The 57,671-nt window shown below is 43.8% G+C and carries 48 protein-coding genes (2 of these 48 running past the window's edge); 31 read left to right on the forward strand and 17 right to left on the reverse strand.

Annotated elements, in window-relative coordinates; translation table 11 throughout:
- Window positions 1-469, reverse strand: partial view of a S9 family peptidase gene (locus tag CLV59_RS23800; protein ID WP_111594604.1) — the beginning only. Its footprint begins 1,661 nt before the window's first position; 469 of the gene's 2,130 nt are visible here — the first part of the coding sequence; the start codon lies at window positions 467-469; the stop codon falls past the left edge of the window.
- Between the two features lie 328 nt (window positions 470-797).
- Here CLV59_RS23800 and lysS point away from each other — a divergent pair, with 328 nt between their 5' ends.
- From lysS to CLV59_RS23820, 3 genes are all read left to right on the forward strand, one after another.
- Window positions 798-2,312, forward strand: a complete 1,515-nt coding sequence (lysS, locus tag CLV59_RS23810) for a lysine--tRNA ligase (protein ID WP_111594606.1) — start codon at window positions 798-800, stop codon at window positions 2,310-2,312.
- 120 nt (window positions 2,313-2,432) lie between these two features.
- Window positions 2,433-3,266: a universal stress protein gene (locus CLV59_RS23815; RefSeq protein WP_111594607.1), complete on the forward strand. Its 834-nt coding sequence runs from the start codon at window positions 2,433-2,435 to the stop codon at window positions 3,264-3,266.
- Window positions 3,267-3,309: 43 nt separating this feature from the next.
- Complete coding sequence (locus CLV59_RS23820) at window positions 3,310-4,050, forward strand: DUF4197 domain-containing protein (protein ID WP_111594608.1); 741 nt, start codon at window positions 3,310-3,312, stop codon at window positions 4,048-4,050.
- A gap of 81 nt (window positions 4,051-4,131) precedes the next feature.
- On the opposite strand, the gene CLV59_RS23825 is transcribed toward CLV59_RS23820, so the two are convergent.
- Both CLV59_RS23825 and CLV59_RS23830 read right to left on the reverse strand, forming a co-directional pair.
- Entirely contained in the window at window positions 4,132-5,016 is an 885-nt protein-coding gene (locus tag CLV59_RS23825; protein ID WP_111594609.1) for a flavin reductase family protein, read from the reverse strand.
- A 5-nt stretch (window positions 5,017-5,021) separates the two neighbouring features.
- Window positions 5,022-6,035, reverse strand: a complete 1,014-nt coding sequence (locus CLV59_RS23830) for a fumarylacetoacetate hydrolase family protein (protein WP_111594610.1) — start codon at window positions 6,033-6,035, stop codon at window positions 5,022-5,024.
- A 147-nt stretch (window positions 6,036-6,182) separates the two neighbouring features.
- Between CLV59_RS23830 and CLV59_RS23835 the strand changes: the two genes are divergently transcribed.
- Window positions 6,183-7,427 (forward strand): serine hydrolase, encoded by a 1,245-nt coding sequence (locus tag CLV59_RS23835; RefSeq protein ID WP_111594611.1) that lies wholly within the window; start codon window positions 6,183-6,185, stop codon window positions 7,425-7,427.
- 125 nt (window positions 7,428-7,552) lie between these two features.
- Window positions 7,553-8,215, forward strand: coding sequence for a sterol desaturase family protein (locus tag CLV59_RS23840; protein ID WP_111594612.1), 663 nt, complete (start codon window positions 7,553-7,555; stop codon window positions 8,213-8,215).
- A gap of 50 nt (window positions 8,216-8,265) precedes the next feature.
- Here the strand turns inward: CLV59_RS23840 and CLV59_RS23845 are convergent, their stop codons facing one another.
- The 6 genes from CLV59_RS23845 to CLV59_RS23870 all read right to left on the reverse strand — a co-directional run bounded on the left by CLV59_RS23845 (window position 8,266) and on the right by CLV59_RS23870 (window position 13,208).
- On the reverse strand, window positions 8,266-8,607 hold the full coding sequence (locus CLV59_RS23845) for a hypothetical protein (RefSeq protein WP_111594613.1): 342 nt from the start codon (window positions 8,605-8,607) through the stop codon (window positions 8,266-8,268).
- A gap of 3 nt (window positions 8,608-8,610) precedes the next feature.
- Window positions 8,611-9,552, reverse strand: a complete 942-nt coding sequence (locus CLV59_RS23850; RefSeq protein ID WP_146616291.1) for a DUF6263 family protein — start codon at window positions 9,550-9,552, stop codon at window positions 8,611-8,613.
- 16 nt (window positions 9,553-9,568) lie between these two features.
- On the reverse strand, window positions 9,569-10,342 hold the full coding sequence (locus CLV59_RS23855) for a TIGR02757 family protein (protein ID WP_111594615.1): 774 nt from the start codon (window positions 10,340-10,342) through the stop codon (window positions 9,569-9,571).
- 139 nt (window positions 10,343-10,481) lie between these two features.
- Window positions 10,482-11,621, reverse strand: coding sequence for a cystathionine gamma-synthase (locus CLV59_RS23860; RefSeq protein ID WP_111594616.1), 1,140 nt, complete (start codon window positions 11,619-11,621; stop codon window positions 10,482-10,484).
- Window positions 11,622-11,918: 297 nt separating this feature from the next.
- Window positions 11,919-12,515, reverse strand: a complete 597-nt coding sequence (locus tag CLV59_RS23865) for a DUF2911 domain-containing protein (RefSeq protein WP_170137905.1) — start codon at window positions 12,513-12,515, stop codon at window positions 11,919-11,921.
- A 96-nt stretch (window positions 12,516-12,611) separates the two neighbouring features.
- On the reverse strand, window positions 12,612-13,208 hold the full coding sequence (locus CLV59_RS23870) for an acyl carrier protein phosphodiesterase (RefSeq protein ID WP_111594617.1): 597 nt from the start codon (window positions 13,206-13,208) through the stop codon (window positions 12,612-12,614).
- 325 nt (window positions 13,209-13,533) lie between these two features.
- Between CLV59_RS23870 and CLV59_RS23875 the strand changes: the two genes are divergently transcribed.
- Entirely contained in the window at window positions 13,534-13,986 is a 453-nt protein-coding gene (locus CLV59_RS23875; RefSeq protein WP_146616292.1) for a hypothetical protein, read from the forward strand.
- Window positions 13,987-14,104: 118 nt separating this feature from the next.
- Window positions 14,105-15,079 carry a deoxyhypusine synthase family protein gene (locus tag CLV59_RS23880; RefSeq protein ID WP_111594619.1) on the forward strand — a complete coding sequence of 325 codons (975 nt, stop codon included), beginning with the start codon at window positions 14,105-14,107 and terminating at the stop codon, window positions 15,077-15,079.
- Between the two features lie 217 nt (window positions 15,080-15,296).
- On the opposite strand, the gene hemW is transcribed toward CLV59_RS23880, so the two are convergent.
- Window positions 15,297-16,421: a radical SAM family heme chaperone HemW gene (hemW, locus tag CLV59_RS23885; protein ID WP_111594620.1), complete on the reverse strand. Its 1,125-nt coding sequence runs from the start codon at window positions 16,419-16,421 to the stop codon at window positions 15,297-15,299.
- Window positions 16,422-16,616: 195 nt separating this feature from the next.
- Between hemW and CLV59_RS23890 the strand changes: the two genes are divergently transcribed.
- From CLV59_RS23890 to CLV59_RS23925, 8 genes are all read left to right on the forward strand, one after another.
- Window positions 16,617-17,666: a DUF4271 domain-containing protein gene (locus CLV59_RS23890; RefSeq protein ID WP_146616293.1), complete on the forward strand. Its 1,050-nt coding sequence runs from the start codon at window positions 16,617-16,619 to the stop codon at window positions 17,664-17,666.
- Between the two features lie 36 nt (window positions 17,667-17,702).
- Window positions 17,703-18,494, forward strand: coding sequence for a uroporphyrinogen-III synthase (locus CLV59_RS23895; protein ID WP_111594622.1), 792 nt, complete (start codon window positions 17,703-17,705; stop codon window positions 18,492-18,494).
- A 166-nt stretch (window positions 18,495-18,660) separates the two neighbouring features.
- On the forward strand, window positions 18,661-20,706 hold the full coding sequence (locus tag CLV59_RS23900) for a thioredoxin domain-containing protein (RefSeq protein ID WP_111594623.1): 2,046 nt from the start codon (window positions 18,661-18,663) through the stop codon (window positions 20,704-20,706).
- Window positions 20,707-20,974: 268 nt separating this feature from the next.
- The gene (porK, locus tag CLV59_RS23905) at window positions 20,975-22,261 is read left to right on the forward strand and encodes a T9SS ring complex lipoprotein PorK/GldK (RefSeq protein WP_245950944.1); all 1,287 of its coding nucleotides are present in this window, start codon (window positions 20,975-20,977) and stop codon (window positions 22,259-22,261) included.
- A gap of 139 nt (window positions 22,262-22,400) precedes the next feature.
- The gene (gene porL / locus CLV59_RS23910) at window positions 22,401-23,141 is read left to right on the forward strand and encodes a type IX secretion system motor protein PorL/GldL (RefSeq protein ID WP_233180387.1); all 741 of its coding nucleotides are present in this window, start codon (window positions 22,401-22,403) and stop codon (window positions 23,139-23,141) included.
- A gap of 52 nt (window positions 23,142-23,193) precedes the next feature.
- Window positions 23,194-24,735, forward strand: a complete 1,542-nt coding sequence (gene porM, locus CLV59_RS23915; protein ID WP_111594625.1) for a type IX secretion system motor protein PorM/GldM — start codon at window positions 23,194-23,196, stop codon at window positions 24,733-24,735.
- A 33-nt stretch (window positions 24,736-24,768) separates the two neighbouring features.
- Window positions 24,769-25,770 carry a type IX secretion system ring subunit PorN/GldN gene (gene porN, locus CLV59_RS23920; protein ID WP_170137906.1) on the forward strand — a complete coding sequence of 334 codons (1,002 nt, stop codon included), beginning with the start codon at window positions 24,769-24,771 and terminating at the stop codon, window positions 25,768-25,770.
- A gap of 91 nt (window positions 25,771-25,861) precedes the next feature.
- Window positions 25,862-26,455 carry a DinB family protein gene (locus CLV59_RS23925; RefSeq protein ID WP_111594627.1) on the forward strand — a complete coding sequence of 198 codons (594 nt, stop codon included), beginning with the start codon at window positions 25,862-25,864 and terminating at the stop codon, window positions 26,453-26,455.
- On the opposite strand, the gene uvrC is transcribed toward CLV59_RS23925, so the two are convergent.
- The 3 genes from uvrC to gpmI all read right to left on the reverse strand — a co-directional run bounded on the left by uvrC (window position 26,452) and on the right by gpmI (window position 30,676).
- Window positions 26,452-28,272: an excinuclease ABC subunit UvrC gene (gene uvrC, locus CLV59_RS23930; protein ID WP_111594628.1), complete on the reverse strand. Its 1,821-nt coding sequence runs from the start codon at window positions 28,270-28,272 to the stop codon at window positions 26,452-26,454. The two genes, CLV59_RS23925 and uvrC, sit on opposite strands and share 4 nt — an antisense overlap.
- Before the next feature lie 2 nt (window positions 28,273-28,274).
- Complete coding sequence (locus CLV59_RS23935) at window positions 28,275-28,859, reverse strand: hypothetical protein (protein ID WP_111594629.1); 585 nt, start codon at window positions 28,857-28,859, stop codon at window positions 28,275-28,277.
- Window positions 28,860-29,152: 293 nt separating this feature from the next.
- Window positions 29,153-30,676, reverse strand: a complete 1,524-nt coding sequence (gpmI, locus tag CLV59_RS23940; protein WP_111594630.1) for a 2,3-bisphosphoglycerate-independent phosphoglycerate mutase — start codon at window positions 30,674-30,676, stop codon at window positions 29,153-29,155.
- 321 nt (window positions 30,677-30,997) lie between these two features.
- Between gpmI and CLV59_RS23945 the strand changes: the two genes are divergently transcribed.
- The 4 genes from CLV59_RS23945 to CLV59_RS23960 all read left to right on the forward strand — a co-directional run bounded on the left by CLV59_RS23945 (window position 30,998) and on the right by CLV59_RS23960 (window position 33,607).
- Window positions 30,998-31,408 (forward strand): DUF4783 domain-containing protein, encoded by a 411-nt coding sequence (locus CLV59_RS23945; protein WP_111594631.1) that lies wholly within the window; start codon window positions 30,998-31,000, stop codon window positions 31,406-31,408.
- 105 nt (window positions 31,409-31,513) lie between these two features.
- Window positions 31,514-32,365, forward strand: a complete 852-nt coding sequence (gene nadC / locus CLV59_RS23950; RefSeq protein ID WP_111594632.1) for a carboxylating nicotinate-nucleotide diphosphorylase — start codon at window positions 31,514-31,516, stop codon at window positions 32,363-32,365.
- A 9-nt stretch (window positions 32,366-32,374) separates the two neighbouring features.
- Window positions 32,375-33,253, forward strand: a complete 879-nt coding sequence (locus tag CLV59_RS23955; protein WP_111594633.1) for a diacylglycerol/lipid kinase family protein — start codon at window positions 32,375-32,377, stop codon at window positions 33,251-33,253.
- Between the two features lie 18 nt (window positions 33,254-33,271).
- Window positions 33,272-33,607, forward strand: coding sequence for a translation initiation factor (locus CLV59_RS23960; protein WP_111594634.1), 336 nt, complete (start codon window positions 33,272-33,274; stop codon window positions 33,605-33,607).
- A 55-nt stretch (window positions 33,608-33,662) separates the two neighbouring features.
- Here CLV59_RS23960 and CLV59_RS23965 read toward each other — a convergent pair whose 3' ends face one another.
- From CLV59_RS23965 to CLV59_RS23975, 3 genes are all read right to left on the reverse strand, one after another.
- Complete coding sequence (locus CLV59_RS23965) at window positions 33,663-34,649, reverse strand: aldo/keto reductase (RefSeq protein ID WP_111594635.1); 987 nt, start codon at window positions 34,647-34,649, stop codon at window positions 33,663-33,665.
- 89 nt (window positions 34,650-34,738) lie between these two features.
- Entirely contained in the window at window positions 34,739-35,674 is a 936-nt protein-coding gene (locus CLV59_RS23970; RefSeq protein WP_111594636.1) for a helix-turn-helix domain-containing protein, read from the reverse strand.
- Window positions 35,675-35,978: 304 nt separating this feature from the next.
- Window positions 35,979-36,719 carry a biotin--[acetyl-CoA-carboxylase] ligase gene (locus CLV59_RS23975; protein ID WP_111594637.1) on the reverse strand — a complete coding sequence of 247 codons (741 nt, stop codon included), beginning with the start codon at window positions 36,717-36,719 and terminating at the stop codon, window positions 35,979-35,981.
- A gap of 158 nt (window positions 36,720-36,877) precedes the next feature.
- Between CLV59_RS23975 and rsfS the strand changes: the two genes are divergently transcribed.
- The 4 genes from rsfS (at window position 36,878) to CLV59_RS23995 (ending at window position 40,856) form a co-directional block, all read left to right on the forward strand.
- Window positions 36,878-37,282 carry a ribosome silencing factor gene (rsfS, locus tag CLV59_RS23980; RefSeq protein ID WP_111594638.1) on the forward strand — a complete coding sequence of 135 codons (405 nt, stop codon included), beginning with the start codon at window positions 36,878-36,880 and terminating at the stop codon, window positions 37,280-37,282.
- 73 nt (window positions 37,283-37,355) lie between these two features.
- On the forward strand, window positions 37,356-39,383 hold the full coding sequence (gene ftsH, locus CLV59_RS23985; RefSeq protein WP_111594639.1) for an ATP-dependent zinc metalloprotease FtsH: 2,028 nt from the start codon (window positions 37,356-37,358) through the stop codon (window positions 39,381-39,383).
- An 8-nt stretch (window positions 39,384-39,391) separates the two neighbouring features.
- Window positions 39,392-40,027 (forward strand): LutC/YkgG family protein, encoded by a 636-nt coding sequence (locus CLV59_RS23990; RefSeq protein ID WP_111594640.1) that lies wholly within the window; start codon window positions 39,392-39,394, stop codon window positions 40,025-40,027.
- 1 nt (window position 40,028) lies between these two features.
- Window positions 40,029-40,856, forward strand: coding sequence for a UDP-2,3-diacylglucosamine diphosphatase (locus CLV59_RS23995; protein ID WP_111594641.1), 828 nt, complete (start codon window positions 40,029-40,031; stop codon window positions 40,854-40,856).
- Here the strand turns inward: CLV59_RS23995 and recO are convergent.
- Window positions 40,821-41,558, reverse strand: a complete 738-nt coding sequence (gene recO / locus CLV59_RS24000; protein ID WP_111594642.1) for a DNA repair protein RecO — start codon at window positions 41,556-41,558, stop codon at window positions 40,821-40,823. The two genes, CLV59_RS23995 and recO, sit on opposite strands and share 36 nt — an antisense overlap.
- Window positions 41,559-41,651: 93 nt before the next feature.
- On the opposite strand from recO, the gene CLV59_RS24005 reads away from it, so the two are divergent.
- The 8 genes from CLV59_RS24005 to CLV59_RS24040 form a co-directional block, all read left to right on the forward strand.
- Entirely contained in the window at window positions 41,652-44,060 is a 2,409-nt protein-coding gene (locus CLV59_RS24005; protein WP_111594643.1) for an efflux RND transporter permease subunit, read from the forward strand.
- Window positions 44,061-44,304: 244 nt separating this feature from the next.
- Window positions 44,305-45,006 carry a hypothetical protein gene (locus CLV59_RS24010; RefSeq protein ID WP_111594644.1) on the forward strand — a complete coding sequence of 234 codons (702 nt, stop codon included), beginning with the start codon at window positions 44,305-44,307 and terminating at the stop codon, window positions 45,004-45,006.
- 570 nt (window positions 45,007-45,576) lie between these two features.
- Complete coding sequence (locus CLV59_RS24015; protein WP_170137907.1) at window positions 45,577-48,603, forward strand: SusC/RagA family TonB-linked outer membrane protein; 3,027 nt, start codon at window positions 45,577-45,579, stop codon at window positions 48,601-48,603.
- 19 nt (window positions 48,604-48,622) lie between these two features.
- A complete protein-coding gene (locus CLV59_RS24020) occupies window positions 48,623-50,008 on the forward strand; it encodes a RagB/SusD family nutrient uptake outer membrane protein (protein WP_146616294.1) in 1,386 nt (461 codons plus the stop codon).
- 373 nt (window positions 50,009-50,381) lie between these two features.
- Window positions 50,382-53,546: a SusC/RagA family TonB-linked outer membrane protein gene (locus tag CLV59_RS24025; RefSeq protein ID WP_111594647.1), complete on the forward strand. Its 3,165-nt coding sequence runs from the start codon at window positions 50,382-50,384 to the stop codon at window positions 53,544-53,546.
- A gap of 22 nt (window positions 53,547-53,568) precedes the next feature.
- Complete coding sequence (locus tag CLV59_RS24030) at window positions 53,569-55,293, forward strand: SusD/RagB family nutrient-binding outer membrane lipoprotein (RefSeq protein ID WP_111594648.1); 1,725 nt, start codon at window positions 53,569-53,571, stop codon at window positions 55,291-55,293.
- A 22-nt stretch (window positions 55,294-55,315) separates the two neighbouring features.
- Complete coding sequence (locus CLV59_RS24035) at window positions 55,316-56,221, forward strand: hypothetical protein (RefSeq protein ID WP_111594649.1); 906 nt, start codon at window positions 55,316-55,318, stop codon at window positions 56,219-56,221.
- A gap of 721 nt (window positions 56,222-56,942) precedes the next feature.
- Window positions 56,943-57,671, forward strand: partial view of a SusC/RagA family TonB-linked outer membrane protein gene (locus CLV59_RS24040; protein ID WP_111594650.1) — the 5' end (the start) only. It continues 2,382 nt past the right edge of the window; only the first 729 of its 3,111 coding nucleotides appear in the window; it begins with the start codon at window positions 56,943-56,945; its stop codon lies off the right edge, out of view.

Below are 57,671 nucleotides of genomic sequence, written 5' to 3' on the forward strand. Positions count from 1 at the left end.
CTGTACCATCGTGGGTATAGCGGATTTCTTTTTTGGTGGCTATCTCTATACTATATAAATCATTGTTACGGGTAAATGCCACAAATTTCCCATCGGGAGATAGGGTGGGATTTTTTTCTTCTTCAGGTGAGCTGGTCAGCTGAATTTCTTTGCCATCATTGCCGGTGTAAAAGATGTCTTTATGGTGGATATCCACATGGGGACCGCCAACAGGCGCCGTGTAAACGGTGGCATTGCCAGTACGTACATCAATGCTATAGGCTTGCTTGTCGCGGATTTCTATGTAATGATCGGCATCTGCCCAGCCTCTTACGGCGGGTAGTGGAATAGTGATACCGGTAGTCTTTCCGTTGAAAGCCTGGTCAAAAGAGATGTCTTGCTTTTCCTGGGCTTTTAACTGTGGAACGGCGAGCCATAAAAGGGCTGCACCTGTAATACAGGTTGGTTTTAATCGAAATACAATTCTCATAATTAGTTAATATAACTTTTGCCGGTTAGATGCGTGTTGGCGCGGACGAAAATAAGCATTCAACCACATAAGCTGGATATAAAATTCCATGAGCGGAGGCCTGAAGCTGCCGCCAAAAGGAGAATTCCCGCCATTCATAGGCTTAAACCCTTCATGTGGAAAGTACTGCCAGAATTCGCAGTAGGCTGACTTACTTTTATCCCGGTTTTCATAGGATATGGTCAAAAAGTAAGGGGCTGTAGTCTTACAGCCCTTTCCTATTGCCCTAATCTTTGATTCCTTGTTCCTTCTGTATTATTGAATTAAATTTGCACTCCAATTGAATCACATGACACAATTATCAGAGCAAGAGATTATCCGCCGGGAAAAATTACAGGAGCTGCAGAAACTGGGCATAGATCCATATCCAGCCGCCGAATATCCGGTAAATAGTACTTCCGTAAATATCAAAACAAACTATTCGGAAGAAACAAAGGAGCAATTCCAGGACGTTTGCCTGGCAGGTAGAATCATGAGTGTACGTGACATGGGTAAGGCGGCATTTGTAGAATTGCAGGATGCAGCAGGACGAATCCAGTTATACGTACGCCGGGATGATATTTGCCCTGGAGAAGACAAGACCCTCTATGATGTTGTGTTCAAGAAGCTGGTAGACATTGGCGATTTCATTGGTGTGAAAGGATATGCCTTCGTTACCAAAACCGGTGCAACTTCTGTTCACGTGAGTGAACTGTCTATTTTGGCAAAAGCACTGCGTCCATTACCGATCGTAAAGGAAAAAGAAGGCGAAACCTTCGATGCCGTTACCGATCCGGAATTCAAATACCGTCAACGTTACGCGGACCTGATCATCAATCCTGATGTGAAGAGCGTTTTCATGAAACGTACCAAGATCATGCAAACCATCCGCGATTTCTATAACAACCTCGGATACCTGGAAGTAGAAACGCCTATTCTCCAGCCTATTCCTGGCGGTGCTACTGCACGTCCGTTCATTACACATCATAATGCACTGGATATCCCGTTATACCTGCGTATCGCAAATGAACTGTACCTGAAACGCCTCATTGTAGGTGGTTTTGAAGGGGTATACGAATTTGCAAAAGACTTCCGTAACGAAGGGATGGACCGTACCCATAACCCTGAATTCACCGTTATGGAAATGTACGCCGCTTACAAAGACTACGAGTGGATGATGACCACCACTGAAACCCTCCTGGAAAAAGTAGCGATCGCATTACACGGTACTACACAAGTGCAGGTAGGCGAGAAAGTGATCGATTTCAAAGCGCCTTTCCGTCGTGTAACCATGTTTGAAGCTATCAAAGAACATACAGGTTTTGATATCTCAGAAATGGATGAAGCACAACTGAGAGAAGTATGCAAAAAACTGGAAATCCACGTAGATCCTAAATTCGGAAAAGGTAAACTCATCGATGAGATCTTTGGTGAAAAATGCGAAGGACATTACATCCAACCTACCTTCATCACTGACTATCCGGTAGAAATGAGTCCACTAACCAAAAAGCATCGTAGCAAAGCCGGACTGGTTGAGCGTTTCGAGCTGATGGTGAATGGAAAGGAAATTGCCAATGCATATAGCGAGCTGAATGATCCTATTGATCAACGTGAGCGCTTCGAAGATCAGGTGAAACTGATGGAACGTGGTGATGATGAAGCGATGTATATCGATTACGATTTCCTACGTGCTCTGGAATACGGTATGCCGCCAACCTCCGGTATCGGTATCGGTATCGACAGGCTGACCATGCTGATGACTAATCAGCCGTCTATCCAGGATGTACTGTTCTTCCCGCAGATGAAACCTGAGAAAATGGATTAACATTAAATAACATAAGTAAGAAAGCTGACTGGTAGTAACTGGTCAGCTTTTTGCTTTATAGGGCTGGAACATTTTAGCGAATACTTCGTTAACTTAAGAAGTAACCTAAACACTGCCTATATGAAAACAATGCTCGTTCCGACGGATTTTTCAGACATCGCTTTCAACGCAGCTACCTATGCCGTTGATATGGCGCGTGCTATGGGAGTTGAGAGAGTCGTGCTGTACCATGCTTACGAACTGATAGTACCCATCCCGGATGTACCCACTGCAGTGCCTATGGTAAACGCAGACGACCTGCGGGTATCCAGTATGGAGGGCCTGAACAAAATGACGAAGGAATTGCAGCCATTGGCCGGAGATAAAGTCACCTTGCTGGCAAGGGCAGATAACACCCTGTTGGCCGCTACCATTAATGATGTTTGCAAAGAAGAAGAGGCGGACCTGATCATTATGGGCATTACCGGAGGCAGTAAACTGGAAGAAATTCTGGTAGGTTCCAATACCATCGATGTGGTGAAACATACTACCACACCGGTATTAGTTGTTCCGGCTGTCGCCAGATTCAAACCAATCGAAAAGATCGTGTTTGCCTGTGATATGCGACATGTGGTGGATTCCACACCGGTAGAACTGTTGAAGAAATTATTAAACACCTTTAAAGCAGAACTACATGTAATTAACATCGACCATGAAAGCAAGCATTTTACGCCAGATACGCCATTCGAAACGTTAATGCTGGATACATTACTGGAAGGATATAATCCGGTGTATCATTTTCTGGATAATACAAATATCGTATCGGGCATTGTTGATTTTGCAGAGGCCAATCATGCAGATCTGATTTTGACTATACCTAAGAAGCATGGCCTTTTTGAGAGTATTTTTAAAAGAAGTAGCACCAGTAAGCTGGCATTTAAAACACATGTTCCGTTGCTGACAATACACGAATAATTTTTATACATTTGATTCATTATTAGTAATCATCATAACTACTATGCTTAAACGATCACTGTTAGTATTGCTGGGTGTATTTTGCCTGCATACCAGTCAAGCTCAGATTTTGAATAAACTGAAAAAACTGAGCCAGTCAAAAACCACGACTACATCTACTAGTTCCCTATCCAGTATTACTGAAACCGATGCTGCTTCTGCGATTAAAGAGGCCCTGGCAAACGGTGTAAGCGCTGGTATCCAGAAGCTGAATAAAACAGATGGATTCTTCGGAAGCGACCTTTACAAAATGCTGCTGCCGGATGATGCGGTGAAAATTGGTAATACGCTGCGTCAGCTGGGTATGGGTAAACTGGTAGATAACGCTATTCTCCAGATCAACCGTTCCGCTGAGAAAGCAATGGGCTTTGCTGCGCCAATCTTTGTTGACGCTATCAAGCAAATGACATTGACAGATGCACTGAACCTGGTAAAAGGTGGAAATACTTCTGCTACAGAATACTTCAAAAGCAAAACTACAGATAAACTGAAAGCGGCTTTTGCTCCTGTAATCAAAGGTTCCCTGGATAGCACCATGGCTACTAAATACTACGGCGACCTCATTACCTCCTATAACAAACTGCCGACTACCTTCAACAAGGTAAATCCGGATCTGCAGGACTTTGTGACTACTAAAGCAGTGAATGCACTGTTTGACCAGATTGGTAAGGAAGAAGTGAATATCCGCGCTAATCCTGTTGCACGTACTACAGATATCCTGAAGAAAGTATTCGGTGCGAAATAATTAATTCCACGAAACGTGGATGAAAGCACAAACAAAAAATGACATCTCTCGATGTCATTTTTTGTTTGTAGAATAAGTTACTTACATATTCCCGGAAAGCAATACCTGCCAGGCCTCCTGCACTTTCTCCGCAGCCAGTAGCTGCTTGGCATAGCGATGCAGTTCATTTTCCATCTCATCCGGCGTAATACTATAGTACTGAACGATTTGCTTCAGATGATCATCATTAAAAGCGGGATCTATCACCGGCATTTCGTGTACATTCCCCAGTTGCCCCAGGTTATTACCAGTAAGAATATTGCTGTTTCTGATAGATAACGGTAATGCATCTACGCCGATACCCAATTTCATATTAGGTTTGGCTACTTCAAACACGGCATCTCCGGAAGCGCGACAATAGAAGTCGCCCCCCATGCGGGCTACCAGATCAATTTTATGCGGATCAATTTTGCCGTTTTCGTTCAGGATGTTATCATTGAGGTGAATCATTACAGGCTCACAGATAACAAGGTTACCTGCGCCCCCCTCCTGCCCCGTGGCAATCACTTCTCTCACAATACATTCCATTTGTACCGGACTTTCTTTTACCCGGAAAGGTTTGATCAGTTCGGAAGGAATTGGCGTAAATCCGGCTTTCTCAAATTCATTGATACCCGCTGGATATTCGCAGCTGGCCAGAGAAGTTTGTTGTACCATGGCATAGTTAACCACGTTGATGACTACTTCTTTGTTGAGCAGAATATTTTCCAGTGTATGCTTGACAGTATTATCTCTTACCCGTCTTGCCGGCGAAAAGATAATCGTAGGCGGATTACTCCCGAATATGTTGAAAAAGCTGAATGGCGACAGGTTGGGATTGCCATCTTTATCCAAGGTACTGGCAAAGCAGATGGGCCTTGGCGCAATAGCACCCAGTAGCAGGGCATGCAGCTCATTTGTTTTAATAGACGATGGTACTATCTGCATGAGGATTATGCTTTTTTCTTTAAGGCCAGAATGGAGAAGTCGCTGTCTTCTTTTACGATAGTATTTTTCAGCGTACCCAGACCGGCAATCTCCATTTCCACTACATCACCCGCTTGCAGCCATTGTTCCTGGTAATCAGGGTTATTCAGTTTGCCGGTGCCGTTCAGTTCCAGGAAACATCCTGTACCAACTGTACCGCTACCAATAACATCTCCGGGGAGAATATTAGCGCCATAAGCGCAACGTTCCAGTATCTCCGCAAATGTCCAGTCCATATCCCCCATATTTCCTTCACTCACCTGGATGCCATTCACTTTACAGGTCATTTTCAGGTTATAGTTTTTACCTGTGTGACCCGGTTTTGCCGGGATGAGGAATGATTCCAGTTCATCCGGAGTAACGAGCATTGGCCCGATAACGGTGCTGAAATCCTTACCCTTAGCAGGTCCCAGGTTGAGCTTCATCTCTTCCATCTGTAATGTACGGGCGCTCATATCATTCATAATCATGAAACCGCCGATGTATTCATCTGCTTCTTCTGCCTTGATATTACGACCGGCCTTACATACTACAATCGCTGCTTCCAGTTCGAAATCCAGTTTGTCGAAATGATCCGGCATGCATGAAATTTCTCCAGGACCCTGAATGGCATTGTGATTGGTGAAATAGAAAATGGGATATTCATCAAATTCCGGAATCATATCTACTTTACGGTTACGTCTGGCGGCAGCAACGTGCTGACGGAATGCATAACCATCGCGGCAAGAAGTTGGGAACGGAACTGGCGCAAGAATATGCACACTGTCAAAAGGAATACCAAATGCGGAACCTACTTTTTTACCTGCTTTCAGTTGTGCATCTGCATGTAAAGCAATATCGATGACATCTTCCCAGGCCATGAGAAACATCTGTATGCTGTTGGGCAGATCCGGATGAAGATCCTGTGTATTGTATAATAGTCCATCCACCAGGATGGCCAACTGGTCGGTCTCTTCTCTTAAATACGTAACGAGTTTCATGATAATGTGGTAGTTCTGGTTGTATGATATGAATGGTCAAATATAAGAAAAGTCGCACTGGAGCTTTAGTCCCCGGAATATTTTTTATAAATTCAGTGTAGGGGAAATATTGATGAAGCACGTCATTCTTAATGAACCAAATCGTATATGCTTAGAAGATTGTTGATTACCCTGTGTATGATGCCATTGTTGGCTCAGTCCCAGGTACGAACTGACAGCCTGCCGGAAACGTTAATCCGTGAGCATGCCAGTCCATTTTTAAAACATGTGTTACAGTATCCGGACTCTTTTCGTTATCAACTGATTTATACGCAGATCGACCGAGATAAAAACAATCAGCCACATTTTAAAAATTATTACTTTAACGTTAGCGCAGATACGTATTTCAATCCTGCCAGTACCGTAAAGCTGCCTATTGCCTTGCTGGCCCTGGAAAAGCTCAATGATTTGAAAGTGCAGGGGCTCACCCGGAATACGACTATGCTGACAGACAGCAGTTGGGAAGGACAAGTGACCGTGCATACTGATTCAAGTGCTGCTAATGGGTTGCCTTCTGTTGCGCATTATATCAAGGAGATTTTCCTGATCAGCGATAATGATGCCTATAATCGTTTATACGAGTTCGTTGGGCAGGAGCGGGTGAATAAACGTTTATGGGAGATGGGATACACTCGGACCCGCATTGTTCGCCGCTTTATGCCGCTGAGTGAAGAGGGTAACCGACACACGCCGGCTATTCGTTTTGTGGATAATGGAAAAACCATCTATTCCCAGCCTCCTGCATATAGCACATTGAACTTTGATTATAGCAAAGAGATAGGTATCGGGCAGGGCTTCCTGGACAAGGATGATCACCTGGTGCCTCGTCCGATGGACTTCACCCGGCACAATAATTTCCCATTGGAAGATTTGCAGCAAGTATTACAGTCGGTGATTTTTCCAACATCAATGCCGGAGTCGGGAAGATTTCATCTCACGAAAGACGACTATCAATTTCTTTATCAATACATGTCGGAATACCCCTCTGAGTCGCGATTTCCGAAATACGATACGGCTGAGTATTTCAACAGTTATACAAAATTTTTCTTCTTTAAGGATGGGCGGCGAAACATACCAGACCATATACGTGTATTCAATAAAACAGGTTGGTCTTATGGGTTTCTGACAGATGCCACCTATATCGTAGACTTTAAAAACAAGGTTGAGTTTTTACTAACAGGAACCATATACGTTAATAGTGATGGAATATTGAATGACAATAAGTACGAATATGAAGAAGTAGGTTATCCATTTTTCCGGGAGATGGGTGAGATGTTTTATCAATATGAGCTTCAGCGAAAGCGAGCAAATGTGCCAGATTTGAATAACTTCAGAATAAATTATTCTCAGTAAATTTGCTCCGCATTTTTGAAGTGACCTACTCTACAGGTATTCAGATGCCCGTTACCCAAATTGTATTGATACATAGTTAGATAGGTTTTATTCATTTCCCGTAATTAACTTAAAACTGGGGAGTCATGAAGTTTGAAAAGATTAAGAACAAAGGACAGGCAAGATTATTTGAGAGCCAGTATCTGGAGATGCTCACCAAAACGCATCCTCTGGTAATCTGGGGTATGTATTTGCCAATTATCGGCTATATGTTATACTATAGCCATGACACGCTGGGATTCGCTGTAAGCACTGTTGCGCTGGTATTTTTTGGGGCCATGTTTTTCTGGTCATTCTTTGAGTATATCATGCATCGGTTTATTTTTCACTTTGCAAGCGATCGTCCTAAAGTACAGCGGTTTATTTATGTGATGCATGGTAATCATCATGAGTATCCGAGAGACAAACAGCGTTTATTTATGCCTCCGGTGCCCAGTCTGATACTGGCATCCGCGATTTTTGGAGCACAGTATATTTTCCTGCGTCAGTGGACATTTATGTTCTTTCCTGGATTTTTGCTGGGATACCTGATTTATGGTAGCATGCACTATGCTATTCATGCCTGGAATCCACCTTTTAAATTTTTGAAGCCGTTATGGCGTAATCACCACCTGCATCACTATAAGAGTGAGGATAAAGGGTTTGGTGTAAGTTCTTCTGCGTGGGATGTGGTATTCGGTACCTTCTTTGATTTGGACAAGGAGAAGGAAGATAAAGAGAAAGTGAAAGAACTGATGTTCAACAAATAGCATAAAAAAAACCGGTTGAGATCTCAACCGGTTTTTTTTATGCAATATCATTACCATTTTTCTTCATCATCATCAGGTTGCTGCTGGCGGAAAGAGGCCCTGGAAGCAATCTTTTGCAGTTGTCTCTCTATAATCAATCCTGCAATAGCCTGATACGGCTCTATTTCCAGTTTAGCGGCATCCTGTATGATCTGTTGTACTTTCTTTTCTGATACATCTATCCGGTATAACAGGAATACGAATTGTTGGAAGTCCTTGCTAATTATTTGTTTCAGTCTTTCTGCCAGTTGTTCCCGGAGTACCTCATAACTCACCTGATCGGATATACGTAGTTCGAATGTCTGATTGGCCCATTGAGCGGTTTCCTGTAAGTGATTGGCTGGCAGTGACATATACTATTTCATTTGTTTGATCTTGTAGCTCGCGTTCGTGATAATCTTAACGGGAACGTCTATATCCTTTTTAATACCTTTTGCTCTGTTGGCTTTGTATTTATAGGACCCGTTGAGTTCCATGTTTTGAACGCAAATGTTGGGCAATCCGGAGCTACGGTTAATCAGGTACTGAGATTGTGTGCTACCGCTGATTTCAGCAGTGGCTTTAATATCATCATCTACGGTGATCGTTTGTACTTTATCTGTTTTAATTTTTGCGGTGCCGCCTACTTTAGCGGTTTGTGCATCCCAGGTTTGCAGGTTCCAGTAAAGATCTACAGAACCTACTAAGCCGCCGCGCATAGGTACATTTTCTTCCCATTGGGTACCGGTTTTAATACCATGAGCCGGATACATCACCAGTAATTGTTCCAGCCAGCTGCGGAAAGCCTCGGTACCAAACTGGTCTTTCATCAGTTTTTTATAGGCTTCCTGTTCATCTTTTTTCAGATTGGAGAAAGCCGATTCGGCCCCTTCCAGCAGATCGTCCAGACCATCGATTTTGGTGATGATACCGGTAGACGTCAGTTCCACGGTGAAAGGTTTTTTCAGAATATTTTTAAGTCCGGCCTGGAATGGTTCTGTTGATTCAGGACCTTTCGCATCTACGGCGATATTGGTATTTTTTGCGTTGAAATTGAACTTCAGGTCTTTGTAGTAGAAGCTCAGTATTGCTTTACCTGGTATCACGTCTTTTACGTCAATAACAATGATGTTGTTATAATCGCGGGTAGTACGCCTTTGGGCGCCGTTAACAGTCATGTATGTTTCTGAGCGACTTTTCTGTTCCAGTTCGAATTGTTCACCTTTGTTGAAGGTATAATGAAGATCAACGTATTCCTGTGCCTGGACCTGTGTGGCCGCTATGACCATCGTGAGGGCTATTCCGAGTATTCTTTTCATTACAGCATTTATTTTATCAAACGTATTTTTCAATTACACCAAGACCGAACAAAGCGAAATCATATTTTGCCGGATCGTCCGGATCGAGTTTTTTCAGCGCATGTGTCAACGACACTGCAGTTTTCCAGTCGGCTTTAGGGTTTGAAATAATACCGAGCCTGGTAGCAACCCTGCTCACGTGTACGTCCATAGGGCATACAAGTTGAGATGGTGAGATGTGGTTCCATAGTCCAAAATCCACGCCATTTTCATCCTGGCGAACCATCCATCTAAGGTACATATTCAGCCGCTTGCAAGCGCTGTTTCGTGCTGGTGTGGAGATATGTTTTCTCGTTCTTTCCGGATGTTCCAGCGCGAAGAAAACCTTGTGAAACCCCAGTAATCCTTTCTCCACATTCTCATCTTCTTCCGACATATGGCTGCTGAATGCGAATTCCAGAGAGGTTACATTGGAATAGTAATGCTGGAGGAATTCTACGAAATACAGCAGATCCAGACCGTTGAAAGTCCGGTGCACAAAAGACATCAGTTGCATTCTTTCGCGGGGTTGATGGTTACGGATATAGTCATATGGACTATTATCCATCATTTTCATCAGTTCCCTGCATTTATTGATGATAGTTGTTCTGTTACCCCAGGCGAGGATGGCAGCGAACAGGCCGGCTATCTCTATGTCCTGCAATTTGCTGAAGCTGTGCGGGATAATAATCGGATCATTCTTGATAAAATCAGGTTGATTATACTGCGCTGCTTTGGCATCCAGGAAATCGCGTAACTGCTCGATCTTCATAATACAATGTCGTGTGTATCAACAGTCATACCGCATGCGTACAGGCGTATATGCGTGTAAGTATGCGGTATGCAAACTGAGGATATGGTTTACTGCAATTTGATAGCGGTAAAGATAGCGGTTACCGGCCATCTTTGTATTATCCGATCGCTTTTTTCAGGTCTTCTACCAGATCGTCGGCATCTTCGATACCGACACTGAGGCGGATCAGGCTATCGGCCAGGCCATTTTTGATTCTTTCTTCCCTTGGGATGGAGGCATGAGTCATGGTAGCGGGGTGTCCGATCAGGGATTCTACGCCGCCTAAGGATTCTGCCAGGGAGAAAAGATGGGTATTGCTGAGCACACGATTGGCCGATTCCAGGCTATCGTCTTTCAATGTAAAAGATATCATGCCACCGAAGCCTCTCATCTGGGCTTTAGCGATATCGTGATTCGGATGATCCGGGAATCCTGCCCAATAGACCTTATCTACTTTAGGGTGGTTACGGAGGTAGTTGGCAATGACAGCACCGTTCTCACAGTGGCGTTGCATACGAACATGCAGTGTTTTGATGCCTCTGAGTACGAGGAAGCAATCCTGCGGGCCCGGAACGCCGCCGGTACTGTTCTGGATAAAGTACAGTTGCTGGGCCAGCGCTTCATTTTTTACAATGACGGCGCCGTGTACCACATCGCTATGGCCGCCAAGGTATTTGGTAGCGGAATGCACCACGATGTCCGCACCCAGGTCCAGTGGATTCTGGAGGTAGGGAGATGCGAATGTATTGTCGACCGCCAGGAGCACTTCATTTTTCCGTGCTATTTGTGCAGCTGCTTGAATATCAATGATATTGAGTAATGGATTGGTAGGTGTTTCAATCCAGATCATTTTCGTTTTAGGGGTGATATGCGCCTCGATATTACGGGCATCCTGCATGGGAATGAAGGTGAAATTCAGTCCGTATTTAGCGAATACCTTGGTAAAGATGCGGTAGGTGCCTCCGTATAAATCGTTGGTGGCGATGATTTCATCGCCGGGATTGAGGAGTTTAAGAACAGCATCTGTTGCAGCGAGGCCACTGCCGAAGCAAATGCCGTGCGTACCGTTTTCAATGGCGGCGAGGGCATTCTGGAGGGCATCGCGGGTTGGGTTTTGGGTGCGGGCGTATTCGTACCCTTTATGTTGTCCGGGGGCGGACTGAACGTAAGTAGATGTCTGGAAAATGGGGGTCATGATGGCCCCTGTAGACGGGTCGGGAGCTACACCTGCGTGTATGAGTTTGGTACCCAGCTTCATGTCTTAAATATTTTATAATGAACAATTTCTGGTGGTAACCAAATATACGCCCTTTAGAGAAAGAAAGGGGAAACAAAAAAGAGGGGTAAAAATGACTTATTGAGGGATTAACGGTTGTCCATTTTAGCTAATATTAGAATATTATCGTATTATTTATTACGCTTACGAACAATTTTTCAGCGTTCACCAAAACGGGAGTAACGGCAAAGATTAAACGAATTAAATTTGTTTTAGGTTTTTCATAGGATATGGTTAAAATTTTTAAGGCGGTATTCTTACCGCCTTTCTTTATTTCTTCTATTTTGATTTTTTAGGAGTGGCATCTGACCATTTGATAGGCAGATTTACGCTTACTCTATCCCAGGCAATGATCAGGTTAGCGCCTGGATCAGCTTTTTCGAAAACCATGGTAAAGGCTTCTACCGGGGTATTGAGTGAAATAACTGGCAGGGTGGTTCTTACCACATCTTTAGCAGGATCATATTTGAAAGCGCCCCAGATATCTGTTTCCCGATTGATGATAATGGTCCAGTTCTTCTCTGTAGGAATCGCATACATGGTATAACGACCTTTAGGAACGGCTTTACCTGCGATGATAACCGGGCGGAAGAATTCTATTTCCGTCGCTTCGTTGGCTCCCAGTCGCCATATTTTACCATACTCTTCCAGGTTACCGAATATATCGCGGCCTTTGGTTTGCGGACGGCTGTAGATTACTCTGGCGATCAGTGGTCCGGCAGATTCGCCTTTCACTTTTACAACGTAAGGGTACATTACAGGGTAATAGGCCATGTCCATAGGGCTGGCATCCAGCGGCGGTAATTTTTTATCCTGAGCGCCAGCGCTTAAACAGAACATGCCCATCATAAAGGCAACTATCATTGCTTTTTTCATCTTCCGGAAAGTATTTTTTCTTGATATGGAAATTCGGCCCCAAACCTAGACATTTTTGGTCAATCCAAAAAGGCGGAGGCCTTATATTAACAGCGTTTAAAGGTTCTTTATTGTATCGAGACTTTTCACATACGCTTCCAGTTCGGGGAAGAATTCCTGGTAACAGGATTTCAGGGCGTCATAATGTTCCATGAAGGTGGCGAATATGACTTCTCCTGGCGTATCCAGGTATTGGGCTCTGCGACTTACGCCACGGATGGCGCTGGAAATACCATCGGTTGTACGGTAATTGTACAGCCAGTCAAATTCCCGCATGTATTTGAACATCTGAAGGAATCCGGCAGGGAGGGTATTCCCTTTGCTTTCAATCGTCTGGTAAACGTAACGGGTAAACGAATAAAGCGATTCGTCTGTAAAGCGGGAAGGGTCTGTAGCGAGGAAATGATCGAAGATAAGATCTGTGAATACGCCGCTATAGAGCCTTGCCGAAGCACGGAAATAGGTTTTAGCCTGAAAGGTCACCGGATGCTGGTCTGTAAAACTATCAATAGCGCGGTGAACGAGGATACCTTTCCTCACCCCTTCCTCCTGTAATTCGAGTTGCTTTCTCCCTTTGACAAAGTCGGCAATCAGGTTGCCGGTGATCAGATCGGGATGGCGGAACGACAGGTATGCATGGGCCAGGTGGTTCATAATGAAGCAGTAAGTTCTTGTTACAACAAATGTAACTCATCACGCCGATCTCCCCAATTCCATCCTATTTAACAGTCTTTTAACTTTTAATCATGCAACATTTCTTCATTGGCACCAACTAACAGTGTATTAAAGCTCTTACTGGCAGTGCTTTAGGGGAAATGGAACAGAAGTGACAACAAGTAATGCTTTACTGGTACAAAATAGTGCCATCAGTAAAGAATGGCTTGACCACTCGCCCCTTCTCGCTGTACTTTTGAGTCATCAAACAAACAAAAACACAAACGAACAAATTAATCTCAAAACCAATTCAAAATTCAAAGCCATGAAAAAGCTCTTATTTGCCGTAGTTGCTGCCTTGACCCTGACTGCTTCCAGCGTATATGCAACCACCTATGAGACTGCTGTTAGCAACAAATTAAAAGTGTCATTCCGTGATGCATTTGCGAATGTTAAAGATGTTAAATGGTATACAGACGATAACAAAACATTCACCGCTAAATTCACCCTGAACAATACCCTGGTGAGTGCATACTTTGATGCAGATGGTCAGTTGCTGGTAACTTCCCGTGTGATTGAAGCTGAAAGCCTGCCTTTAGCAGTTGTTAACAGAATGATGAAAAAATATCCTGGTAACAAAATCAGCTCTGTAGTAGAATATGAATCAGCTGGCGGTACTGTATATATGATTATGCTCGAAGGCGAAAAATACTGGACTAAACTGAGAGCAGATGAAAATGGTACCATCGTACTGAAAGAACGTCTTCAGAAAGCTTAATTGACTACTGGTTACCGATAAAAAGTCCCATAACACCATCACCAGCAAATTTATCTTAACTTTGCCTCCTATTAAGGCTTTATTAGCCAGGCTGTTAATGTATAAATGATTAAATGACATGAATAAGGGACCTGTTTCTCAATTTATCCAGCACCATTACCGTCACTTCAATGCTGCTGCATTAGTGGATGCTGCCAAAGGATATGAAACGCATTTGCTGGAAGGTGGTAAAATGATGGTGACCTTGGCTGGTGCCATGAGTACGGCTGAATTGGGCATCTCCTTCGCGGAAATGATCCGTCAGGGTAAAGTAGATATCATTTCTTGTACTGGTGCAAACCTGGAAGAAGATATCATGAACCTGGTAGCTCATACCCACTACAAACGAGTACCTAACTACCGCGACCTGAGCCCGCAGGAAGAATGGGAGCTGCTGGAGCAAGGCTTCAACCGCGTAACTGATACCTGCATTCCTGAAGAAGAGGCTTTCCGTCGCATTCAGCAACATATCCATAAAATCTGGAAAGACGCGGAAGAAAAAGGCGAACGCTATTTCCCGCATGAATTCATGTACAAACTGCTCCTGAGCGGTGTGATGAAAGAGCACTACGAGATCGATCCTAAAAATAGCTGGATGCTCGCTGCTGCTGAGAAAAACATTCCAATCATCGTTCCAGGATGGGAAGACAGTACAATGGGTAACATCTTCGCTTCCTACTGCATCAAAGGAGATCTGAAAACTTCTACCATGAAATCTGGTATCGAGTATATGATCTTCCTGTCTGAATGGTATCGCCAAAACTCCGCTGGAAAAGGCGTAGGCTTCTTCCAAATCGGTGGTGGTATCGCAGGGGACTTCCCTATCTGCGTGGTGCCAATGATGTACCAGGATCTGGAATGGACAGATGTTCCTTTCTGGAGCTACTTCTGCCAGATTTCGGATTCTACTACTTCGTATGGTTCTTACTCCGGTGCCGTTCCTAACGAAAAAATCACCTGGGGTAAACTGGATATTCACACACCTAAGTTTATCGTGGAATCAGATGCTACTATCGTAGCGCCACTGATCTTCGCTTATATCCTTGGCTGGTAGTCAATAACAGATCATTAGGGAAAAAGTCGTAACGCTCAGCGTCACGACTTTTTTTTATGTCTTATCGCCTGTAGTATGTACAGGCGCCATCATGTAAAAATGATATCCACCCTGCAGGTAAAGCAAGGTATTAGGGCCAGCAGCACTTTCAGTAGTGAAACTCTTAGACATTTATGACACGCCCTTAATAAAAGTGGTGCCATTCGCAGCAGGATAATCAAAGAAACAAATCTGCCGCAATACCGTCCGCAAACAACCGGCCAGCCTGGGTTAGACGAATATGCGTTCCCTGTTGTACCATCCATCCTTTAGCAAGGTAACGTTGACTTTGCATGGTCAGTTGCTTCGCGAGGTCTACGCCAAAGCGCTCCTCCACCCAACCGAGATCACAGCCTGCCTTGGTACGCAGAGAAGTCATGATATACTCGTTGAACTGCATCTCCACAGATAATGTTTCCAGTTCAAAGGGGATTTTTCCAGCGCCAATACTTTTTATATACAAGGCATTATTCGCCACATTCCATTGACGGGAATGCCCGTTGAAGGAATGTGCCGATGGCCCCAATCCCAGATAAGATAAGCCTTTCCAGTAACTGCTGTTATGCTGGCTATGCCATCCTGGTAATGCAAAATTGGAGATTTCATAATGCTCATATCCCGCTTCTTCCATCCAGGTCATCAGCATTTCAAAATGACGTGCCGCCCTTTCCGGATCAACCGCTTCCATTTTCTTTTTACGAATAAAGCTATCCAGGGCAGTTCCTGGCTCCACTGTCAATGCATAACAGGAAAGATGAGGAATTCCCAGGGAGATGGCTTCCTGTACATTCTGCTTCCACCCCTCATCAGAGAGGCCAGGGCCTCCATAGATCAGGTCAATGGTGATATTATTGAATCCTGCCGCCTTAGCCTGGATGATGCACTCTTTTGCCTGTGTACTGTTATGGGCGCGGTTCATCCATTGCAGGTCTGCCTCATGGAATGACTGTACCCCTATACTCAGTCGGTTGATGCCCAGCGATTTCAATTCCTGTAGCTTGGCTGCATCCAGATCGTCGGGATTGGCTTCCAGGGTTATTTCCGCGTCAGGCGCTATACTAAAATATTGCCGGAGCTTATCCAGAATAGATTGTAACTCTTCCCGGGAAAGTAAACTCGGGGTGCCACCGCCAAAATAAACGGTGTGAATGGTGTCGTTTCCTAAGTAGTGCTGTTGCAGTTCGATTTCCTGCAATATGCTTTTCACCATGGCCTCTTTTTGTGACATAGAGGTGGAAAAGTGAAAATTGCAGTAATAACAAGCCTGTTTGCAGAACGGAATATGTATATAAATGCCGGACATGAATGCTGTGCTTATCCCTGATGGCTATCCGCCAACTATGGAGTATTTTAATATCTTTGCAAACATCAAAATTACGTTGCAATTTTGTTTTGTGAACAGGATGCCTTTATTTGCCATTCTTTCAAATCATTGAAAAATCATTTCCTGGTGCGCCACTGGTTATTGCTATTTTTTACAATCTGTTATCTGCCCTTGATGGCCCAAAATGCAGACTCTGCTCATACAGCGGCGCCTGCGAAACCTGTAATCCGTACCAGTACGGATACTACGCGACCGAAACCAAAAGTAGCCAAACCCCGCACCGATTCCGCTCATAGAACAGTGGTAAGACGAGATTCGGTTAAAACAGTGCCAAGGAGAGATACCGTGGCGGTGAAACGGGATACTGCCCATGTAGCGCCGGTAATAGCTGCCCTACCTGTAGATACTACTAAGAAAGCAACAGATAGCGCTGTGGTGGCGGCTCCGCCGAAACCCAAGCCTGTGTCTGCCTACGATATATACATGAAAAAACTGGCCGCAGAGAATATTTTCCTGAAACCAGGAAAACCTTCTTTCAGGGATGTCAATATTATGCGTCCTTTCAGAGATCTGGACTGGATGGTGTATGTGGTGGCCGGAGTAGTGCTGCTGATCAGTATTATTCGACTGGCATACCAAAAATATTTTCATGATTTATTCAGGGCCTTTCTGAATCCTACACTCAGTCAGCGTCAGTTAAAAGACCAGTTATCACAGTCTCCTTTTCCGAATTTTCTGTTCAATGCCTTCTTCATTGTTTCTCTTGGAATGTACCTTTACCTGGTACTGTATCGCAAGCAGGTATTCCCGCAGGCGGAGCCATGGATGCTGATTCCGGGCTTGATTGCACTGGTAGCATTAGTGTATGGAACAAAGTATGTGGTATTGCGTTTCTGTGGATGGTTATTTGGTAATGCAGACCTTGCTGATGCTTATATTTTCATTCTCTATCTGATTAACAAGATCTTAGGGGTGCTGTTGGTGCCGTTTGTGGTAATTTTGGCATTCTGTAGTCCGCAAATTGCACAGACCTTCCTTTATATTTCGATATTTTTCATTATATTACTAGTTATTTACCGGTATATTAGATCTTATTCACTGGTAAAGCAGTATCTATCCTTCAGCAAATTGCATTTTTTTCTTTACCTTTGCGCATTCGAAGTAGCGCCGGTTTTGATATTAACCAAGGTGCTGCTGAATATCTGGTTAACTGGTAATCCGTGATTACCGCCTATTGTTAACACAAGAGCAATTTAAAGTATGATTAAAGGCGGGCCAAAAAAAGACTTGCAAGGTAAACAAGTTCAGTCAATCCTAATTTCTCAACCTAAGCCTGAAACAGAAAAGTCTCCTTATTTTGATCTGGCTAAAAAGTTCAACGTTAAACTGGACTTTTTCCCGTTCATTCGAGTAGAAGGGTTACCTGCAAAGGAATTCAGGAAGCAGAAAATTGATATTCTGAATTACACAGCCGTAATTTTTACCAGTAGAAATGCTGTTGACCACTTTTTCCGAATCTGTGAGGAGATGAAAGTCAAGGTCTCACAGGATTGTAAGTATTTCTGTATCACAGAAGCTGTCGCACTCTATTTACAGAAGTTTATTCTGTACCGCAAGCGTAAGGTATTTTACGGTGCCGACGGTTCTACGAAAGGAGTACTGGAAGTGATGAACAAGCATAAGGACAACGAGAAGTTCCTGTTCCCTAGCGCAGACAGCCAGAAGAAAGACATTGAGGAGTGGTTGAAAACAAACAAATGTGAGTATGCTACAGCAACCCTTTACAGAACTGTTTCCAATGATGTAAAAGAGTTACTGGCTACTAACAAGTACGACATGATCGTTTTCTTCAGTCCTTATGGTGTAAAATCGCTGTTTGAAAATGTGCCGGGGTTTGAGCAGAATGGCACCAAGATTGGCGCATTCGGTCCTACTACCTCTGCGGCCGTTGAAGAAGCAGGATTACGACTTGATGTAAAAGCGCCAGCTCCGCAAGCGCCGAGCATGGTAGCAGCACTGGAACAATTCCTTGCGACAAGCAACAAAAAGTAAGCGTATATCGCTTAAAATAACTGACTGGGACAGCTTTAAGGCTGTCCCTTTTTATTTGATGCAATCCCAGCGCAGTGCACATGAAAAAATAATGCAGAATAATTCTTAAAAATAAATTTCTTTGCATCACTAACTGTCTATTCCAATTCAAATTGAATATCCTCTTATGAATAAGCTGATTGGCGAAACCAGCCCTTATCTGTTGCAGCATGCACATAATCCGGTAGAATGGTATCCTTGGGGTACAGAAGCCCTGAATAAGGCGGTACAGGAGAACAAGCCTATACTGGTCAGCATTGGATATGCTGCCTGTCACTGGTGTCACGTGATGGAAAGAGAAAGTTTTGAGGATCAGGATACTGCGCGTATCATGAACGAACACTTTATCAACATCAAGATTGACCGGGAAGAGAGGCCAGATCTGGATCATATTTACATGGATGCAGTGCAGGCTATGACAGGCGCTGGTGGTTGGCCACTGAATGTTTTCCTGACGCCGGACAGAAAGCCATTTTACGGCGGTACCTACTTCCCTCCTGTTCAGGCATATAACCGTCCTTCCTGGAAAGACGTACTACTTTCGATTTCTGATGCATTTACCAATAAACGGGATGAAATAGAGGGGCAGGCCGACAATCTGACCCAGCATCTGGAACAGGCCAGTCAGTTTGGTATTCAGGGCGGGTTAGATCTGAAACTCCCGGTAGAAGAGCTTTTTACTAAAGCACAGGCAGATACTATTTGTGAGAATATTTTAAAACAGGCAGATACTACCTGGGGTGGATTTGGTCGTGCACCAAAATTCCCGCAGACGTTTACCATTTCCTGGTTACTGCGATATCATCATTATACAAAGCAGGAGAAGGCATTGGAGCAGGCGTTATTGTCGCTCGACAAAATGCTGCAGGGTGGGATTTATGATCAGCTGGGAGGCGGTTTTGCCCGTTATTCCACAGATGAGAAGTGGCTGGCGCCTCATTTTGAGAAGATGTTGTATGATAATGCCTTGCTGGTAGATGTCCTTTGTGATGCTTACCAGATGACGAAGAATGAGGTATATGCTAATACTATAAAAGAAACGTTGGAGTTTATATCCCGGGAGATGACATCTGCTGAGGGCGGCTTCTATGCCGCATTGGATGCGGATTCTGAGGGTGTTGAGGGAAAGTTTTATACCTGGAGTGCGGCGGAAATCAGGCAGGTACTGGGAGAGCATGCAGACGTGTTTTGTGCGTTTTATGATGTAAGCGAGCATGGGAATTGGGAGGAGACGAATATTCTCTGGATACAACAGCCACTGGAACAATTTGCGGCTGAGCGGGGATATAATGCTGCTGAATTGGGCGCTACATTGAAAGCTTGCAGGGAAAAACTGCTGGAGGTACGCGCAGGGAGAATACGGCCAGGGCTGGACGATAAGATCCTCCTGGGATGGAATGCACTGATGGCGCATGCTTATTGCCGGGCTTTTGCTGTATTGGGAGAAGAAGGCTATCGGGAAGCGGCTATACGGAATATTAAATTTTGTATGCACCATTTCCGCATAAAAGAGGGCGCTCCTGCGTTCTATCATACCTGGAAGGATGGGACGGCGAAGTATCCGGCATTTTTGGATGACTATGCCTATCTGATCAGGGCGTTGATAGCGTTGGGAGAGATAACCGGTGATCTGGATCATCTTTATTCAGCCCGGGAGCTTACTACCTTTGTTACGACCCGTTTTTCGGACGATAGTGGGAAATATTATTATTATACGATTGATGATCAGAACGACGTTATAGTCAGGAAGAAGGAAGTTTATGATGGCGCAACCCCTAGTGGCAATGGAATAATGGTACAGAACCTTTGGGCACTTTCTGTTGTTTTCGGTGATAAGCAATTGATGGAAAAGGCGATAGGAGCGGTTTCCGGCTTGGCACAGACCGCGGTACGATACCCCACTTCATTTGGCGTATGGGCGTCCCAGTTATTACAGTTTGTGGAGGGGACTGCTGAAATTGCCGTAGTAGGTAAAGATTACCGGGAGAGAATGGCGGATGCGGGCAAATGGTTTATTCCGTATCGGGTATTAGTCGGAGCAGAAAAAAATAAGGAAGATATCCCCCTGTTGACAGACAGGTACCGTGAAAATGACACACTGGTTTACTTATGTAAAGATTATCATTGTATTAAGCCCGTCTTTTATATAAGTGAAATTATTAATTTAATTTAATATTTATGTAACTTGCACCCCGTAAGGGGCGTGATGAATTCGGTAAATGTTGATACATGCATATAATAAAATGTTAAAAAATACGTTTAAATTAGTTACCGGGTCGCTTCATGTCGAATTGAAAAAGTTGGATAAAAAGTAACTACGGATTAAAATTAATTATTACATTTGCTATCTTTCATATAAACAAAGCGGGTGAAATTGAGATTTGTGTTCCCTTGCATGCTGGCAAAAAACACCTGGCTGGTTAATAGAAAAACATATTCTGATGAAAGCTACCCTTATGAAGCTTAACTATTTAAGAGGTCTGTTGGCAGTTTTGCTGGTTACCCTGCTTGCCAGCTGTGGTGGTAGTAAAACCCCCAAGAACGCACAAGGGCAACTGATTGGCGTGAGTCCAAGGCCAAAGTACTTTCCCCCTGTACCCTATGGAATGGTGTATGTACCACCTGGAACCTTCCACATGGGACCAAGTGATGAAGATGTAAACTATGCGTTTACAGCACGTAACAAGTCTATTTCAATTTCCGGCTTCTATATGGATGCTACGGAAATTACGAATAACGAGTATCGTCAGTTCGTAGACTGGGTGCGGGATTCTATCGCACACATTCTGCTTGGTCATGTGAAACAGATCGACGGTCAGGACATCATCGACTGGAAACAGAAAATCAACTGGAAAGATAAAGGCACCATCGAGAAGCTGGATGCCATGGTATATTCCGAAGCGGATCGTTTATACGGCCGTAAGGATATCGACGTAGGAAAGCTGATTTACCATCAGGAAACTTTCAACTGGGATAAAGCCAAGTTGAGAGAGAACACTGGTAAGCCGCGTTCTACCTTCATTGTGAAGAAAGACGTACCTATCTATCCAGATACGCTTTGCTGGATCAGGGACTTCTCTTATGCCTACAACGAGCCAATGACTCGTATGTATTTCTGGCACCCTGCATTCGATAACTATCCGGTAGTAGGTGTAAACTGGCACCAGGCAACTGCTTTCTGCGAATGGAGAAGTAAGTTCTGGGAAGACTATCGTAACTCTAAGAAATTATTCACAGAAGATAAATTCCAGCTGCCTTCTGAAGCGCAGTGGGAATATGCTGCCCGCGGTGGTAGAGAACAAACTCCATACCCTTGGGGTGGTTACAATATCCGTAACAAAAAAGGATGTCTGTTGGCTAACTTCAAACCTGGCCGCGGTAACTATCCTGAAGATGGCGGTTTCTACACCGTACGTGCGGATGCCTACTGGCCTAACGACTATGGTCTATATTGCATGGCCGGAAACGTTGCGGAGTGGACAGCAGATATCTACTATGAAAATGCTTATTCCTTTACCTCTGACATGAACCCTTATTTAAGAATGGATGTTCCAGATGATGCGCCGCTGAAAATGAAGCGTAAGGCCATCAGAGGGGGCTCCTGGAAAGATATTGGCTTCTTCCTGCAGACCGGAACAAGAACATATGAATATCAGGATAGTGCGAAGTCTTATGTAGGTTTCAGATGTACAATTGCTCTGAGCCGCAGAAATAAAGGTAAGCACTAAAGAAAACTAGCTGGAATTAATATAAAACAAGAAAACCTTTTATATTATGTACACTATCCGCAAATCGTTGAGAATTAACTATTCCATACAGAAATTTAACACTAATCACTTTAACCAGATTAAATTTTAACCTATGGCTATGAATCCTAAAAAAGCTAGCTGGCTGAACTTTTTCGTATGTATTGCAGCTTCTGTTGTAATTATTGGTGCGCTTTTCAAAATCCAACACTGGCAAGGCGCTGATATCGCTCTGATCGTAGGTCTGAGCACAGAAGCATTGATCTTCTTAGTTTACGCTTTCGTTCCGGATTCCGGTGGTTCCCACGCTGAAGGTGGTGTTGTAGCGGTTGCTGGCAGCCCTGCAGTTGCAGGCCTGGACAAAATGCTCCAGGAAGCTGACATCACTCCTGCAAACCTGCAGCGCTTGAGCGAGAACTTCCAGAAACTGGGTACTACAGTTGATAAAATGAGAGATATCAGTGATGTAGTTGCTGCTACCGGCGATTACACTGCAAAAACTCGCGAAGCTGCCGCTGCTATCGGGAATGTGGCTAATGCTTACACAACTGCTGCCTCTGCTGTTTCTTCTTTCAACAGCGCCTCTGAGTCTACTAAAGATTTCCATGTTCAAATGCAAGGTATGACCAAAAACCTGGCTTCCCTGAACGCAATCTATGAACTGGAACTCCAGGATACTAACAACCATCTCAAAGCAATGAACAAATTCTACAGCAACCTGCAGAATACTTCAGCTGCTATGAGCAACAGCATCGATGATGCTAAGAAAACACAGGAACAAATCACACTGCTCGCTAAAAACCTCAGCAACCTGAATACCGTTTACGGTAACATGCTGAGTGCTATGCACAGTGCGAAATAAGGTTTTGCTAATAGTTTCGATAACAATCAATTCTTAAATCTGAAAACAAACTATGGCACTACCTAAAGATCCTCGGCAGAAGATGATCAACATCATGTACCTGGTCTTGACGGCCATGCTGGCGTTGAACGTATCTGCTGAAATATTGAACGCATTTAGTATCGTTAATAACTCTATCAATACTTCCAATGGCTCCATCACCGAGAAAAACAATGTGGTGTATGATCAGTTTACGAAGCAAATGGAGAAAGATGCTGCCAAAGTAGGCCCTTACAAGGAGAAAGCCGAAAAAGTAAAAGCAGTATCTAAAGAAGCATTCGATTACATCGAAGGCCTGAAAAAAACAATCATCACTGAAGCCGGCGGTCTCGACGAAGCAGGTGATATCAAAGGGAAAAGCGATCTGGATGCAGCTACCCGCGTAATGGAAAATAACAAGAAAGGTCCTGAACTGGAAGCAAAACTGACTGCTCTCCGTTCTCAGCTCCTGAGCTTTGTTACGCCTGCTGATAAAGCAAGCTTCGAAAAAACATTACCACTGAGAATTGAAGTAGGTAAATCTACCGGTCATGATGCTGAAACCAAAAAGACCTGGACTACCTATCACTTCAACATGGTACCTGTAGTTGCTGCTGTAACCATCCTCAGCAAATTCCAGAACGATATCAAAAACTCTGAAGCTGCAATCATCGATAATCTGTTCAAACAGATCAGCGAGAAAGATTTCAAATTCGACAAAATCAGACCATTCGTATCTCTGAATTCCAAAAACCTGATGGAAGGCCAGGAACTGACTGCTCAAATCGCAGTTGGCGCCTACAGTTCTACTGTAAATCCTGCTATCACTGTTAACGGTCAATCCATTGAAGCGAAAGAAGGTCTGGGTACATACAAAATCACTGCAAGCGGTATTGGTGAAAAAACCATCTCTGGTTCTGTTACCCTTCCTGCTCCTGACGGTGGTCAGCCACAACAGTTCTCCTTCAGCGAATCTTATAATGTAGGCGCTTCTGCAACCTCCATTTCTGCTGATAAAATGAACGTACTGTACATTGGCGTACAAAACCCAATCTCTATCACTGCTGCAGGCGTTCCTGCGGAAGCGGTTTCTGCTTCCCTCGCTGGTGGCGGTAGCATTACCAAAAAAGGCGCTGGTAGCTATATCGTTAGCGTTTCCTCTCCTGGTACTGCTGTTATCAATGTGGTAGCTAACATGGGTGGTAAAACGATGAGCCTGGGTAAAAAGGAATTCCGCGTAAAACGTGTTCCAGATCCTAGTCTGCAGGTAGGTACCTACAAAGGCGGTAGCGTAAAAGCTGCTGAATTCAAAAACCAGCAAGGTCTCCGCGCTGTATTGGAAGACTTCGAATTCGAAGGCGTTAAATACGATGTAGTGAGCTACCGCGTTGGTATCGAATCAAGAGGTAAAGAATACCAGGAAGGTGATGCTTCATCCCCTTACTTCCCTTCTAACCTCACTGGATCTATCCGTGCACTGCGTCCAGGCGATATCGTTCATATCGAGAACGTGAAAGTAAAAGGTCCGGACGGCGTTGTTCGTTCTATGCCTAGCACTATGTATAAATTAAACTAACGGATTATTAATTGCTGAAATATGCGAGCAGTAATGTTAAACAGAATTGGTTGGTGCACTATGTTGCTGGTAATGCTGGCAACTGCTGCTGAAGCGCAACGCCGCGGTGGTACTACACGCCGCAGAACCGCTACCCAGCGCAATGCTCAACAGGACCCCAACGCACCGGTGGTAAATCCTGCAACAGGTAATGCTGTTGCCACTCCTCCGGCAGCTCCGCCAACGGTGACTGCTGCCCCGGTTGATACGCCGCGTAAATCGCTCCGTATTGATGGTGTGGTAGAAAGGAACCTTGCCAGAGAACGCGCACCTATCGTCTACGATTACATCCGCGAGGATGACAGATTTTGGGAAAAACGCGTTTGGCAGATCATCGATGTAAGGGAGAAAATTAACCTGCCTTTCCAATACAACGTGGAAGATGAAGCAGGTACTAACCAACTGTTCATCAACATCCTGCTCAACGCAATTAAGAATAAGGAAGTAGAAGCCTTTAGTCCTATCGACGACCGCTTTACTACCGTTATGCCTTATGACGAAATTCAAAAGAAAATTACAGGTGAAGAAAAACAGGTACGTTCCATCGACCCTGTTACCGGCGAAGAAAAACTGGTAACCACCCGTGATGACTTTGATCCTTCTACCATCAGGCAGTATAAAATCAAAGAAGTATGGGTATTCGATAAAGAAGCCTCTGCCCTGAAAGTACGCATACTCGGTATCGCTCCTCTCATGGCTCGTATGAACGACGATGGTTCCTACCGCGCTTCTATCCCGCTGTTCTGGGTTTATTACCCTGATATGCGCCCGGTACTGGCTAAGTATGATGTGTACAACCAAAATAACGACGCATCTACTATCAGCTGGGAAGACCTCTTCGAAATGCGCTTCTTCGGTAGCTATATTGTGAAAGAAAACAATACCTACAACCGCGAGATCAAAGATTACATCAAAGATGGCGTAATGCGTCTCCTGGAAGGTCAAGCTATCAAAGATCGTATCTTCAACAAAGAACAGGATCTCTGGGAATACTAATCAGCTACATCTAACCTGATCATACAGAAAAGGCAATCAGTTCAAACTGATTGCCTTTTCTTTTATAGCTTTGCTGAAAACTGATTGTCCAATGTCCCCCGTTAATTCCCAACAGCTGCTGCAACAGCTTAAAAATCAGGTGGAAGACATTCGCCTGAAAGCGATCTCCCGCTTCAATGGCAAGTCCGATCAGGTATTGCTCCAATCCCCAACCCCTGGCAGCTGGAGCGCCATTCAATGCCTGGAACACCTGAATACTTTCGGTACCTATTATTTGCCCACACTAGGAAAAACAATTGAACAGGCTGTAATAAAAGGTTCCCACCCAAAGTCATCCTTTCATAGCGGTATTATTGGCGGCTGGTTTACCCGTTTGATGGCGCCTCCCGCCAATGGTCGTTCCCAATCCAAAATGAAAGCGCCGAAGGGCCACAGACCCGCGTCTCAACTAAATGTCAATAAAGTATTAAAGGAGTTTATAAGCCAACAGGAAGAGATGGAAAGTTTGCTAGTGGCAGCTTCCCGGATTGACCTGGAAAAGGTAAAAGTACCGCTTACCCTTTCCAGATGGATTCGTATTTCTGTAGGTGATACATTTGGATTTTTGATTGCTCACACCAGAAGACATATACTGCAGGCAGAAAAGGCAATTGCAGCCGCAGAAGGCGTACCTGTTACGAACTAAGCCTTTGCTTCGCCGCTGCCATGAAAATGTTCCCAGACCAGTTTGGCCTTGGAAGCGCCTACTTCCTGCGTTAGCTCGTCCATGGAAAGCAACTTTACCTTGTTTACAGAACGGAAGGTCTTTAATAACTGAGTGGCAGTCGTCTCCCCTATCCCCTTTATACTCTCCAGTTCATTCTTAAATGTGCCTTTAGAACGCTTATTACGATGGAAAGTAATACCGAACCGGTGTACCTCATCACGAACACGACGAATCAGTTTCAGGCTCTCGCTGTTGAATGGCAATTTGATACTTTGGGAGTCGCCAGGGAAGAAGATTTCCTCTTCATTCTTTGCGAGGCCTACAACAGTCATACTGCCAATCAGATTCAGTTCCCGGATGCTCTCCATGGCGGAACCCAATTGTCCTTTACCACCATCTATAATCACCAGTTGTGGTAGCGGTTGTCCTTCCGCCAATAAACGGCTGTATCGACGATGTACCACTTCCTTCATAGAGGCAAAGTCGTTGATACCTTCTACTGTTTTGATATTGAAGTGTCGGTAGTCCTTTTTAGAGGCAACGCCATCCTTGAATACTACGCAGGCAGATACCGGATAAGCGCCCTGGAAGTTGGAGTTATCGAAGCATTCAATATGCTCCGGCAATACCGGTAATTCCAGATCGGCCTGCAACTGATAGAGGACCTGCTTTCTCTCCATATCGCTTTTGCCTTCCAGATGCAGGATTTTCTTGCGGTAAAGTTCTTCTTTGAAGTAATTCACATTCTTCTCAGAAAGCTCCAGCAATTTCTTCTTATCGCCACTTTTCGGAACGGTAATCGTGACGTTGCTTTCTGGGTATTCTATGGGAATAGGAACGATGATCTCGTTATTAATACTTTTGAAGACATCCCTCAGATATGCAATGGCATAGGTCAGTACTTCCTCTTCTCCTTCCTCCAGTTTTTTCTCCAGGGTAACCGTCTTGGTATCGGCAATGGTGCCGTTCAGGATACGCAGATAATTTACGTAAGCATGGTTGCCCTCGCTGATAATAGAAAAGACATCCATATTACCCAAGCGGGTATTTACAATGGTGGATTTGGCGGAATAGGCACGCAGACTTTCAATTTTTTTCCGCATGATTTCCGCTTTCTCGAATTCCATATCAGTGGCATATACCATCATTTCCTCTTTAAAAAGATTGATCACCGGGGAGAGATTACCCTTCAGGATATTCTTTACCTGTTGCAGATTAGCGCGGTAATCGTCTTCTGTTTGAAGACCTTCGCAGGGGCCTTTACAGTTACCCAGGTGATATTCCAGGCAAACCTTGAATTTACCCTTTCGTATATTCTGTTCCGTTAGATTCAAATTACAGGTACGAAGTGGGATATTGTATTTGATGACTTCCAATATTTCCCTTACTCTGCCTACCGAGGTAAATGGCCCCAGGTATTCGCTGCCATCCTTGATTACATTTCTTGTAAGGAATACGCGGGGGAAGGCTTCATGTTTAATGACAATATAAGGGTAGGTTTTGTCATCCTTCAGGTTAATGTTGTATTTCGGCTGGAATTGCTTGATAAGGGAGTTTTCCAGGAGAAATGCATCCTGTTCGGAATCCACAATGGTGAACTCGATATGATGGATCTGCTCAACGAGTTTCCTCGTTTTATAGTTGTCGTGATTTTTGACGAAGTAGGAGCTCACTCTTTTACGGAGACTTTTCGCCTTACCCACATAGAGCAGTGTTCCTTGTGTATCGTAGTATTTGTAAATACCTGCTTCTACAGGTATTGTATGTGAAATATTCTGAAATTCTGCCCCAGTCATAATTACAGCTGATTTTTAGCAATTGGTTTTACAGTTATTTCCAGTTCTTTCGGGGAAAGAAAAGCAATTTTCTGATAGGTGTTGATCATGACGGATTTACCTCGTTGATAAACCAGGTGCTGGCGGTATTCGTACACCATATTGGAGGTATAGGAATGCACAGAGACTTGCTGAATGACTCCATTTTTATCGAGATCCATGGTGATTTCTTCCGGGTTGGTTTGTTGTCCTCTCGATTTATAGATGACTGATTTTCTGCCGGAGAATGGGTCTGTCAGACTGGTAGTATCGTATTCATCCCGGAGGGATGGTTTGTTTAGGTCAACATCTATGAAAGGTTTCATCAGGTGCTGGATGACTGCCGTATCGCTGCTGTTAAAGGTGTTTTTTTCACTTTTACCGTTTAGTAATACTGTTTTTTCCATGTCGAGGCTTGCCTGGGAGAGTTGTTTTTCTTCCGTTTTGAAATAGCCTGGCAGGTTGATGAATTTATCCTGTGAAGATGATTTCGTTTTGTCTGGCTGAATATTGCAGGCACTGATGCCAAACAATAACGCCAATATGATGATGGAAGGGTGGTTCTTCATACTGCAAAATTACTACTTAAAAGGGCATAAAAAATGCGCCGTAAAAACGGCGCATCGATGCATGAGCAAATCTGTCGAGAGCACTAAAAATATGAATATCAGTCGTTTCGACTGAACAAAAGTCAGTTTGGTGATTGTTAAACGTCAGTAGGCATGCAAATGTTACAGGGTCTCTGAAAAAAGTTATGTAATTATCTAGTACCATGTAATGCTGGCCTGCACTGGGATTTAACAAAAAAGGCTGTCACAAATTTATGCGACAACCTTTAATTATTTAGATTTTTTCTGAATTATTACACCAATAAATTACCTGTCATTTCATTTGGAACAGATAAACCCATGAAATGTAAGATAGTAGGGGCTATATCGCCGAGCTTACCGTCTTTTACTTTTCCCTGGAAGTCTTTATTTATGATGAAGAACGGTACCAGGTTCAAAGTATGTGCAGTATTGGGAGAACCATCACTATTTACCATGAAATCAGCGTTTCCGTGGTCCGCGGTGAGGAAAACAGTATAGTCGTTCGCAAGAGCGGCATTCACCACTCTTTCTACGCAATGATCTACGGTTTCCACTGCTTTTACTGCTGCGGAGAATATGCCGGTATGGCCCACCATGTCTGCATTGGCAAAGTTCAGTGCGATGAAGTCTATAGATTTGCTTTCAATTTCAGGAATGATAGCATCTGTCACTTCATGGGCACTCATTTCTGGTTGCAGGTCATAGGTAGCTACTTTTGGAGAAGGAATGACGATTCTTTTTTCGCCATCGAATTCTTTTTCGCGACCACCGGAGAAGAAGAAAGATACGTGTGGGTATTTCTCGGTCTCGGCTATACGAATTTGTTTCAGGCCATTGTTGAAAATCACTTCTCCCAAAGTCATGTTCAGGTTATCGGTTTCGAAGATAACGTGTACATTTTTGAAAGTTTTGTCGTACTCCGTCATGGTGGTGTAGTAGAGCGACAGCGGTTTCATGCCGAATTCAGGGAATTCCTGTTGGGTCAGTACCTGCGTGATTTCGCGGCAGCGGTCTGTACGGAAATTGAAGCAGAGTACTGCATCATTTTCCTGGATGGTAGCCAGCGGCTGTCCGTCGGTATCGGTTACGATAACCGGTTTAATAAATTCATCTGTAACGCCTTCTGCGTAAGACGCTTTTATGGCAGCAATCGGGTCCTGGGTTGGCGTACCGACGCCATTAACAAGTGCATCATATGCGAGCTTAACGCGTTCCCAGCGTTTATCGCGGTCCATAGCGTAGTAGCGGCCGGTGATGGAAGCGATTTTACCGCCGGATGTTTGCAGATGTGCAGACAGCTCTTCGATAAAACCCAGTCCACTTTTAGGATCGGTATCCCGACCATCTGTGAACGCGTGTATAAATAATTTGGTTACACCGTGCTGGCTGGCTAAGGTAGTCAGCTCCTTGAGGTGATTGATATGAGAGTGTACTCCCCCATCGCTCACGAGACCTATCAGGTGTAATGCTTTATCGTTATTTTTTGCGTGTGCGAAAGTATCCAGCAATACCTGGTTTTTTGCCAGTTCGTTATCACGTACGGCTATGTTGATACGTAATAGTTCCTGGTACACAATACGGCCTGCGCCGATATTAAGGTGTCCTACTTCAGAGTTACCCATTTGCCCGTCCGGAAGACCTACCTGTTCGCCGCAGGTCACGAGGTTACTATGTGGGTATTTGTTGTATAAGCTGCTAACAAAAGGTGTTTTAGCCTGTGCAATGGCATCTGCAGAAGGTACTTTCCCTTCTCCCCATCCATCCATAATTACCAGAATGGCTCTTTTCTTTTCCATATCCAATCCTTATTAAGGGTTATATTTTTTAAATTGTTCCGGAGGGTGAAAGTACTCATAAAGCCGTGAAATACTTTCTAAATATTTTGACCTCCAATGAGTTTACAGGAATTTAATATCTGAGAAACGATGGAAGCTAGCTCTGGCGTAGTCTCTATGACATTTATACATTAATTTTTGAACGCATATTAACTTCTTCCTATAGTTTACCTATTCATTGCTACTACTATGATGGGATTTTGTTGAATTACAGTGCCTTTGGCATGCTTTTCGCTTTTAATTTGAGTTAGAAAAATCACATTTTTAATTAAATAACTGACAATGAAAAAGCTTTTGATTGTGCTGGGGATATTGTTGGGAGGAGTTATTTCAGCATTTACGCTGTCGGCAAGCTCATACGAAGTTACAGTTGCTGGACCATTTGAAGATGTTGTAGGAGCTATTAAACAGGGTGATGTTAACGGCTTATCCCGCTATCTGGATGCCAATGTGGAAATAAATATTTCCGGCAAATCCAGTTCCTATAGCAAGGCTCAGGCTGAGATTATTTTGAAGGATTTCTTCTCAAAGAACCAAGTAAAGTCATTTGAACTCGTGCACCAGGGTGGGGATGGTTCCCGCTTTGGGATTGGTAACCTGTCTACTGCAGGTGGCAATTACAGGTTGTCTTTTTTCCTCCAGAAAAAAGGCACCGGTATGGTGCTGAACGAGCTTCGTTTCGAGAACAAGTAAAAGTGCGCTATATAAATTAGTTGAAAAACCCCGGGTGCCCCGCATTTTATTGCGGGGCACTTTTTATTTTTGCGAAGCTCTCTGAGCAATCCAAACACAACGCTTATGTTAGACCAGACCGCATTAAATGCATTTATCAGAAGTGCATTGGCAGAAGATATAGGATCAGGAGATCATTCTACACTGGCGAGTATTCCCGCTGATACCAGGGGAAGCGCAGTATTGAAGATTAAGGAAGACGGCATTCTCGCTGGAATGGAAGTAGCCGAAGCTATCTTCAAATGGCTGGACATGTTCACGGTTTTCAAAGCATTTAAGCAGGATGGCGAAGCCATGAAAGCTGGTGAAGTCGCTTTTGAAGTAACTGCCGCTGTACACAGCTTACTCATGGGAGAAAGACTGGTATTGAACTGTATGCAACGTATGAGTGGTATTGCTACCCTTACGCATCAGTATACAGAAAAACTGAAAGGTTATCATACCCGTATCCTGGATACTCGTAAAACAACGCCCAACTTCCGGATGCTCGAGAAAGAAGCGGTACGGATTGGTGGCGGAGTAAACCACAGAATGGGTTTATACGATATGATTATGCTGAAGGATAACCATATCGATTTCTCTGGAGGTATTACAGCTGCTGTGACTAAAACAGTAGCCTATCTGAAGGAAAAACAGCTTCCGCTGAAAATAGAGGTAGAAACACGTACCTTGGAGGATGTTCGGGAAGCCCTGGCTACAGGTCATGTGGATCGGATCATGCTGGATAACTTCAGCCCGGATCAAATTGCTGAGGCTTTGAAGATCATCAACGGTAAGGTGGAAACGGAAGCTTCCGGTGGTATCAATCTCGATACCCTGGTAGACTATGCCAAGACTGGAGTGGATTTCATCTCCGTAGGCGCTATTATACATCATGCTGTGAGTCTGGACCTCAGTCTGAAAGCTATTATTCTATAAACCGCTGTTTTGAAAAAGATTCTTTTTATTATAAACCGCAAAGCCGGAACCGACAGGGATAAACGACTGGGCGGTGCGATCAACAGGTATTTCCCTGCGGATCAATACCAGGTGGAAATTTCGCACCTGGCTTACCTGGGTCATGGTAAAGACCTGGCCCTGCAAGCTGTTAAGAACGGCGTGCATACTGTTGTGGCAGTAGGCGGCGACGGCTCCATCAATGAAATAGCGCAAGGCCTCGTAGGCAGTAATACTGCGCTCGCGATTATCCCCTTAGGTAGTGGTAATGGTCTTGCCCGTGCACTTAAAATTCCGCTGGACGTAAATAAAGCCATGGAGTTGATTGTGGCCAATCGCCAGCAGCCAATGGACGTTGGCTATGCCAATGAGCACCTCTTCCTGAGTAACGCCGGCGTTGGTTTTGATGCCCTCGTTGCGGATGAATTCAGACATACTACCAAAAGAGGCCTGTATGGCTATGCCAAGCTGGTTATTCAACGATTTAACGGATACAAGCCAGACGCATATTCCATTAGTATCGACGGGAAAAAACTGGAAGAAAACGCATTCCTGCTGACAGTAGCCAATGGCAATCAGTTTGGCTATGAATTTAAACTGGCGCCTAAAGCAAGCGTATTTGACGGACTACTGGATGTCTGCATAATGCCACCGGTTAATTTTCTGCAACTTATTCCTGTCAGCCTCTATTCTCTTTTGGGAAAAATTGATAAAACACGCTATCTTAAGCATTATACAGGTAAATCAGTTACCATTTCGGGAAAGAGCCTGCAATATCTCCAGGTAGATGGAGATGCCGTTCCGCTGACAGCGGCAGCTGTGGAGTTGAGGGTGCAGGAAAAAGCGATTAAGGTAATTGTCAGTCAATAACTTATAAATATTGGGAAGATGTCAAAAAAGAAAGCAAACAACAGTGGAATAGTATATTCAACAGATCCCAATTTCTCCTTTGAACCGGAGCAGCAGGAAGAACAGGAAACGCTTGCTCCTGCCATGCAACAGCTGAGAGTAAAACTCGATACCAAACAACGTGCGGGTAAAGTCGTAACGATTGTAGATGGATTCGTAGGAAAAGAAGAAGACCTGGAAAAACTGGGCAAAGAAATAAAAACCAAATGTGGTACCGGAGGTAGTGTGAAAGATGGGATTATTCTCATTCAGGGCGACTACCGCGAGAAGATACTGAAATGGTTACAAGACTGGGGTTATAAGAAATCCAAATAACAGAAAGGGGCTGATGAAAATCAGCCCCTTTTTTACTTATTGCCTTTTTAACAAATTATCTATTTACCAGTTTCATACCGCCTTCCGTATAACGGTCGCCGGCAACCTGGTTTGCTTTGAGGATATCATCAATGGATGCCAGGTCCTGCGCAGTGAATTGCACATCTACGGCAGCAGCATTCTCCTGCAGGTATTTTCTGCGTTTGGTGCCTGGGATAGGGATGATATCTTCTCCCTGTGCCAGCAACCATGCGAGTGAGAGCTGAGCCATCGTGATGTTTTTGTCTTTCGCAAATGCGGTAAGCGCATCTACTGTTTGCAGGTTCTGTTCAAAGTTACTACCCTGGAATCTTGGCAGCCCTTTTCTGAAATCGCTGTCACTCAGTTGGGCGGTGTTAGTGAGAGTGCCCGTACTCAAACCACGGCCCAGCGGACTGTAAGCTACCAGAGAGATGCCCAGTTCTCTGGCGGTATCCAGAATTGCTCCTTCCACATCGCGGGTAAAGAGAGAGTATTCTGACTGCAAAGCTGCTATTGGGTGTACTTTAGATGCTTTTCTTAAGGATTCGGCGCTGGCTTCTGAAAGTCCGAGATACCGTACTTTTCCTGCTTTTACCAGATCGGCCATAGCGCCTACCATATCTTCTACTGGTACGGATGGGTCCACACGATGTGCGTAATAGAGGTCGATTTCATCTACGCCCAAACGTTTCAAACTCGCGTCACAAGCTTGTTTCAGGTATTCCGGACGGCCGTCAAAATAGTAAGACTTATCCTCCTTGTATCTGAAGCCAAATTTGGTGGCAATAAAAACTTTATCTCTTTTAGTGGTAAGTACTTTGGATATCAATTCTTCATTGGCGCCATTTGCGTACATGTCGGCCGTATCCCAGAAATTAATACCCAGTTCCAGGGCCATTTCCAGGGTGGCGAGGGATTCTTGTTCATTAAATTCGCTGCCATAAGCGAACGACATTCCCATACAACCGAGTCCTATAGCAGATATTGAAGCATCTGTATTTCCGAGTTTTCTGTACTGCATAATCTTGAGGTTTTAGTGGTACAAAATTAAATGCAGGTATGGGGAATCAGATTGTAGTATGCAAAGTATTAATTGTGATTTTCAAAGAATCAATGGGAACGGTATGCCAGTGGCGATTGCATAGTATGTTTACGGAAGAAGTGGGTAAAGTTGCCAGGATCTTCGAAACCCAGGCTCCAGGCTATTTCCGATATCTGCCAGTCTGTATGAATGAGGAGCAGTTTGGCTTCCAGCAGAATGCGCTGGCGAATATGCTCGCTGATGGTGCGTCCGGTGCTATGTTTAACGCATGCGTTCAAATGATTGGGATGCGTATTCAGGAGTGCAGCAAATTCCTTTGCAGTTTTCAATTGAATTTGCTGATGCGGAAATTCAATAGGGAATTGTTTTTCCAGTTTGTCAGTAAATCGTTGAGACAGCTGCAGTGCTGCTGTCTGAGGGCGGTTAGGAATTGTTTCCTGGGCTACTCTCCTGCCTTCCAGCATCAGTAGTTTGAGATATATCAGTATCGCTTCCTGTTTAAAGGCAGAATTTTCCTGGTATTCCCGTTGAAGCTGGCGAAAGATAGACGCCAGATAATCTGACTGGGTGTTTGTCAGCTTAAACACTGTTTGGACGCCCACTTGCAGTAAAGGATACTGTAGCAGTTCCTGTTCCTGTTTTTCAAAAAGTTGTTTTGTAAAGAGGCAGTAGTGGCCTGCCTGGTCTTCCGAGGTGGCTACCCAGCTTTTCACCTGTTTGGGATGGTGAAAGATAATAGTGGGGCCTTCAATGACATGTTCCTCGCCATTGATGGTATATATGCCTTCTCCGCGTGTGATGAGGGTGATTTTGTAATAATCATCCCTTTTCAATCCTACTTCGCGGCGTACAGGGCTATCCTCTCTGGAAAAGGCAGCAAAGGTACTTTCTGCTGGCGCTTTTGGTAGCCATTCGCGATGGGTGAATAAGGAGAGATTATTGTGTGAATCAGCCATTTGCATCGCATGGAGTTCACTTGTTTGGGTTATTTTTTTGGGAGACATGAACCAAATTTACGGCTTCTTACGAAGAAAAAAATAGGTTGGACCTGCTCGAAATAAAAAAACGGCTTTGCTGAAAGGCTTGCTATTGCTGGATTGTAGACTAAATGCAATTATGTTGCATTTTTATTTTTGATAATTTATGAAAGATTTCACAATTTGTTAACGCCTTTATCAACCAAAATCTTGTTATCATCACTGTCTTACGATGAGCTTGCGGCGCCTGAGTTTGCGCCGAAGTAATGAACAAGAACACAAGACTAACAACTTATAAAAAAGGAACGTTTTTGAACGTTCCTTTACTTTTTTATCTGAGGATAAATTCTACTTCACCGAATCCGAATTCCTTTAATTCATGTCCGGTATCTATGACGAGTAAGCCGGATGGCAGGATATCTTTAATGGTACCTTCGAAGAGGGTATCGCCGCTGCGGTATTGGGCGGGGATATTCATACGGAAGAGTTTGGCTTTATATTCCTGCAGGAACTGATCGTATCGGGCGGGTGTTAGTTGTTTGATGCGTTGATCCAGGAAATGGCATAACTCTTTGGCGAGAGTGGGGCCATCCCAGGTTTTGCCGGTGATCTGGCGCAGGGAGACGGCATTTTTAAGTTCTTCCGGGAATTTACCTTGATTTAGATTGATGCCAATCCCTATGATGGCATACTGCCATATAGTACCCCGGATCACATTTTCTATGAGAATACCTCCTGCCTTTCTGTCACGCCAATAAATATCATTGGGCCATTTAATAGCGGTTTCATCCCCTGCATAGGAGGAGAAGAAATCGTGGGCTCCGAGGGCCACGGCTACACTGAGCATAAACTGCCTGGAAAGGGGCAAGGCCGCAGGTTGCAGGGCAACGGTCAGGGCGCTGATATCCCCTGGTGCAGCCAACCATTTTTTACCCCTGGTTCCTTTACCTGCTGTCTGGTTGCCGGTGAACCAGGCTGTACCGGATGTCACCTCCCCGGAATTTACCTGTGCCATGGCATAGTTATTGGTGCTGTCAACTTCTTCCAGGATATAAAACGGGTGTCCTATCACTTGAATCCTTTTTAGTCTGTTTTAGGCCGGAAAAGTAGTTCATTTTTATTGTTTTCTTAACATAATAGGAGACCCCGGGGTTATATTCTCAAGCTTATATTAATGCTTGTTTAGTAACTTTGACAATTAAAGATTATTTTTAACAAAAACGAGATTTATTGGCACCCTTAACCGTTCTGAGCACGAGGAAAAAAGCGCAGACGCGCTTAACCAGAGAAAGTGAAATTTTTACCACCATCATTAAGGCCATCCAGGAAAAGAAGGGGGAAAATATCGTATCCCTGGACCTGCGCCAGATTCCTGAAGCAGTGGCCGATTTCTTTATATTATGTGAAGCAAATTCCAATACACAGGTACGGGCAATAGCTGATTTTGTGGCTGACGAGGTCCAAAAGCAGCTGGGTGAGGATCCTTATAAACATGAAGGTTTCACCGCTCAGCAGTGGATACTTGTAGATTATGTGAATGTAGTTGTACACGTTTTCCAACCGGAAACAAGGAAATTCTATAATCTTGAAGAAATGTGGAGCGATGCGGACAGAATGGAGCACAACGACAATTAAACAAAACAGCCCGTTTCGTATTATAATTAATAAATTCTGATAGCAATAAACATCCGTAAAGGAGCGAAAGATTATGGAAAAAGGAGGCAATAACTTCAACAGGGGTTCAGAAAAATCGCCTAAAAAAGGACCTAAGTTCACGATATACTGGGTATATGCCTTTATTGGTATAGCTCTGCTTGCCATGAACTTAATGGATTTCGGTTCCCACCCCACTGAAATCAGCTTCCAGGAATTCCAGGTGAAATACCTGAAACCTGGAGATGTAGACCAGCTGGTGGTAGTAAATAAGAAATATGTAGAAGTCTACATAAAGAAAGACAAACTCAAAGAAGCTCAATTCAAAGATGTAAGTAAAAGCAAATTTGGTTCTGAAAACCCAGGACCACATTACCGTTTTACCATCGGTAGTGAAGAAAGCTTCAAAAAAGATATGGATAAAGCCCAGGAGGGTATAGCGCCGGAAAACCAGGTAAAAATTAAGTACGAGGACCGAACCAGTTGGTTTGAGCCTGTATTCCAGTTGCTGGTGCCGTTGATCCTCATTATTGGGCTGTGGGTATTACTGATGCGTAAAGTAGGCGGTCCTGCCGGCGGAAGCGGCGGTCCGGGCGGCATATTCAACATCGGTAAATCCAAAGCTACCCTTTTCGATAAAGGTACCCGCGTAAATATCACCTTCAATGATGTTGCCGGTCTGGATGAAGCGAAAGTGGAAGTAATGGAAATCGTTGATTTCCTTAAAAATCCAAAGAAATACACCGCATTGGGTGGTAAAATACCGAAAGGCGCACTCCTGGTAGGCCCTCCGGGTACAGGTAAAACCCTCCTGGCGAAAGCAATGGCGGGTGAAGCACAGGTTCCTTTCTTCTCTATGTCAGGTTCTGATTTCGTGGAACTGTTCGTAGGGGTGGGCGCCAGCCGTGTTCGTGACCTGTTCAAACAAGCGCGTGAAAAAGCGCCTTGTATCATCTTCATCGATGAGATTGATGCTATTGGTCGTGCCAGAGGTAAAAACGTAATGATGAGCAATGACGAGCGCGAAAACACCCTGAACCAGTTACTGGTGGAAATGGATGGTTTCGGCACCGACAGCGGTATCATTATCCTTGCAGCTACGAACCGTCCGGATGTACTGGATACAGCCCTGCTGCGCCCAGGACGTTTTGACCGTCAGATCTCTATCGATAAGCCAGACCTGGCCGGAAGAGAACAAATCTTCCATGTACATCTCAAACCTATCAAAACTTCTCCAAACCTGGATATCAAGAAGCTGGCTTCTATGACTCCTGGCTTTGCCGGCGCCGATATCGCCAACGTATGTAACGAAGCAGCCCTCATCGCTGCACGTAAAGGCAAAACAGAAGTAGAAATGGACGACTTCAACGATGCCGTTGACCGTGTAATCGGTGGTCTGGAAAAGAAAAATAAAATCATCTCTCCGGAAGAGAAAGAAGTGATCGCATATCACGAAGCAGGTCATGCTATCTGCGGCTGGTATCTGGAGCATGCTAATCCATTGGTGAAAGTAACCATCGTCCCTCGCGGTGTGGCTGCACTTGGATATGCACAGTATCTTCCGAAAGAACAATATCTCTACAATACTGAACAATTGATGGACGATATCTGCATGACCCTCGGTGGCCGTGCTGTAGAAGAAATCGTATTCGGTAAAATTTCCACAGGCGCACAGAACGACCTTCAGGTAATCACCCGTATGGCATACGCCATGGTAACTGTGTATGGTATGAATGATAAGGTGGGTAACGTGTCTTTCTACGATCCAAACAACGACCAGTCATTCACCAAGCCTTACTCTGAGGAAACCGCTAAATTGATTGATGAAGAAGTAAGAAAACTCATCGAAAGCGCATATGTTAGAACCAAAACCCTGCTGACAGAGAAACTGGAACAGGTGAAAATTCTGGCTAGCGAACTACTGAAGAGCGAAGTACTTTACCAGGCAGACCTGGAAAGACTGATCGGTAAACGTCCATTTGAAATCAACAAGGAACACCTTCCTGCAAAAGATGGTTTTACTACTGATGGCGTTCATCCTTCAGATATCATCAATCCATCACCAACACCAGTAAACGCGTAATTCAACATATGAAGATTTCTCCTGCCAAGGAAAATATTCTAAAGCGAGTACGAAATGCTTTAAGTCAGCCAGTACAGTTGCCCTTCCCTAACTCGGAGGGCAACACTGCTGTCTTTAAGACAGAGAGTGAAGGAATGGAGATTCGGTTTGCGGAAGAATTCTCCCGACTGCAGGGGAAGTTTGTTTTCTGTTCAGGAAAAACAGAGCTCCTGGAAAATCTCCGCGCTTTATGTGATAATAAGGAATGGCACAATGTATTTTGTCAGACCCCTTCATTGCTGAAGCAACTTCACAAGGATGAGCTTCCTTCTCTGAATCAGGGAACTATGCACGAGGCGGATGCAGCAATTACAGACTGCGAATACCTCGTAGCACGTACCGGCACCATTGTACTGAGCGCTGCCCAGCCAAGTGGCAGGGCATTACCTGTATATACGCCTGTTCATATCGTGATCGCCTATACGCATCAACTGATTTTTGACCTGAAAGATGCTCTTCATAAGCTGAAAGATAAGTACGGTAACGATTTGCCTTCTGCTATTTCTTTCGCTACAGGACCCAGCAGAACAGCAGATATTGAGAAAACCCTTGTCGTGGGTATTCACGGACCAAAAGAAGTATACGTTTTTCTAGTAGACGAATAGCATGGATATCAATTTGCCAGCAGGCAGGAAAATATATTTCGCTTCAGATTTTCACCTCGGAGCGCCAAACGCTGCCGCCAGTCGTGAGCGCGAAAGACTCATCATCAAATGGTTGGAAGAAGCAGAAAAAGACGCGCAACATATCTTCCTGGTTGGCGACCTCTTTGATTTCTGGTTTGAATATAAACATGTCATCCCCAAAGGCTATACCCGTATCTTCGGGAAACTGGCCGCCCTCCGCGATAAAGGTATAGGCATCTCCGTATTTATTGGCAATCATGATATGTGGATGAATGGCTATTTTGAAGATGAACTGGATATCCCGGTTTACTATGAGCCACAAACGTATACCATCGGAGGAAAACGCTTCTATATAGGTCATGGCGATGGACTCGGTCCTGGTGATCATGGCTACAAATTCCTCAAAAAGATTTTCAGAAACCCGGTATGCAGATGGCTGTTCTCCGCTTTACATCCTGCTATTGGCATATCTATGGCGAATTACTTCAGCCGTAAAAGCAGGTCTGCCACCGGACAAAATCTGGAACACTTCCTGGGAGAAGAAAATGAATGGCTTGCCATTTACAGCCGGGAAGTATTGCAAAAAGAACATTTCAATTATTTCATCTTCGGACATAGACATCTTCCATTGGATATCCAGGTGGGGGCGAACAGCAGGTATATTAACCTGGGCGACTGGCTGAATTATTTCTCCTATGCGGTATTTGATGGCGCTGATACCACCTTGAAGTTCTATACGGAAGAAGGGGCAAAAGCCGCTAAAACTGCCAAATCAGGCGTCAAGGATGTCGTGGAGGATCGGAGGTGATTGCATCTCCACAAAATCCGGCAAATGCAACCGGAAATACTCAAGGTAAGCATACATTAATTTCCTTCTTCTTTCCTTATTCATACTAATGCTGCCCAGCTGATCCGCTGCGGTACACTGGGACAGTGCGTCTGTCAGTTCAGAAGCGGCAGGGTCCAGGTGATGGATATGATGCGGTGGCAGATCCGTATAATGACCTTCCTGAAGGTCCAGGTATGGCGTGTATTCAGAAAAACGGCCATTGAGTTTAAAACCCAGGTACTCTCCTACTTTTAAAGTGAAAAAGAGTGGCATGTTGGCTGCCACTGGCATTTCTGCCTTATCCAATACCTGGAAAGCGTTTTCTGCGAAATAATATAATTCCAGGTGTTGTTCCGGCTGTTTCAGACATTTTTGAAGTAATTCAATCATGTATAACGCCACCGTGTTTTTTACGATATTGAAATGCAGGGAGTTAAAAATGTAGGCCAGTTTGAACTCGGCAATGCGTTGAAGGTTTTTGATTTCCTGGTGATACACCACAAGATCCAGGATATTACCTGGTTGCAGGAGGTTGCCTCTGGCAGCTTTGGGTTTGCTGGATCTTACGCCATTAACGATATAAGATTGCATTCCAAACAGTTCAGTAAAGATGCTTACTATCACGCTGGCTTCACCGTATTTAACGGTCCTTAGTACAATGCCTCTGGTTTTGTGTAACATGTGAATCTGTCTGCAATTTAGCTAAAAGACGGCGGTTAACAGACATCCATGATTTTAATTACCTTTACGCCCTTACCAAATTGAAAAATCCACATGTGGCAACGTTTAGCCAGCTTTGTGCTTAAATTTCGACTAACGCTACTACTGTTACTCCTGGTAACCACAGGTATTATGGCCTGGTTTGCAACCAAAGTGCAGATGTCCTATGATTATGTAGCCACTATTCCCCATGACAATCCCAAATATCTTGAATTTCAGCAGTTTAAGAAGAAGTTCGGAGAAGATGGTAACATGATGGTGTTGGGGGTGCAAACGGATCATTTTTTTCAGAAAGATTTTTTCCATGATTACATACAGCTCAACAAGGATATAAAAGGAATTCATTCCGTTGAAAATATCCTGAGTGTACCATTGGCGATTAACCTGGTGAAGAATGACAGCACTAAAAAGCTGGAAGCGAATCTGTTATTCAAAGGAGATTTAAATAATCAGGTAGAGATAGACAGCCTGGCCGCTGTGTTTCATACATTACCTTTTTACAAGGGCTTGTTGTATAATCCGCAGGAGCATGCATATCTGATGGCCATTTATGTGAACAAGGATGTGTTCAACTCTCCGAAACGTACGGCTGTAGTAGATTCCATCTATAAAATTACCAAAGCATTTGAAGCGAAGCAGCATACAGAAGTACGATTGAGCGGACTGCCGTTGATTCGTACAGTCATGGCCGTTAAGGTGGCAGATGAGCTGAAACTGTTTCTGAAGATATCGTTTTTATTGACGGGGTTAATCCTGTTTCTCTTCTTCCGTTCGTTTGGAGCGGTATTGATGTCGATGGTAGTAGTAGCGATTGGGGTAATCTGGTCGGTGGCTACTATCGTATTGATGGGGTATAAGATTACCTTACTGACAGGGTTGATTCCTTCATTGGTGGTGGTAATAGGGATTCCTAACTGTGTTTATTTCATAAGTAAGTATCATACCGAATATGCGAAGCACCGGAATAAGACCCGGGCTTTGGTGCGTATGATTCAGCGGATGGGTATTGTCACCTTGTTTACGAACATCACTGCGGCTATTGGTTTTGGCGTATTCTGTTTTACCAACAGCGCTATTCTGAAAGAATTTGGTGCAGTAGCGGGGTTGAACATCATGTTGATTTTCCTGATTTCCTTTATCTTCCTGCCGGCAGTATTAAGTTATTTGCCTGCGCCTAAGACGAAGCATATTTCTTATCGGGAGAGCGGGTTGTTTAATAAAGTACTGACCTTACTGACCACGTTGGTGTTCAAATATCGTAGAGCCGTTTACGTAGTGAGTATTGTACTGGTGGGGTTATCTATTGTCGGGATGACGAGATTGCAATCAGTAGGGTATATGTTGGATGATATTCCGCATACAGATAAGTTGTATACGGATTTGAAATTTTTCGAGAAAAATTTCAAGGGGGTGATGCCTTTGGAAATTGCGGTAGATACGAAGAAAAAGAATGGCGTCATCAATTTACAGACCTTAAGTAAGCTGGATGAGTTAACGCAACTGATAGCGGCGCAGCCTGATTTTGCTCGTCCATTGTCGGTGGTGGAGGGAATCAAGTTTGCGAAGCAGGCTTATTATAATGGCGACAGCAGTAACTATGCGGTGCCGAATCAGTTTGATTTGGGTTTCTTAGCGCCGTATCTGCGTATGAAAGCGCCGGCGGGATCTACTGCGAATACTACTTTCTCCAGGTTGGTGAATTCCTTTATGGATAGTAGCAAGCAGGTAGCGAGGGTGAGTGTGAATATGGCGGATGTAGGTTCAAAGAGACTGCCATTACTTCTGGATTCATTGCGTCCGCAGGTGAACCGGATTTTTGACAGCAGTAAGTATACCGTAACGTTTACAGGGACCAGTGTGATATTCCAGGAAGGGACCCGTTTTATCATCAGTGGTTTAACGGAGAGTATATTACTGGCTTTTGTGTTGATCATGGTGTGTATGTTGTATTTATTCCGTTCCTGGAGGATGTTAATAATATCGTTGATCCCGAATATTATTCCATTGGTGGTAACGGCAGGTGTGATGGGATGGTTGGGGGTTCCGTTGAAGCCTTCTACTGTGTTGGTATTTAGTGTGGCTTTGGGTATAGCCATTGACGTTACGATTCGATTCCTGGTGAATTTCAAGCAGGAGTTGCCGCATCATGATTTGAATATCTCGGAGACGGTGAAGCAAACTATTCATGAAACGGGCTTGAGTATTATATACACGTCGCTGATATTGTTTGCAGGGTTTATGATATTTAGTTTTTCTGAGTTTGGAGGAACGAAAGCGTTAGGATGGTTAACTTCGTTGACTTTGATAGTAGCGATGGTTACAAATCTGACTATACTGCCGGCATTGTTATTGTGGATGGAGAAAGCGTTGTTAAAACAAGCAAAGAAGAAGGAGTTGTGGAAGCCTTTGGATGAGGAAGAAGATATCGCCATTGATCAACTGGGCGTGAAAGATACGGAGTAGATAAATTGAGTAGTACGTTATAATTTTCGAGAAGCAGTGGTATCCTTTGGGTATCACTGCTTTTTTCGTTTTTGTGTATGTTTTTCCACATGTTTTGCTAAAAGATCTGCTAAAGTGGATAAGAAAACGCTTTGAAATTATCCAGTGAAAAACGTTTATCCGTCATATTTACCGTTCATCACAAAACTGTATATTTCCACATAAAAAAGTGAGAGGTTTAGAATGCCATTCTAACCACTAGTTCATGAAAAACAAATACTTAAAGGGCGCTCATTTATCTGAGCGGAAATTTAAGGAGATCTTACGGCTGTTCGCCGATGATCTTACTGCCACGCAGATAGCGAATATCAGCGGAGTAAGCAGGGTAACTATCAATAGTTACTTAAAAAAGTTAAGGAGTCAGATTGCTCGTTATTGTGAGACGTTGCATCCTGTTCCTTTACCTGTGACAGTAATTTATGAGCGGGAATTATTATCCCGTGTTGACCAGGAAGAGGATACCCTGGTCGCAGTTAAATCAGAAGTTGACAAGGCAGTAAAGCCGGTCATTTTTGGAATTATTAAGAAGGGAGACCGGTTACATACTGAGATTCTCCCGGATGTAACGAGATCGATGATTCATGCTGCTACACGTGGCAGATCGGTTTTGGAGAAGATTAACACGACAGAGCGTTTGCGCAATTACACTGGCGTTGTGGATCTGGGACAATATCGTTTATATCGGTTGAATACTAAGCCGGCGGATTCGTCCGGCACGCCGCAGATGGATGAAGTAGATGCTTTCTGGGGGCTTACCAAACATCGTTTGGCGAAGTTCAAGGGGCTGAACAGAAACACTGCTTATTTACATTTAAAAGAGTGTGAATTCAGGTTCAATTATCGTAGTGATGATTTATTTACGGTGTTGATCGAATTACTGAAAACATACCCACTGACATTATCCTAATTTCTTCACCTAATGGCATTTACCCGGACCGGCATGGCTGTCGGCCGGGTTTTTTTATATATGTTAATGGTTTGAAATAAAACTAAAAAATCTGCCTGAGCTGGTTTTCAACAGATATATTAATATATCATATTTATTACGTATTATTATGTATTGGCAAATAAGTATTATAATAATATAATATGTTAAAGAAACGTTAATACTTTGTTATCTAGATGTTATTAGCAAATTAAAAACTTTAAATTTTTGTTAATAATGAATATATTTGAGCTCGATTAAAAATTTCTAATAGGAAATTGCTTACGAGGGAAAGAGGAACATACTTCTGATTTGAAATTAATTAGATAGATTACAACGAAGTATATTTATTCGTGTTACTGGTCAACTTTTGGGGAGGAAACAACGATAAACCGTTAACCGGTTAACCTATTCAACCAACTTCTCCAGATTTAGAATTAAGCAAGTACCTTCTGTTTAACCTTTTATTGTACATATCAGTTCCTTTTCTCAACCAAGAGGCGCTGAGAGAAAGCTTTTTTATTAACCAAACAACAAGCTAACAAAATGCTTATGAGGAAATTGTTATTTCTCCTCCTGGCCGTGCTATGCTTTGGCGGGCAGGTCATCGCACAGAGCCGCACTGTTACGGGTAAGGTTACAGATGGCCGAGACGGCTCCCCTATTCCTGGTGTGACTATCCATCTAAAAGGTTCCAATGTAGGAACTACATCCACTGCAGATGGAACTTACAAGATCACTGTTAGCGAAAATGCTGTGTTGGTGTACTCTTTCGTGGGTTACCTGTCACAGGAATTACCAGCTAACAAAGATGTTATTAATGTAAAATTAGCGAACGACGACAAGCAATTGAGTGAAGTAGTTGTTACGGGTTACACACAAGTTGACCGTAAGAAACTGGTAAGCTCCATTGCGGAAGTTGGTTCCAAGCAAATTGAGAACGTTCCTGTTACTGACGTAAACCAGGTGCTGCAAGGTCGTGCACCAGGTGTGGTGAGTGCTTCAGGTTCTGGTCAGCCAGGTTCTAAACAGAATGTGGCTATCCGTGGTATCGGCTCTCTGAACGCTGGCGCTAGTCCGCTGTATGTTATTGACGGTGTTATCATGAATACCGGTCAGTATAACTACGACGTACAAACGCAATCCAGCGATGTATTGGCGAATATCAACCCGAATGATATTGAAACTATTAACGTACTGAAAGATGCATCTGCTACTGCACTGTATGGTGCTCGTGGTAGCAATGGCGTTATCGTAATCAATACCAAAAAAGGTAAAGCTGGTACTTCTAAAGTTAACTTTAAAGCACAGTATGGCTTTAACTCCCCTAGCTTTGGTAACTGGAAATTGATGAATGCTCAACAAGCGTTTGACTATCAGCGCCTGTTATATGCTAACGCTGGTTACTCTCAGGCTGACATCGAGGAAATTGTTCCTGATTCTCTCCTGAAACATTCATTCGACTGGAATAAAGCCGCTTTCCAAAACGGTCATACCCAGAACTATGAAATCAATTCCAGCGGTGGTAATGATAGAACTAAATACTACCTCTCTGGTTCTTACTTCAGCCAAGATGGTGCTATGATTTATTCTGGTATCAAACGTTATTCTGTTGTGTCTAACCTGCAACACCAGGTGAATGACAGAATTGACATCGGAATGAACATGAACCTGTCTTATATCGATATGGATAACTCTGGTGCTGGTAACCGTTATAGCAGCCCGCTGTTCGGTAACTTCGCCAACAATCCATTACTGCCTGCATACAAACCTGATGGTACCCTGTATACTGGTCTGGAAGATTACTGGCAAGACAATTCCAACACCGGAGATAACTTCCTGTATTCCGCTGCTGTGAATAAGAATATTAACCAGAACTTCCGTGGTCTCGGTAAACTTTACCTGAACTACAAATTCACTGACTGGTTGAAATTCTCTCAAACTGTGGCTGCAGACTTCATCTACGGTCATAACAAATCATACTTTGATCCAACCACCGGTGACGGTTACAATGGTGCAGATCCTGGTATGAGTGGCGACCTGGTAGAAGGACAGCAAATGAGCAGAACTATCACCAGCCAAACATCTCTGCACGGTAACTTCAACGTGGGTAGCAAACATCAGTTTGATTACCTGGCGATGATGGAGTACAGCCCAACCCACTTCGAAGCATTCAATGCTGAAGGCGTAGGTTTTGGTAGCGGTAAAATCCGTGTACTGGATGCAGCTTCTAAGCCTCAGACAGTAGGTGGTTCCTCTAACGATTACAGATTCCTGTCTTACCTGGGTCAGATCAACTATACTTTCAATAACAAATACTACCTGACTGCTTCTATCAGAAATGATGGTTCCAGCCGTTTTGGTCAGGATAGAAAATATGGTACCTTCTACTCAATTGGTGCTTCCTGGAGAGTAATTGATGAGAGCTTCATGAAGTCTCAGACCATCTTCAATGATCTGAAACTTCGTCTGAGCTATGGTTCTACTGGTAATGCTGATTTCGGTAACTACCAATCCATGCAGCTCTACAAATATGATGTTGCTTACAATGGTTTGCCTGCAAGCCGTCCTAGCCAGATGGGTAACCCTTACCTGACTTGGGAAAGAAGTAACAATAGCAACCTCGGTATTGATATGGCATTCCTGCATAGCCGTCTGACTGCTTCTGTTGATCTGTATTACAAGAAAACATTCAACATGTTGCAGAACCGTCCGCTGTCTCCAACCTCCGGTTTCGGAAGCGTTGCACAGAACATCGGAAGTATGTCTAACAAAGGTATAGAGGCTACTATCTCTTCCAGAAACGTTGTAGGTCGCGACTTCCAATGGTCTACCGATGTTACCTTCGGTATGAACAGAAACAAAATCCTTTCTCTGTATAATAACCAGGACATTATCAACCCAACCGATGCTGATGGTAATGGTTATACCGGAACTATCCTGCGCGTAGGTATGCCAGCTTATACCTGGTATCTGAAAGAGTGGGCTGGTGTAGATCCTGCAAATGGTGATCCACTGTGGTATACTGCTGATGGTAAAACTACCAACAACGTAAACCTGGCTAACTACAGAACATTTGGCGCTACTATGCCAAGATATACTATTGGTTTTAACAACACCTTTACTTACAAAAACTTCACGCTGTCTGCATTCTTCTATGGTTCTCAAGGCAACCAGGTAATCAACGGTGCTGCAAGATATGGTGATGCTGATGGTGCTCGTCCAAACTGGAACTACGCTGTAATGGCTGGTGGTAACTACTGGACTAAACCAGGCGATATCGCTGCAAGACCTAAACCAATTGCTGGTGGTAACAAAAACTCTGTTGCGTTATCTACCCGTTTCCTGGAAGATGGTTCTTACATCCGTCTGCGTAACCTGACACTGGGTTATAACCTGCCTAAAGAATGGTTGAAAGCGGCTAAAATCCAGAACATCCGTGTGTATGCTCAAGGACAGAACCTGCTGACAATCACTGGCTACACTGGTGTTGATCCAGAACTTGACTTTACTGGTTATGAATTCTTCAAATATCCTGTTAGTAAGAGTGTAAGCTTCGGTGTTGATATTACCTTATAAACTTAAAGTTGCAATTATTATGAAAAGATATATCATTGGTTTGATGGCAGCAGGTTTATTTCTTCAATCCTGCGCTGGCAAGCTGGAAGTAAAGCCATATGACTCTCTGGTAGACGGTGAGGCTTTGGGAACATTTGACCAGGTAAGCGTTGCACTTAACGGCGTATATGATGGTCTGCAGAGTACTTCTTACTACGGTCGTAACTATTGGGTAATGACAGAAGTAAACGGTGATAACGTTTATATTGCTCGTTCCAACAGTAACCGTTTTCTGAGTAGCTTCCGTCACGATTATACCACGCAGGATGCTGATGTGGAGTCTTTGTGGAAAGCAGTATACCAGGGTATTCTTCGTGCTGACAGAGTAATTACAGCAGTTGATGCTGTAAAAGGAGACCAGGCAGCGAAGGATTTGGTGAAAGGCCAGGCGCTCGTACTGCGTGCTATGATGCATTTTGATCTGGTAAAAGTATATGCAAGACCATATGCACAAGGTAATGGCAGCCAGTTAGGCGTTCCTATCAAATTGAAATTTGAGGATACTTATCCTCAGCGTAATACCGTGAAAGAAGTTTATGATCAGGTTATTCTTGATCTGACTACTGGTCGCGATCTTCTGAAAAATGCAGATCCTTCTGATAAGTATCACGTAAATGCCAATACTGCTACTGCATTACTGGCAAGAGTGTACCTGCAGAAAGGCGATAACGCAAATGCAGCAATTGAATCTGCTAAATTAATTGGTGGCGGCGATTACTCTCTGTTACCATCTTCTGCAAACTTCTACAACGTACCAGGTAGCGATGAAGAGATCTTCACCCTGCGTTTTGTGGATAATGAGTCTGCCGGTTCTGATAACATCGGTCAGATGTATCTGAAACCAGGTTATGGCGATGTACGCGTATCTCCAGATCTGTACAGCACCTTCGATGCTGCTGACAGCCGTCTGGTATACCTCGGTAAAATGGCTACTGAAACGGTGAACCAAAAGTACACTGGTCAAGGTGGCGTAGCTGGTGCAACCAGTCCTAAACTGGTTCGTCTTGCTGAAATGTACCTGATCCACGCAGAAGCTGTGAGCACTACTGATCCTGCTACTGCCCTGAATGATCTGAATGAAATCAGAACAAACAGAGGTTTACAACCGCTGGTAACTGTTGCTCCTGCTGCAATGTTGGATTCTGTTCTGGCTGAAAGTCGCCGCGAATTCATGTTCGAAGGTCACCGCTATTTCGATTTGCTGAGAAATGGTAAAGGTGTAACTCGTAACATGTGTGGTAGCTCTTTAGAAATTACAGCGCCATGTACTATTGCTCCAGATGCATACAATCTGATCTACCCTATTCCACAGGCAGAGAAGAACGTAAACCCAGGTATTACACAGAATACCGGTTATGGTCAATAATTAAAGTGTTATAACACATAAAAAAAAGCGCTCCGCCATTTGGTGGGGCGCTTTTTTTTTAGGCCATATATTGCATATATTTCCTCCTCTTTTACAGAACCTTATGAATATTTCACCTGTTTTAGTTAAGATGCCTACCTAAATATTCGTATTTAATAAAAAAATTATAGTGATATATTTGATTAAGGAAACAAAATCTAGAACATCGCTGTTATTACCCTGTTATTTAACAAATCTTTAGGTAAAATCATATGTAAAGTTAATTGCACCTGTATGGCAACTAGTCACTGTTATACAGTTTAGGTTACTGCTTATAGGGTGAATAGCCCCGTTACGTTAACTTCTTTTATTGTCAATCAAAACCAAGTCGCTTATGAAAAAAGAGCTACTACTTTGGCTGTTCCTATTCGGCTGTGTGCTGCATGCTGCTGCCCAGACACGAACGATCAGCGGAAAAGTTAGTGACGCAAAAGACGGCTCTGCAATTCCCGGTGTTACTGTTGTTATTAAGGGCACCACAAAGGGCGTTTTCACTTCTTCTGATGGTACTTACAAATTAACTGGCGTAGGATCGGGAGGCACGTTAGTTTTTTCCTTCGTTGGATATCTCACTAAAGAAGTGGCCGTATCCGCGAATGACATTGTTGATGTTGCATTGGAGGCCGACAAAAAACAACTCGGAGAAGTTGTTGTAACCGCCGTAGGTCTGAAAAGAAACGAAGCTTCACTGGGTTACTCAGTGGCCACAGTGAAGCCAGATCAGATCACGCAGAAATCAGAACCGGATATGTTAAAAGGCCTGCAAGGTAAAGTTGCAGGTGTTGACATCAGTACTTCCCAAGGTACTCCCGGTGCCGCTACTCGTATTAACATCCGTGGTAACACTTCCTTCTTTGGAAATAACGAACCACTGATTGTTGTAGATGGGGTACCATACAACAACGACATGGTGGCCACTTCTAACCAAACAAACGGTGGTGGCGCCTATTCCAACGGATTATCTTCCCTTGATCCTAATGACATTGCTTCAATGACGGTACTGAAAGGCGCCGCAGCAGCTGCATTGTATGGTTCAAGAGCGTCCAATGGAGCTGTGATCATTACTACCAAATCAGGTTCCGCTTCTATGTCTAAACGAAAGACAGAAGTTACCTACTCTTCTTCCATTTCATTGGAAACAATCGCCAGTTATCCTAAGTATCAGAATACTTATGGCCCTGGTTCCAGCTTTACGTATTCCAATGCCAATGGTTCATGGGGACCTAAATTTGGAACACTTGATTCTATCCCGGTTTGGCCGGATTATCTGAAGGCATTCCCGAATCTGTTCCCTTCTTCAGGTAATATAGCTTACCAGGCAGTTCCCAATAACGTGAAAGATCTCTTTAGAACTGGTTTTATCTCAGAAAACTCTGTGAGTGTAAACGGTGGTACGGAGAAGTCTGCCGTGAGTGCTACTGCCAGTTACCTCAGCCAGGATGGTTATGTACCTCACTCTTCATTCAATCGTGGTAGTATGTCTGTTGGGGGTATTACCAGGCTGGCTAACGGTCTAACGGTAAATGCCAATTTCAGTTACAGTACCACCAACCAGGTCGGTTCTCTCTTCGGGGAAAACCAGGTAGATGGAGCCGCGTCTTCCTTTGCCCGTAACCTCTTCCTGGGAAGAAACTGGAATATCGCAGGATTACCTTTTCAGGATGCCAATGGTAACCCTGTTTCTACCAACAGCTCTCAATACGACAACCCGTTGTGGGACTTCGTTCATAATACTGCTACTACCAAAACAGACAGATATACCGCAGGTCTCAAATTCAACTATGATATCCTGCCATGGTTTAATGCCAGTTATGCACTCGGTACAAACATCAATAATTTTGGTCGTAAGGAAATTGTGGATCTGGGTTCCCGTGGAGCACAGGGCGTAGGCCAGATTACAAATCAGGATTATCGCTTCGCAGAAATTGAGTCTAACCTGATTGGTACTTTTACACCTAAACTGAAGAATAATGATTTCGGCCTGAAAGTACTGGTGGGTCATAACGTGAACCAACGTACGACGAATTCAGTCATCATGCAGGGACAACAAATTATTGCCCCGGGAATATATTCTCTGAGCAATACAAAAGTGGTGTTGCCATTGCAGGATGTGAAAATTCAGCGCAGGCTCTGGGGCTTATTCGGGGAAGTGGATCTGGATTACAAAAAATGGTTGTTCCTGACTGTAACAGGTCGTAATGACTGGTCATCTACCCTGCCTCAGAATAATCACAGTTATTTCTACCCAAGTGTGGCCGCATCCTGGATCTTCACAGATGCACTCAAGTTGGACAGCAAGGTGTTAACATTCGGTAAACTCCGTGCCAGCTGGGCAAAAGTAGGTCGTGATGCCGATCCATATTCACTGATGAATGTGTTCTCTGTTAATCCGAACTTCCTGACACAATCTTCTTTATCACAAAATCCTACTGCAGGTAATCCAAATCTGAAACCTGAGTTTACGCAGGACTGGGAAGTGGGTACCAATCTGGAGTTCTTTAACAGAAGAATTGCCCTGGACTTCGCCTACTACAAGCGTACATCCACCAACCAGATTGCTCCGCTTACGCTGGCGCCATCTTCCGGTTACCAACAAGTGTTTGATAACTATGGTAAGCTGAGTAACAAGGGGATTGAGGTAGATCTGAACTTTGTACCACTGCAGACAAAAGACTTTACCTGGAGTTTCCACTGGATATTTACCAGAAACGTGAGTGAAGTAATATCCTTGAAAGCGGGTGTAGATAGGCTTCCTTTGAATGGAGTACTGAATACTATCAGTCCTTATCTGGAACCTGGTAAACCTTATGGTTATCTGAGAGGTACAGTAGATGCGCGTGATACAGATGGTTCATTGTTGATTAATCCAACAAATGGATTCCTGATTAGAGGAAATTCTCAGGCGATGATTGGCAATCCTAATCCTGATTTTAAAACAGGTCTGAGTACAACATTGAATTATAAAGGATTTTTCCTGAATGCATTGTTTGACCTCACCAGAGGTGGAGATATATATTCTGTAACAGTGAGTTCCCTGTTAGGTCGTGGTGTAACATTGGATACAAAAGATCGTGAAAATGTATACATCATCCCTGGTTATTATGGAGACGTAAACAACCCAGGTACTCCCCTGTTGGATTCGCATGGAAACCGTATTCCCAACCAAACAGGAATCAGTCTGTTTGAAATGTTTTTTGGTGAAACATTTGGTATTAACTCAGCAACAGAATGGAATGTATACGATGCAACCGTATATACTTTCCGTGAGTGTACCCTGGGATATAATTTCCCTAAATCCATGTTCAGCAAAACTCCAATTGGTGGTCTGACAATTACATTGACTGGTCGTAACCTGTGGTTCTTCGCACCGGGCATGCCGAAATATTCACACTTCAATCCTGAAGTCGGCAGCTTTGGTTCCAGTACTACACAAGGTATTGAATTATCTGGCGCACCTACAACCCGCCGTTTTGGTGTGAACTTGAAAGTGACCTTCTAGTATTCATAAAAACAATCAATCGATGAAAAGACTAAGATATATTATCATTGGAGTGTTTCTTGCTGTTGCAGCTGGCTGTACCAAGGACTTCCTTAAGATAAATACAGACCCAAATAACCCACAAAAGGCCACGCTCCCGCTGTTGTTAACTGCATCGGAAGAAGGTCTGACTTATATGTTGGGCTTTAGTAACAGTAGTTCCCGTGGAGCTGTTGGATTGACTGAAGTACTGGCAGTATATGTACATCAGGTAACTGTTCGTGAAGACCAGGATCAGTATGGCGCAATGGGTGATGATTTCAACATCAACGGCGCCTGGAATCAGTTCTATACGGCGCAAAAGCAAAACAATGATTTGCTGGGTTGTATGGAGAACCTGAATGTACTGATCAGACAGGCCGATTCCACCGGAAACCACAGGTATTCCGGTATAGGAAGAATTCTGAAAGCATATGGTATGAGTATGATGGTGGATGCTTTTGCAGATGTTCCATACTCACAGGCCAATCAATATGCATTGAGTGGTATTGGGTATCCGATATTTGATAAAGGCGCTACTATCTATCCACAGTTATTTACAATGCTGGATCAGGGAATTGCTTTGCTTTCTGCTTCGGGTGGTAACAGTACTGTTCCAGGTGCAGATGATGTGCTTTTCGGAGGAGATACCGTGAAATGGAGGAAAGCTGGCAACAGTATCAAACTGAAGATGCTGAACCAGGTACGGTTGGTGCAGAATGTTTCCGCGGCTACGACTTCACTGACTTCTGCTGCGAGTAACCTGATTGGTTCCTGGACAGAAAGTATAAAAGTAAATTATACCAGTCTGCAATCGCCAGATGATAGAAACCCTGGATATAATGATTACTATGCTACGCAGAAGTCGCATTATATGAGTCCATGGTTCTATTCTATTTTGAAAGGGTATAATCCGAATATACTTACAGGTGTACAGGACCCCAGGATTCCATATTACTTCTACAATCAGAATGACGCTACGGATGCAGCGCAGAATACGACGGAGTATAGAGATGGCGCATTCATTTCCATCTATTTTGGTTCGCAGGGTCCTAACAGGGATAAATCCCAGGATAACAGTATGACCGTATTTGGTATTTATCCTGTGGGGGGTAAATATGATGATGGTAGTGCAACGCCAGTTAACAATAACAGCGCATCAGGCGCCGCGCCACTGCGATTGCTGACGTATGCAGACGTATTGTATATCCAGGCGGAGTTGATGCTTACCGGCAATATTCCTGGCGACCCAAGAGCAACATTACTGGCGGCGATTCAGGAATCTTTCCATCAGGTAGATTTAGTCGCATCCGGAGCCAATAAGGGACAGTCTATTCCTATCCTGGTAGGGTCCACTACTATGACTAATTATGTCAATGCTGTGATGGCACAATATGACGCACGTTCTACTACGGGCAAACTGGAAATGGTATTGACGCAAAAGTGGATATCTAGTTTTGGTTTCAGTTGTGATCTATATACAGATTATCGTCGTACCGGTTATCCTGTAATGTTTGATCCGAATAATCCTGCAATGGCGCCAGGCGGATTTGTACAGCCGCCGATTAATGGTGATCCAACACGTCCGGGTGCGCAGCCAGCTGTGAAAGTTGCCCTGAGTAGAGGATATCCATTATCGCTTCCATGGCCTATTAATGAGCTGAACGTAAATAAGAATGCGCCGGCACAGAAAAACCCAGCAGCGTACCCAGTATTTTGGAAACCATAAACAGCATTAAAACTTTGCAAGTATGAAGAAATTAAACAGTCTGATGATAATGCTACTTGCGGTATGTCTATTTTTTGCATGTCGCAAGAATGATAATCCAAAATTACCGGACGGTATTGTTAAGTCTGTGCTGCCACAACTTAGTATTACCGGTGGAGGGGATGTTATCATTCAGCAAATGAGCGCATTTAAAACTAATATAGGGATAGCATTATATTTTCCTAATGGAGAGCAGCCGCAGAAGATGGATTTGAGAGTTATCTACAATGGGAATTATAATAACGTTCAAACCCTTCAGGCAAATATTACCAGTTTCCCTGCCACTGTTACTGTTACGGGGCCACAGCTGGCGCAATTGTTTGGTCTGAATGTGAACAATCCTCCTACAGGTACCTCCTTTACAGTAGCGCCAGACATTACATTGAAGAATGGAAAGGTGATTCAGGCCTTTACTACCGCGACTTCCGGTACTTCTGTAATTAATCTGCCTCCTTACGGAACCGATCCGCATGCATTCCCGAATATTGCATTGACTTTGAATTTCCCGATAGTTTGTCCGTTGAATATGCATTTGTATGCGCCTGAAACAGGCTATAGCACATTGAATGTACAGGATCCGGATTTTTGGGGAGATTATACAGTCAGAGCACAGATCGGTACAGGCGCGGATACGGCGACATTGACACTGTTAGACTGGGTGCAGATTCCGAATGCCAAAGTAGTGGCAAATGTGAATGTTAAAACCCAGCAGGTAACAGTGCCAACGGTGCAATACTCTACTACGTTACCAGGTACGCCTTATCATAATCCTACAGTTGGCGGTAGTGGTAATATGAGTACATGTGATACCTCCATTATACTTTCTCTCACTAACAAAGTAACAGAAGGTAATTTTGGCGTGGCCTCCACGAGAATTAGTGTGCACTAAATAATAAAGAATTTTTCGTTGAAAAGGCGGTCTCTGTATAGAGGCCGCCTTTTTTATGTATGAAGCGTTATGAAAAAAAATATAACAGCGCTATTATTTTAATCTCTATTAAAGAATTGTTCTTCAATAATTTTCCCATATTAACGATTCTTTAAGTTAAAAAATGTTAAATAATAACACGATAATGTTATGGAATCGGATGTTCATTACAGTATATTTGTCAGATAACTTTAGGGTGTATGCCTCAAGAGTTGACAGAATCTGACGCTTATTAAGGATAGAAGAAGTTTTAAATTGCTTATGGGGGAACATTCGCCAACTGATATGTCCCTGTTATTGAAATAGAACAATCCATATTATAGCGATTCAAATAGGGGGTATCTCACAGTACTTCCGTTAGTATGTAGAATGTTTGTTTATTAGACTGAGAGATAAGTAGCTGATAAGAAATTGTCGGATGTAAAAAGAATTTTCAACCAATAGTAAAAGAATTTTCAACCAAACGAATCAAAATTTAACTGATTAAGTACAGTAAGATTTAAACAAATTACTCATTAAGGTTTTTCAGATGGCTCGCAGTAACAAAGTACTGTAGTATTCATTTTATCTTATTAATTGAATTTGGTTTATGTAAATGGAGGCAAAAGATGCCTAATGGCACTCCTATACCCATTAGACAACCAATTATTACCGATTTACTATTATCTAATCAAGATCGCTTATGAAGAAAGGATTATTCCTCTGGCTGCTAGCAGTCCTCAGTGTCTTCCAGGCACTGGCTCAATCAAGAACGATTACAGGTAAGGTGACCGACGCGAAAGACGGTTCTGCATTGCCTGGCGTTACTGTAAAGATCCCTGGTACCAATGTTGGTACTCTTACCTCTCCTAATGGTGAATTTAAGCTGACTGTTGGAGACAAAACCTCTACACTGGAGTTCTCCTTTGTGGGTTATGCTGTACAAAAAGTAGGTATCACTGGCAGAAGCAGTGTGAATGTGTTGCTGGAAGGCGACCAGAAAGCGCTGAATGAGGTGATAGTTGTAGGTTATGGTACTCAGGAACGTAAGAACGTAACTGCTTCCATCGCTAAAATTGATGGTGCTGCATTGCAGAACGTAGCCTCTCCATCTATCGACCGTCAATTGGCTGGTCAGGTAGCGGGTGTTCAGGCAACCGTTGCTAGTGGCGTACTTGGTCAACCTGCACGTATCCGTATCCGTGGTACAAACTCCCTGACTTCCAGCGGCGATCCGCTGTATGTAGTGGATGGAGTTCCTATCATCGCAGGTAACCAGTCTGGCGTTACTCCAAACAACCCACTGGGTGACTTGAACCCGAATGATATCGAAAGTATGGAAGTGCTGAAAGATGGTGCTGCTACTGCGATCTACGGTTCCCGTGCTGCGAATGGTGTGGTACTGATCACTACCAAAAAAGGTAAACAAGGA

It is taken from the genome of Chitinophaga dinghuensis, from assembly GCF_003259435.1.
Lineage (GTDB): Bacteria > Bacteroidota > Bacteroidia > Chitinophagales > Chitinophagaceae > Chitinophaga > Chitinophaga dinghuensis.

Coding starts and splice junctions, on each gene's coding strand:
- lysS (WP_111594606.1), top strand. CDS start 798: ATGACACAATTATCAGAGCAAGAGATTATCCGCCGGGAAAAATTACAG.
- CLV59_RS23815 (WP_111594607.1), top strand. CDS start 2,433: ATGAAAACAATGCTCGTTCCGACGGATTTTTCAGACATCGCTTTCAAC.
- CLV59_RS23820 (WP_111594608.1), top strand. CDS start 3,310: ATGCTTAAACGATCACTGTTAGTATTGCTGGGTGTATTTTGCCTGCAT.
- CLV59_RS23825 (WP_111594609.1), bottom strand. CDS start 5,016: ATGCAGATAGTACCATCGTCTATTAAAACAAATGAGCTGCATGCCCTG.
- CLV59_RS23830 (WP_111594610.1), bottom strand. CDS start 6,035: ATGAAACTCGTTACGTATTTAAGAGAAGAGACCGACCAGTTGGCCATC.
- CLV59_RS23835 (WP_111594611.1), top strand. CDS start 6,183: ATGCTTAGAAGATTGTTGATTACCCTGTGTATGATGCCATTGTTGGCT.
- CLV59_RS23840 (WP_111594612.1), top strand. CDS start 7,553: ATGAAGTTTGAAAAGATTAAGAACAAAGGACAGGCAAGATTATTTGAG.
- CLV59_RS23845 (WP_111594613.1), bottom strand. CDS start 8,607: ATGTCACTGCCAGCCAATCACTTACAGGAAACCGCTCAATGGGCCAAT.
- CLV59_RS23850 (WP_146616291.1), bottom strand. CDS start 9,552: ATGAAAAGAATACTCGGAATAGCCCTCACGATGGTCATAGCGGCCACA.
- CLV59_RS23855 (WP_111594615.1), bottom strand. CDS start 10,342: ATGAAGATCGAGCAGTTACGCGATTTCCTGGATGCCAAAGCAGCGCAG.
- CLV59_RS23860 (WP_111594616.1), bottom strand. CDS start 11,621: ATGAAGCTGGGTACCAAACTCATACACGCAGGTGTAGCTCCCGACCCG.
- CLV59_RS23865 (WP_170137905.1), bottom strand. CDS start 12,515: ATGAAAAAAGCAATGATAGTTGCCTTTATGATGGGCATGTTCTGTTTA.
- CLV59_RS23870 (WP_111594617.1), bottom strand. CDS start 13,208: ATGAACCACCTGGCCCATGCATACCTGTCGTTCCGCCATCCCGATCTG.
- CLV59_RS23875 (WP_146616292.1), top strand. CDS start 13,534: ATGAAAAAGCTCTTATTTGCCGTAGTTGCTGCCTTGACCCTGACTGCT.
- CLV59_RS23880 (WP_111594619.1), top strand. CDS start 14,105: ATGAATAAGGGACCTGTTTCTCAATTTATCCAGCACCATTACCGTCAC.
- hemW (WP_111594620.1), bottom strand. CDS start 16,421: ATGTCCGGCATTTATATACATATTCCGTTCTGCAAACAGGCTTGTTAT.
- CLV59_RS23890 (WP_146616293.1), top strand. CDS start 16,617: ATGGCCCAAAATGCAGACTCTGCTCATACAGCGGCGCCTGCGAAACCT.
- CLV59_RS23895 (WP_111594622.1), top strand. CDS start 17,703: ATGATTAAAGGCGGGCCAAAAAAAGACTTGCAAGGTAAACAAGTTCAG.
- CLV59_RS23900 (WP_111594623.1), top strand. CDS start 18,661: ATGAATAAGCTGATTGGCGAAACCAGCCCTTATCTGTTGCAGCATGCA.
- porK (WP_245950944.1), top strand. CDS start 20,975: ATGAAAGCTACCCTTATGAAGCTTAACTATTTAAGAGGTCTGTTGGCA.
- porL (WP_233180387.1), top strand. CDS start 22,401: ATGAATCCTAAAAAAGCTAGCTGGCTGAACTTTTTCGTATGTATTGCA.
- porM (WP_111594625.1), top strand. CDS start 23,194: ATGGCACTACCTAAAGATCCTCGGCAGAAGATGATCAACATCATGTAC.
- porN (WP_170137906.1), top strand. CDS start 24,769: ATGTTAAACAGAATTGGTTGGTGCACTATGTTGCTGGTAATGCTGGCA.
- CLV59_RS23925 (WP_111594627.1), top strand. CDS start 25,862: ATGTCCCCCGTTAATTCCCAACAGCTGCTGCAACAGCTTAAAAATCAG.
- uvrC (WP_111594628.1), bottom strand. CDS start 28,272: ATGACTGGGGCAGAATTTCAGAATATTTCACATACAATACCTGTAGAA.
- CLV59_RS23935 (WP_111594629.1), bottom strand. CDS start 28,859: ATGAAGAACCACCCTTCCATCATCATATTGGCGTTATTGTTTGGCATC.
- gpmI (WP_111594630.1), bottom strand. CDS start 30,676: ATGGAAAAGAAAAGAGCCATTCTGGTAATTATGGATGGATGGGGAGAA.
- CLV59_RS23945 (WP_111594631.1), top strand. CDS start 30,998: ATGAAAAAGCTTTTGATTGTGCTGGGGATATTGTTGGGAGGAGTTATT.
- nadC (WP_111594632.1), top strand. CDS start 31,514: ATGTTAGACCAGACCGCATTAAATGCATTTATCAGAAGTGCATTGGCA.
- CLV59_RS23960 (WP_111594634.1), top strand. CDS start 33,272: ATGTCAAAAAAGAAAGCAAACAACAGTGGAATAGTATATTCAACAGAT.
- CLV59_RS23965 (WP_111594635.1), bottom strand. CDS start 34,649: ATGCAGTACAGAAAACTCGGAAATACAGATGCTTCAATATCTGCTATA.
- CLV59_RS23970 (WP_111594636.1), bottom strand. CDS start 35,674: ATGTCTCCCAAAAAAATAACCCAAACAAGTGAACTCCATGCGATGCAA.
- ftsH (WP_111594639.1), top strand. CDS start 37,356: ATGGAAAAAGGAGGCAATAACTTCAACAGGGGTTCAGAAAAATCGCCT.
- CLV59_RS23990 (WP_111594640.1), top strand. CDS start 39,392: ATGAAGATTTCTCCTGCCAAGGAAAATATTCTAAAGCGAGTACGAAAT.
- CLV59_RS23995 (WP_111594641.1), top strand. CDS start 40,029: ATGGATATCAATTTGCCAGCAGGCAGGAAAATATATTTCGCTTCAGAT.
- recO (WP_111594642.1), bottom strand. CDS start 41,558: ATGTTACACAAAACCAGAGGCATTGTACTAAGGACCGTTAAATACGGT.
- CLV59_RS24005 (WP_111594643.1), top strand. CDS start 41,652: ATGTGGCAACGTTTAGCCAGCTTTGTGCTTAAATTTCGACTAACGCTA.
- CLV59_RS24010 (WP_111594644.1), top strand. CDS start 44,305: ATGAAAAACAAATACTTAAAGGGCGCTCATTTATCTGAGCGGAAATTT.
- CLV59_RS24015 (WP_170137907.1), top strand. CDS start 45,577: ATGAGGAAATTGTTATTTCTCCTCCTGGCCGTGCTATGCTTTGGCGGG.
- CLV59_RS24020 (WP_146616294.1), top strand. CDS start 48,623: ATGAAAAGATATATCATTGGTTTGATGGCAGCAGGTTTATTTCTTCAA.
- CLV59_RS24025 (WP_111594647.1), top strand. CDS start 50,382: ATGAAAAAAGAGCTACTACTTTGGCTGTTCCTATTCGGCTGTGTGCTG.
- CLV59_RS24030 (WP_111594648.1), top strand. CDS start 53,569: ATGAAAAGACTAAGATATATTATCATTGGAGTGTTTCTTGCTGTTGCA.
- CLV59_RS24035 (WP_111594649.1), top strand. CDS start 55,316: ATGAAGAAATTAAACAGTCTGATGATAATGCTACTTGCGGTATGTCTA.